The sequence below is a fragment of the Catenuloplanes niger genome, assembly GCF_031458255.1.
In the GTDB taxonomy this organism is placed as follows: Bacteria; Actinomycetota; Actinomycetes; order Mycobacteriales; family Micromonosporaceae; genus Catenuloplanes; species Catenuloplanes niger.
The window spans coordinates 6,082,222-6,139,892 of record NZ_JAVDYC010000001.1 but is presented as its reverse complement, the minus strand read 5'-3'; the positions used below and the strand labels follow the sequence as shown (position 1 = coordinate 6,139,892).

At 73.2% G+C, this 57,671-nt stretch carries 43 protein-coding genes and 3 tRNA genes (2 of these 46 only partly in view); 24 read left to right on the top strand and 22 right to left on the bottom strand.

The window, feature by feature from the left end; translation table 11 throughout:
* A protein-coding gene (locus J2S44_RS27280; RefSeq protein ID WP_310419727.1) for an NAD-dependent epimerase/dehydratase family protein crosses the window boundary here: on the top strand, positions 1-343 show its end. It extends 602 nt beyond the left edge of the window; only the last 343 of its 945 coding nucleotides appear in the window; its start codon lies beyond the left edge, outside the window; the stop codon is at positions 341-343.
* Positions 344-355: 12 nt separating this feature from the next.
* On the opposite strand, the gene J2S44_RS27275 is transcribed toward J2S44_RS27280, so the two are convergent.
* Entirely contained in the window at positions 356-769 is a 414-nt protein-coding gene (locus tag J2S44_RS27275; protein ID WP_306833744.1) for a cupin domain-containing protein, read from the bottom strand.
* 670 nt (positions 770-1,439) lie between these two features.
* Between J2S44_RS27275 and J2S44_RS27270 the strand changes: the two genes are divergently transcribed.
* The 8 genes from J2S44_RS27270 to J2S44_RS27235 all read left to right on the top strand — a co-directional run bounded on the left by J2S44_RS27270 (position 1,440) and on the right by J2S44_RS27235 (position 10,599).
* Positions 1,440-2,378, top strand: coding sequence for a GDP-mannose 4,6-dehydratase (locus tag J2S44_RS27270; RefSeq protein WP_310419725.1), 939 nt, complete (start codon positions 1,440-1,442; stop codon positions 2,376-2,378).
* Positions 2,379-2,532: 154 nt separating this feature from the next.
* Positions 2,533-3,600, top strand: a complete 1,068-nt coding sequence (locus J2S44_RS27265) for a glucose-1-phosphate thymidylyltransferase (protein WP_310419723.1) — start codon at positions 2,533-2,535, stop codon at positions 3,598-3,600.
* Positions 3,600-4,589, top strand: coding sequence for a dTDP-glucose 4,6-dehydratase (rfbB, locus tag J2S44_RS27260; protein ID WP_310419721.1), 990 nt, complete (start codon positions 3,600-3,602; stop codon positions 4,587-4,589). The genes J2S44_RS27265 and rfbB overlap by 1 nt, the downstream gene beginning before the upstream one ends.
* 34 nt (positions 4,590-4,623) lie before the next feature.
* Positions 4,624-5,694, top strand: a complete 1,071-nt coding sequence (locus tag J2S44_RS27255) for an NAD-dependent epimerase/dehydratase family protein (protein WP_310419719.1) — start codon at positions 4,624-4,626, stop codon at positions 5,692-5,694.
* A gap of 59 nt (positions 5,695-5,753) precedes the next feature.
* The gene (locus J2S44_RS27250; RefSeq protein WP_310419717.1) at positions 5,754-7,061 is read left to right on the top strand and encodes a phytanoyl-CoA dioxygenase family protein; all 1,308 of its coding nucleotides are present in this window, start codon (positions 5,754-5,756) and stop codon (positions 7,059-7,061) included.
* An 89-nt stretch (positions 7,062-7,150) separates the two neighbouring features.
* Positions 7,151-7,945, top strand: a complete 795-nt coding sequence (locus tag J2S44_RS27245; protein ID WP_310419715.1) for a class I SAM-dependent methyltransferase — start codon at positions 7,151-7,153, stop codon at positions 7,943-7,945.
* Positions 7,942-9,210: a class I SAM-dependent methyltransferase gene (locus J2S44_RS27240; RefSeq protein ID WP_310419713.1), complete on the top strand. Its 1,269-nt coding sequence runs from the start codon at positions 7,942-7,944 to the stop codon at positions 9,208-9,210. Before J2S44_RS27245 ends, J2S44_RS27240 begins: the two co-directional genes overlap by 4 nt.
* A gap of 45 nt (positions 9,211-9,255) precedes the next feature.
* A complete protein-coding gene (locus tag J2S44_RS27235) occupies positions 9,256-10,599 on the top strand; it encodes a cation:proton antiporter (RefSeq protein ID WP_310419711.1) in 1,344 nt (447 codons plus the stop codon).
* A 148-nt stretch (positions 10,600-10,747) separates the two neighbouring features.
* On the opposite strand, the gene J2S44_RS27230 is transcribed toward J2S44_RS27235, so the two are convergent.
* On the bottom strand, positions 10,748-14,560 hold the full coding sequence (locus tag J2S44_RS27230) for a type I polyketide synthase (RefSeq protein WP_310419709.1): 3,813 nt from the start codon (positions 14,558-14,560) through the stop codon (positions 10,748-10,750).
* A 55-nt stretch (positions 14,561-14,615) separates the two neighbouring features.
* On the bottom strand, positions 14,616-16,109 hold the full coding sequence (locus J2S44_RS27225) for a multicopper oxidase family protein (protein ID WP_310419707.1): 1,494 nt from the start codon (positions 16,107-16,109) through the stop codon (positions 14,616-14,618).
* 300 nt (positions 16,110-16,409) lie between these two features.
* Between J2S44_RS27225 and J2S44_RS27220 the strand changes: the two genes are divergently transcribed.
* From J2S44_RS27220 to J2S44_RS27210, 3 genes are all read left to right on the top strand, one after another.
* Positions 16,410-17,171 (top strand): rRNA methyltransferase, encoded by a 762-nt coding sequence (locus J2S44_RS27220; RefSeq protein ID WP_310419705.1) that lies wholly within the window; start codon positions 16,410-16,412, stop codon positions 17,169-17,171.
* 200 nt (positions 17,172-17,371) lie between these two features.
* Positions 17,372-18,418 carry a GDP-mannose 4,6-dehydratase gene (locus J2S44_RS27215; RefSeq protein WP_310429959.1) on the top strand — a complete coding sequence of 349 codons (1,047 nt, stop codon included), beginning with the start codon at positions 17,372-17,374 and terminating at the stop codon, positions 18,416-18,418.
* A 136-nt stretch (positions 18,419-18,554) separates the two neighbouring features.
* The gene (locus tag J2S44_RS27210; RefSeq protein ID WP_310419703.1) at positions 18,555-19,538 is read left to right on the top strand and encodes a Gfo/Idh/MocA family protein; all 984 of its coding nucleotides are present in this window, start codon (positions 18,555-18,557) and stop codon (positions 19,536-19,538) included.
* A gap of 382 nt (positions 19,539-19,920) precedes the next feature.
* On the opposite strand, the gene J2S44_RS27205 is transcribed toward J2S44_RS27210, so the two are convergent.
* From J2S44_RS27205 to J2S44_RS27185, 5 genes are all read right to left on the bottom strand, one after another.
* Positions 19,921-19,995: transfer RNA gene (locus J2S44_RS27205), tRNA-Val, on the bottom strand.
* A gap of 18 nt (positions 19,996-20,013) precedes the next feature.
* Positions 20,014-20,084, bottom strand: a tRNA-Cys gene (locus J2S44_RS27200).
* 35 nt (positions 20,085-20,119) lie between these two features.
* Positions 20,120-20,192 (bottom strand) — tRNA-Gly (locus J2S44_RS27195).
* A gap of 142 nt (positions 20,193-20,334) precedes the next feature.
* Positions 20,335-21,339 (bottom strand): TAXI family TRAP transporter solute-binding subunit, encoded by a 1,005-nt coding sequence (locus tag J2S44_RS27190; protein WP_310419701.1) that lies wholly within the window; start codon positions 21,337-21,339, stop codon positions 20,335-20,337.
* Positions 21,339-23,456: a TRAP transporter permease gene (locus J2S44_RS27185; protein WP_310419699.1), complete on the bottom strand. Its 2,118-nt coding sequence runs from the start codon at positions 23,454-23,456 to the stop codon at positions 21,339-21,341. The genes J2S44_RS27190 and J2S44_RS27185 overlap by 1 nt, the downstream gene beginning before the upstream one ends.
* A gap of 182 nt (positions 23,457-23,638) precedes the next feature.
* On the opposite strand from J2S44_RS27185, the gene J2S44_RS27180 reads away from it, so the two are divergent.
* On the top strand, positions 23,639-24,241 hold the full coding sequence (locus J2S44_RS27180; RefSeq protein ID WP_310419697.1) for a TetR/AcrR family transcriptional regulator: 603 nt from the start codon (positions 23,639-23,641) through the stop codon (positions 24,239-24,241).
* A gap of 84 nt (positions 24,242-24,325) precedes the next feature.
* Entirely contained in the window at positions 24,326-25,555 is a 1,230-nt protein-coding gene (locus J2S44_RS27175; protein WP_310419695.1) for an alginate lyase family protein, read from the top strand.
* Here the strand turns inward: J2S44_RS27175 and J2S44_RS27170 are convergent.
* Positions 25,516-26,439, bottom strand: a complete 924-nt coding sequence (locus J2S44_RS27170) for a LysR family transcriptional regulator (protein ID WP_310419693.1) — start codon at positions 26,437-26,439, stop codon at positions 25,516-25,518. The genes J2S44_RS27175 and J2S44_RS27170 overlap by 40 nt on opposite strands.
* Positions 26,440-26,545: 106 nt before the next feature.
* Between J2S44_RS27170 and J2S44_RS27165 the strand changes: the two genes are divergently transcribed.
* The 3 genes from J2S44_RS27165 to J2S44_RS27155 all read left to right on the top strand — a co-directional run bounded on the left by J2S44_RS27165 (position 26,546) and on the right by J2S44_RS27155 (position 31,484).
* A complete protein-coding gene (locus J2S44_RS27165; protein ID WP_310419691.1) occupies positions 26,546-27,421 on the top strand; it encodes an FAD-dependent oxidoreductase in 876 nt (291 codons plus the stop codon).
* Positions 27,422-27,458: 37 nt separating this feature from the next.
* The gene (locus J2S44_RS27160) at positions 27,459-28,505 is read left to right on the top strand and encodes a LacI family DNA-binding transcriptional regulator (RefSeq protein ID WP_310419689.1); all 1,047 of its coding nucleotides are present in this window, start codon (positions 27,459-27,461) and stop codon (positions 28,503-28,505) included.
* Positions 28,506-28,733: 228 nt separating this feature from the next.
* Positions 28,734-31,484, top strand: a complete 2,751-nt coding sequence (locus J2S44_RS27155) for a helix-turn-helix transcriptional regulator (RefSeq protein WP_310419687.1) — start codon at positions 28,734-28,736, stop codon at positions 31,482-31,484.
* Positions 31,485-31,806: 322 nt separating this feature from the next.
* On the opposite strand, the gene J2S44_RS27150 is transcribed toward J2S44_RS27155, so the two are convergent.
* Positions 31,807-34,878: a putative bifunctional diguanylate cyclase/phosphodiesterase gene (locus tag J2S44_RS27150; protein ID WP_310419685.1), complete on the bottom strand. Its 3,072-nt coding sequence runs from the start codon at positions 34,876-34,878 to the stop codon at positions 31,807-31,809.
* Between the two features lie 103 nt (positions 34,879-34,981).
* Here J2S44_RS27150 and J2S44_RS27145 point away from each other — a divergent pair, with 103 nt between their 5' ends.
* Positions 34,982-36,133 (top strand): cytochrome P450, encoded by a 1,152-nt coding sequence (locus tag J2S44_RS27145; protein WP_310419683.1) that lies wholly within the window; start codon positions 34,982-34,984, stop codon positions 36,131-36,133.
* A 154-nt stretch (positions 36,134-36,287) separates the two neighbouring features.
* On the opposite strand, the gene bioD is transcribed toward J2S44_RS27145, so the two are convergent.
* Both bioD and J2S44_RS27135 read right to left on the bottom strand, forming a co-directional pair.
* Positions 36,288-37,022, bottom strand: coding sequence for a dethiobiotin synthase (bioD, locus tag J2S44_RS27140; protein WP_310429957.1), 735 nt, complete (start codon positions 37,020-37,022; stop codon positions 36,288-36,290).
* A gap of 761 nt (positions 37,023-37,783) precedes the next feature.
* Positions 37,784-38,938, bottom strand: coding sequence for an 8-amino-7-oxononanoate synthase (locus tag J2S44_RS27135; RefSeq protein WP_310419681.1), 1,155 nt, complete (start codon positions 38,936-38,938; stop codon positions 37,784-37,786).
* Between the two features lie 56 nt (positions 38,939-38,994).
* On the opposite strand from J2S44_RS27135, the gene bioB reads away from it, so the two are divergent.
* The 3 genes from bioB to J2S44_RS27120 all read left to right on the top strand — a co-directional run bounded on the left by bioB (position 38,995) and on the right by J2S44_RS27120 (position 40,834).
* On the top strand, positions 38,995-39,990 hold the full coding sequence (gene bioB / locus J2S44_RS27130; RefSeq protein ID WP_310419679.1) for a biotin synthase BioB: 996 nt from the start codon (positions 38,995-38,997) through the stop codon (positions 39,988-39,990).
* Between the two features lie 107 nt (positions 39,991-40,097).
* Positions 40,098-40,283, top strand: coding sequence for a biotin synthase auxiliary protein BsaP (gene bsaP / locus J2S44_RS27125; protein ID WP_310419677.1), 186 nt, complete (start codon positions 40,098-40,100; stop codon positions 40,281-40,283).
* A 47-nt stretch (positions 40,284-40,330) separates the two neighbouring features.
* Positions 40,331-40,834, top strand: coding sequence for a GNAT family N-acetyltransferase (locus J2S44_RS27120; RefSeq protein WP_310429955.1), 504 nt, complete (start codon positions 40,331-40,333; stop codon positions 40,832-40,834).
* Here J2S44_RS27120 and J2S44_RS27115 read toward each other — a convergent pair.
* From J2S44_RS27115 to J2S44_RS27105, 3 genes are all read right to left on the bottom strand, one after another.
* Positions 40,827-41,030 carry a DUF3072 domain-containing protein gene (locus J2S44_RS27115; protein WP_310419675.1) on the bottom strand — a complete coding sequence of 68 codons (204 nt, stop codon included), beginning with the start codon at positions 41,028-41,030 and terminating at the stop codon, positions 40,827-40,829. The genes J2S44_RS27120 and J2S44_RS27115 overlap by 8 nt on opposite strands.
* Before the next feature lie 641 nt (positions 41,031-41,671).
* Entirely contained in the window at positions 41,672-42,670 is a 999-nt protein-coding gene (locus tag J2S44_RS27110; protein ID WP_310419673.1) for a GNAT family N-acetyltransferase, read from the bottom strand.
* A 123-nt stretch (positions 42,671-42,793) separates the two neighbouring features.
* On the bottom strand, positions 42,794-44,506 hold the full coding sequence (locus J2S44_RS27105; RefSeq protein ID WP_310419671.1) for a LysM peptidoglycan-binding domain-containing protein: 1,713 nt from the start codon (positions 44,504-44,506) through the stop codon (positions 42,794-42,796).
* Positions 44,507-44,785: 279 nt separating this feature from the next.
* Here J2S44_RS27105 and J2S44_RS27100 point away from each other — a divergent pair, with 279 nt between their 5' ends.
* The gene (locus J2S44_RS27100; RefSeq protein WP_310419669.1) at positions 44,786-48,982 is read left to right on the top strand and encodes a type VII secretion EssC family protein; all 4,197 of its coding nucleotides are present in this window, start codon (positions 44,786-44,788) and stop codon (positions 48,980-48,982) included.
* Between the two features lie 192 nt (positions 48,983-49,174).
* Here the strand turns inward: J2S44_RS27100 and J2S44_RS27095 are convergent, their stop codons facing one another.
* Genes J2S44_RS27095 through J2S44_RS27085 form a run of 3 tightly spaced genes read right to left on the bottom strand, consistent with a single transcriptional unit; the run spans position 49,175 to position 50,374 of the window.
* Positions 49,175-49,471 carry a WXG100 family type VII secretion target gene (locus J2S44_RS27095; protein WP_310419667.1) on the bottom strand — a complete coding sequence of 99 codons (297 nt, stop codon included), beginning with the start codon at positions 49,469-49,471 and terminating at the stop codon, positions 49,175-49,177.
* A gap of 1 nt (position 49,472) precedes the next feature.
* The gene (locus tag J2S44_RS27090; RefSeq protein ID WP_310419665.1) at positions 49,473-50,075 is read right to left on the bottom strand and encodes a hypothetical protein; all 603 of its coding nucleotides are present in this window, start codon (positions 50,073-50,075) and stop codon (positions 49,473-49,475) included.
* On the bottom strand, positions 50,075-50,374 hold the full coding sequence (locus J2S44_RS27085) for a hypothetical protein (protein ID WP_310419663.1): 300 nt from the start codon (positions 50,372-50,374) through the stop codon (positions 50,075-50,077). Before J2S44_RS27085 ends, J2S44_RS27090 begins: the two co-directional genes overlap by 1 nt.
* 145 nt (positions 50,375-50,519) lie before the next feature.
* Between J2S44_RS27085 and J2S44_RS27080 the strand changes: the two genes are divergently transcribed.
* Positions 50,520-53,249, top strand: coding sequence for a toxin glutamine deamidase domain-containing protein (locus tag J2S44_RS27080; protein ID WP_310419661.1), 2,730 nt, complete (start codon positions 50,520-50,522; stop codon positions 53,247-53,249).
* Positions 53,250-53,262: 13 nt separating this feature from the next.
* Complete coding sequence (locus tag J2S44_RS27075) at positions 53,263-53,586, top strand: YrhB domain-containing protein (RefSeq protein WP_310419659.1); 324 nt, start codon at positions 53,263-53,265, stop codon at positions 53,584-53,586.
* A 228-nt stretch (positions 53,587-53,814) separates the two neighbouring features.
* Here J2S44_RS27075 and J2S44_RS27070 read toward each other — a convergent pair whose 3' ends face one another.
* The 4 genes from J2S44_RS27070 to J2S44_RS27055 all read right to left on the bottom strand — a co-directional run.
* Entirely contained in the window at positions 53,815-54,528 is a 714-nt protein-coding gene (locus J2S44_RS27070; protein ID WP_310419657.1) for an ACT domain-containing protein, read from the bottom strand.
* A 123-nt stretch (positions 54,529-54,651) separates the two neighbouring features.
* Positions 54,652-55,698: a LacI family DNA-binding transcriptional regulator gene (locus J2S44_RS27065; protein ID WP_307244466.1), complete on the bottom strand. Its 1,047-nt coding sequence runs from the start codon at positions 55,696-55,698 to the stop codon at positions 54,652-54,654.
* A 62-nt stretch (positions 55,699-55,760) separates the two neighbouring features.
* Positions 55,761-57,137, bottom strand: coding sequence for a GH1 family beta-glucosidase (locus tag J2S44_RS27060; RefSeq protein WP_310419655.1), 1,377 nt, complete (start codon positions 57,135-57,137; stop codon positions 55,761-55,763).
* Positions 57,134-57,671: the 3' portion of a carbohydrate ABC transporter permease gene (locus J2S44_RS27055; protein WP_310429953.1), read on the bottom strand. Its footprint extends 287 nt past the window's final position; 538 of the gene's 825 nt are visible here — the last part of the coding sequence; its start codon lies beyond the right edge, outside the window; the stop codon is at positions 57,134-57,136. Before J2S44_RS27055 ends, J2S44_RS27060 begins: the two co-directional genes overlap by 4 nt.

Below are 57,671 nucleotides of genomic sequence, written 5' to 3'. Positions count from 1 at the left end.
GTTGACCGCGCTGGACTCCCGGCGCGACTACGTGGACGTGCGGGACGTCTCCGAGGCGATCCAGGCCGCGATCCGGGTGCCCGGCGTGACCTCCCCGATCCCGATCGGCCGCGGCGAGTCGGTGCCGGTGCGCACGCTGGTCACCACGCTCATCGAGATCAGCGGGGTGCCGGCCACCGTGTGCGAGTTGCCGGCCCCGGATCCGGCCGGTGCCGCCGAGGACTGGACGCTGGCCGACCTCCGGCCCGCGCGTGACCAGCTCGGCTGGGCACCGCGACGGACGCTTCCGGAGGCGCTCCGCGCGCTCTGGCACGACGCGCTGGAGCGCGACCCGGGCCGGTGACCGGCCGGCGTCTCAGCCCTGCGCTGGGAGCGTGTGCGGCAGCGGCTGGACCTGCACGATCGGCGGATCGCACTCGTCCCAGGGGCGGGTCAGCATGGCCACGAAGGACAGGGAGGTGATCGCGTACACCGCATGCATCACCCCGATCGGCGTACGGGTGCAGGTGCCCCGGGCGACGTGGATGAACTCCTCCGGGCAGTCCGGGTCGTCCGGGTCGTCCTTGGTGACCAGCACTCCCTCGCCGTCGACGAACAGCAGGTACTCCACGAAGTGCGGATGGTAGTGCAGCCCCCGGACCTTGCCGGGATGCATCGAGATGAGATTGAACTCCAGCAACGGCTCCGGCGGCACCCAGGTGAAGATGCCACCCCGGCCGTCCCGGACGGTGTCCAGGTTGCAACTCGGCGTCAGAACCTCGATCTTCACGCCAACTCCGATCCTCGAAAATCACGGCGGGACGGTGCGGTGCCGCCCGCGAACCCGGGCTCGTGCCGAGCGGGAGCCGGGCGGCGGCGGGTGGGGCGTCACCGGCGTCGTGGGCACACGGCGCGGTGAACGGGTCGAGAGTGAGTACGCCGGTGACGTGGCCGGTGGCCGAACACGCCCGGCAGCGCCGGATCGGACAGCGGCCGGCGCCGGGTTCCACCTGAAATAGCGGCGTTCGTTATGCCGGAATGACACTCGGCAGCCGAGCCGCGGGCGAACGCATTGGCTTTGGATAGTAGGGCACCCGGCACCCGCCAACAAGCATTGACAGGCATGAAGACGCTGGACAGAATACTCACCGGCGATGCCCTCATAACGCGCCAGACCCGCGAATTAGCGGCCAAGACGAACCCATTCGACAAATTGCCCATCCTGGACGGCCACCTCCGGCGCCACCACTCGTCCGGCCGCCGCCACCAGCCACGAAGCCGGCGCACGCGACGGCCGGGGCACCACACACCGCGGCCGGAGAATCGTCTTCCCGTCGGTTACCGGACAACAATCGGAATCAGTGAGGCACACCAATGTTCGGTCGCATCAGCACGGTGTCCGGCCCACCGGAGACACCATCCGTTCGGAAGTCCACCCCGATCCCCCTCCGGGCGCGGGCATGACCGCGCGGACCGCGATCGTGGTGGGCGCCGACGGCCAGGACGGGGTGCTGCTGAGCGAGTCACTGCGGGCGCGGGGGGACCGGGTGGTGCCGGTGGGCCGGCACGGCACGATCGACATCACCCGGCCGGACGACGTGGCCGAGCTGGTCGCCGGCCTACGACCGGACGAGGTGTACCTGCTGGCCGCGGTCCATCACTCCGCGCAGGACACGGTCACCGACCCGGTGCGGCTCTGCCACCGGTCGTACGCGGTCAACACGTTCTCCGTGGTCCACTTCCTCGACGCGGTCGAGCGGCACAGCCCGGCCACCCGGGTCTTCTACGCCGCCTCCTCACACGTCTTCGGCGTGCCCGACACGCCGGTGCAGGACGAGACGACGCCGCTGCGGCCGACCTCGATCTACGGCATCAGCAAGGCGGCCGGGCTGCTGCACTGCCGCGCCTACCGCGCGCGCGGCGTCTTCGCCTCGGCCGGCATCCTCTACAACCACGAGTCCCCGCTCCGGCGCCCGGGCTTCGTCTCCCGCAAGATCGTGGACGCGGTGGTACGCATCCAGCGCGGTGACGCCGGCCGGCTCGTGCTCGGCAGCCTGTCGGCCGGGTCGGACTGGGGGTACGCGCCGGACTACGTGGAGGCCATGCGGCGGATCCTCGAGCTCGCGGAACCGGACGACTTCGTGGTGGCCTCCGGCGTACGGCACACGGTCGGCGAGTTCGCGGCGATCGCGTTCGAGGCGGCCGGACTGGACTGGCGCGACCACGTCGAGGAGGACGCCGCCGTGCTCACCCGGCCGGACGTCCCGCTGGTCGGCGACGCGAGCCGGCTGCGCGCCGCGACCGGCTGGCGCCCGAGCCTCGGCTTCGCGGACATGGTCCGCACGCTGCTGCGGGCCGCCGGCGCCACGCTCGTCGCGCCGGCCGACCGGCCCGGCTGACCGGCCCGGCTGACCGGCGATCCGGGTCCCGCACGCTTTAGTAGGGAAATCACGAGTCGGATTTCGGTACCTTCACAAGAGCCAGTTGCCGCCCGACAACGGAGTCCATTGTGATCCGAATTCCGGTCTCGGTCCAATCGTCCAGGGTCGACTCGTGAAAGGGCTGGTGTTGGCGGGCGGTGTTGGCTCGCGAATGCGCCCGATCACCCACACCTCAGCGAAGCAGCTCATTCCGGTCGCCAACAAACCGGTCCTCTTCTACGGCCTCGAAGCGATTCGCGAGGCGGGTATCCGGGAGGTCGGAATCATCGTCGGCAGCACCGCGCCGGAAATCGAACGCGCGGTCGGTGACGGCTCCCAGTTCGGCCTGGACGTGACCTATCTGCCCCAGGACGCGCCGCGCGGCCTCGCACACGCCGTCCTGATCGCGCGGGACTATCTCGGCGACGACGACTTCGTGATGTACCTCGGTGACAATTTCGTCGTCGGCGGCATCAACGGCGCGGTCGAACGGTTCCGGCGGGAACGCCCGCACGCCCAGCTGATGCTCACCCGGGTGAAGGACCCGCACGCGTTCGGCGTCGCGGAGATGGGCCAGGACGGCCAGGTCCTCGGCGTCGAGGAGAAGCCGCAGTACCCGAAGAGCGACCTCGCGCTGGTCGGCGTCTACGTGTTCAGCCCGGCCGTGCACGAGGCGATCGCGGAGCTGAAGCCGTCGTGGCGCAACGAGCTGGAGATCACCGAGGCGATCCAGTGGCTGATCGACCAGGGCCGGCCGGTCAAGTCCACGATCATCACCGGGTTCTGGAAGGACACCGGCAACCTCGCGGACATGCTGGACATGAACCGGTTCGTCCTGGAGCGCATCGATTCCGAGGTGAGCGGCTCGGTGAGCGCGGACACCGAGATCATCGGCCGGGTCGTGGTCGGGCCCGGCGCCGTCATCTCCGGCTCGCGGATCGTCGGGCCGGTGGTGGTCGGGGCCGGCTCGGTGGTACGCAACTCACGCCTGGGCCCGTTCACGTCGATCGACTGCGACTGCACGGTCGTCGACAGCGACATCGAGCAGTCCATCGTGCTCCGCGGCGCTTTCATCGACGGTGTCGGCCGGATCGAGATGTCGATGATCGGCCGGGAGGCACGGGTCGTGCCGGGGCCGCGCGCGCCGAAGACGTACCGGTTCGTGCTCGGTGACCACAGCGAAGTGCGGGTGGGTGTGTAGTGCGGCGGGTACTCGTGGCCGGCGGGGCCGGCTTCATCGGTTCGCACTACGTCCGGCAACTGGTCGCCGGGGCGTACCCCGCGTGGCGGGACTGCCGGGTCACCGTGCTGGACAAGCTCACCTACGCGGGCAACCCGGCGAACCTGGACGCCGTGCGGGACCGCGTCACGTTCGTCCGCGGTGACATCTGCGACGGCCGCCTGCTCGCGGACGTGGTGCCCGGGCACGACGTCGTGCTCAACTTCGCGGCCGAGACCCATGTCGACCGGTCCATCGCCGACTCGGCCGAGTTCCTGCGCACCAACGTGCAGGGCGTCCAGTCGCTCATGCAGGCGTGCCTGACCGCCGGTGTCCCGACCGTCGTCCAGGTCTCCACGGACGAGGTCTACGGCAGCATCGAGACGGGTTCGTGGACCGAGGAGAGCCCGCTGGCCCCGAACTCGCCGTACGCGGCGGCCAAGGCCGGCGGGGACCTGATCGCGCTGGCGTACGCGCGGACGCACGGCCTGCCGGTCCGGATCACGCGGTGCGGCAACAACTACGGCCCGTACCAGTTCCCGGAGAAGGTCGTGCCGCTGTTCCTCACCCGGCTGATGGACGGCCGGCCGGTCCCGCTCTACGGCGACGGCGGGAACGTCCGCGACTGGATCCACGTGGACGACCACTGCCGCGGCATCCAGACCGTGGCCGAGCGCGGCGCGCCCGGCGAGGTCTACCACATCGCCGGGACCGCGGAGCTCACCAACCTGGAGCTGACCCAACGGCTCCTCGACGCGGTCGGCGCCGGCTGGGACGCCGTCGAACGGGTGCCGGACCGCAAGGGCCACGACCGCCGCTACTCCCTCTCCGACGCGAAGCTCCGCGGCCTGGGGTACGCCCCGCGCGTCTCCTTCGCCGACGGCCTGGCCGGGACGGCCGACTGGTACCGGGCGAACCGGCACTGGTGGGAACCGCTGCGGAAGCAACTCGACGACGTCCGTACCGGCTGACGGCACGTCGCCCCGACCTTCGAAGGAGCTTCGGATGGCTCACTGCCTGGTGACGGGTGGCGCCGGTTTCATCGGATCGCACCTGGTCGAGCGGCTGGTGCGAGCCGGGCACCGGGTCGCCGTGCTCGACGACCTCAGCGGCGGCAGCAGGTCCCGCGTGCCCGCGGGAGTCGACCTGCACGTCGGCTCCGTGACGGACGCCGACCTGGTCGACTCGATCTTCGCCGAGCACCGGTTCGACCACGTCTTCCACTTCGCCGCGTTCGCCGCGGAGGCGATCAGCCACTCGGTCAAGCGGCTCAACTACAACACCAACGTGATGGGCAGCATCAACCTCATCAACGCGTCGCTGCGGACCGGGGTGTCGTTCTTCTGCTTCGCCTCGTCGGTCGCCGTCTACGGGCACGGTGCGACTCCGATGCGGGAGAGCTCCGTCCCGGTGCCGGCGGACAGCTACGGCAACGCGAAGCTCGTCGTCGAACGCGAGCTCGCGGTGACGATGCGGACGCAGGGCCTGCCGTTCGCCGCGTTCCGCATGCACAACGTCTACGGCGAGTGGCAGAACATGCGGGACCCGTACCGGAACGCGGTGGCGATCTTCTTCAACCAGATCATGCGTGGCGAGCCGATCACGGTGTACGGCGACGGCGGCCAGGTCCGCGCGTTCACCTACGTCGGCGACGTGGTGGACGTGGTGAGCCGGGCGCCCGGCACCGAACGGGCCCACGGCCGCTGCTTCAACGTCGGCGCGGCCGGCACCAGCACGGTGCTGGAGCTGGCCCGGGCCGTCCGGGTGGCGGCCGGCGTGCCGGACCATCCCATCGCGCACCTGCCGGCACGCGACGAGGTGCGGGTGGCCTACACCGCGACGGACGACGCCCGGCAGGTCTTCGGTGACTGGCCGGACACCCCGCTGCGCGACGGGCTGGCCCGGACCGCGGCCTGGGCGGCCACGGTGGGACCGGCGGAACTGCACGCGTCGTTCGACATCGAGATCGGCGGCCATCAGGTCCCGGAATGGGCCCGGCACGTCGAGCGGCGGCTGGAACCCGAGCCCGCCGACTGTGGTGGAAACACTAGTCCCCTGCTCACCATCGATCTTTAGGCTGGGAATCCATGGAACGTGAGGACATTCGGCGTCGCGCGAAAGAGCTCGAGCCCTGGGTGAACGGATTCGAGTACGACGGGGTCCGCTATGCGGACGGCTCCGATCACGGCTATCTCCTCAGTCAGGATCCGGCGGACCGCGCGCGTGCCTTCTACGCGGCTTTCCCCGGCGCGACCCGCGTCCTGGAACTCGGCGCGCTGGAGGGCGCGGACACGCTGGAACTGGCCCGGCAGCGGTCCGACGCGCACGTCCTCGGCCTGGAGGGCCGGGTGGAGAACCTGCGCCGCGCCGAGTTCGTGATGGACGTGAACGGCATCACGAACGTGGAGCTGCGGCTCGCCGACGTGGAGGCGCTCGACTTCCCGGCGCTGGGCCGCTTCGACGCGGTCATGTGCGCGGGACTGCTCTACCACGTCCGGGAGCCCTGGGCCCTGCTCAAGGACATCGCCGGGGTCTCCGCCGGGATCTACCTCTCCACCCACTACTGGGGCAGCTCCGACGGGCTGGAGACGCTCGACGGCTACTCGGTCAAGCACGTCCGCGAGGAGCACCCGGAGCCGCAGGCCCGTGGGCTGAGCGTGGACGTGCGCTGGCTGGACCGGCCGTCGCTGCTGGCGGCGCTGGAGAACGCGGGCTTCACGGAGATCGAGGTGCTGCACGAGCGCACCTCGCCGGAGGTGTGCGACATCGTCGTGGTCGGCCGCACCCGGCTGGGCGCGCAGGTCCGCCGGTTCCGCGAGGACGGCCTGGTCAACGCCGGACCGATCTTCGCCGATGACACGGTGGCCCGGCTCAAGGCCGGCGCGATCGACCTGATCTCCCGCTTCACCGATCAGGGGTACCGGTCCGAGGACTTCTGGAACTACGACGTCGAGGGTCAGGAGCCGGTGCTCTACCGGATCCACAACCTGGAGAAGCAGGACTGGGCCGCCGGCGAGCTGCTGTTCCGGGAGGAACTGTCCGAACTGGCCGCCGCGTTCATCGGAGGGCCGGTCGTACCCACCGCCTTCGCCCTGGTCCTGAAGGAGCCGAACCGGGCGGCCGGTCTCCCGTGGCACCGCGACCGGCTCAACGTCGCGCCGCACACGGTCTGCAACCTGAGCATCTGCCTGGACGAGGCCGGCCCGGAGAACGGCTGCCTGGAGGGCGTGCCCGGCTCGCACCTGCTCCCCGAGGACGCCGACGTGCTGTCGGTACGGGACGGCGGGCCCCGCACGGCCGTCCCGTCCGAGGTCGGCGACGTCATCGTGCACGACGTCCGGCTGGTGCACGGCTCCGGCCCGAACCCCACCGACCGGTGGCGCCGGACCATCGTCATCGAGTTCGCGAACCCGGCGCGCCCGATGCCGACCCGCACGTCCTGACCATCCGGCCGTCCGCACCGGGTCCCGCGGCACCGGACGAACGACGCGCCCACCGTGCCGCGGTTCCCGCACGAGGAGGATCAGCGTTGGTGAGCTTGCTCAACCGCATCCCGGGCTTCACCGGTACGCCCGCCGCCGAGCCGTCGCTGGACGCCGTGATGGCGGAGCGGTTCCGGGAACGGGTCGAACCCCGTCCGGGCGACTGGGCGTACGCGCACTTCGTCGACCTGCGCCGGGCACTGGCCGAGGCGCTGGCCGACGCGTCCGGGGTCTGGCTCGACTACGGCGCGGGCACCTCGCCGTACCGCGACCTGTTCGGCGCGGCCGAGTTGCAGACGGCGGACATCCCGGGCGGTGAGTCGTTCCCCGCCGACCACGCGCTGGACCGTGACGGGCGGTGCCCGGTCGCGGACGGCACCTTCGACGGCGTGCTCTCCACCCAGGTCCTGGAGCACGTGACGGACGCGGACGCGTACCTGCGGGAGGCGCACCGGCTGCTGCGGCCCGGTGGCCGGCTGGTCCTCTCCACCCACGGCGTGTGGGAGGAGCACGGCGGCCAGGACCTGTGGCGGTGGACCGCGGACGGGCTGGCGCTGCAGGCCGAGCGCGCCGGCTTCACCGTCGACCGCACGGTCAAGCTGACCTGCGGCCCCCGCGGCCTGCTGCTGCTCCTGCGCTGGTACGGCCGCGAACACGGCTGGCCGCGGACCGGGCCGGTGGGGTTGGTCCTGAACGCGCTGCACCTGGTGGACCGGCTGCGGCCGCGCTCCTTCGACGAGTACCTCGACCGCGCGTTCGGTGCGCTGGGGCTCAGCGAGGGGCCGGCTCAGCCGTTCTACCTGGACATCCTGCTCGTCGCCAGAAAGAGGGAGAACGTCACGTGAGCCAATCGCGGTCAGCCTACGGCGAGGACGCGCGGGGTCTGGTCGCCGAGCGGACGGGTTGCCGGGTCTGCCAGGGTCCGCTGCGCACCGTCCTCGACCTCGGGCCGCAGTACCTGCAGGGCAGCTTCGTCAAGCCCGGCTTCCCGGAACCGCCCGGCGAGCGGTTCCCGCTCGACCTCACCCGGTGCACCGACGCGTCCTGCGGCCTGGTGCAGCTGCGCCACACGCTGCCGGGCGGGGTGCTCTACGACACCTACTGGTACCGCTCCCGGATCAACGACACCATGCGTACCCACCTCGCCCGGATCGTCGAGTCCGCGGTCGCGCTGCACGGCGGGCAGCCGGCGAAGGTGCTCGACATCGGCTGCAACGACGGCACGCTGCTGGAGAACTACACCGGCGCGGAGCGGTGGGGAATCGACCCGTCCAGCGCCGCCGACGACGCCCCGGACACGATCACGCTGATCCGGGACTTCTTCCCCAGCAAGCAGCTGGACGACGAGGCGGGCACGTTCGACGTGATCACGTCGATCGCCATGTTCTACGACGTCGAGGACCCGGTGGCGTTCGTCCGCGAGGTCGAGCGGCTGCTGGCGCCCGGCGGCGTCTGGGTGGTCGAGGTGTCGTACCTGCCCGCGATGCTGGAGGTGACCGGGTACGACAGCATCTGCCACGAGCACCTCTCGTACTACTCGCTCGGCGCGCTGACCCGGATCCTCGCGGCGGCCGGTCTGGAGATCGTCCGGGCCGGCCTGAACGGCGTCAACGGCGGTTCGATCTGCTGCTTCGTCACCCGGTCCACCGAGGTCGCCGGCCGGGCGGACGACTCCGTGCCGGCGCTGGCCGACCGGGAGCGACAGCTGCGGCTGGACACGGACGCACCGTACGACGAGTTCGCGGCCCGGGTCCGGCAGCGCCGCGACGAGCTGGTCGGGCTGCTGCACGGCCTGCGCGACGACGGCCGGGTCGTGCACATCTACGGCGCGTCGACCAAGGGCAACACGCTGCTGCAGTTCTCCGGGATCGACAACTCACTGATCCGGTACGCGGCCGAGCGGAACCCCGACAAGTTCGGCGCCCGGACCCTCGGCACCGACATCGAGATCATCAGTGAGGAGCAGTCCCGGGCCGCCCGCCCCGACTACTACCTGGTGCTGCCCTGGCACTTCCGGGACGAGATCGTCGCCCGGGAGGCCGCAACGCTGGCGGCGGGGACCACGCTGATCTTCCCGCTGCCGGAAGTCGAGACCGTCGCACAGTCGTGAGCTCCGCGGCCGCCGCGGACCCGCCCCGGAAGGCGCACCGAACACGTGACCTACCTCGCCGCTCCCGTCCCCCCGCTGTCGGCCGATCAGCTGCTGCTGCTCTTCCTCCAGCTCGGCGTCCTCCTCCTGCTCGCATTCGGACTGGGCCGGCTGGCGCAGCGGTTCGGCATGCCGGCGGTCGCGGGTGAGCTGCTCACCGGCGTGCTGCTCGGCCCGTCCGTGCTGGGCAGCGCGTTCCCCGCCGTGGGCGGCTGGCTGTTCCCGGCCGACGCCGCCCACGTCCACCTGATCGACGCGGTGAGCCAGTTCGCCGTGGTACTCCTGGTCGGCGTCGCCGGCCTCCACCTCGACCTGGCGATCGTCCGGCGCCGCCGGGGCGTGGTCGCCACCGTCACCACCGGCGGCCTGCTCCTGCCGATGGCGCTCGGGATCGCGGCCGGATACCTGGTTCCGCGGGTGCTGTTCCCGGCCGAGACGCACCGGACGACGTTCGCGCTGTTCCTCGGCGTCGCGATGGCGGTCAGCGCGGTGCCGGTGATCGCGAAGACGCTCACCGACATGCGGCTGATGCACCGCGACGTCGGTCAGCTCATCCTGGCCACGGCCACGATCGACGACGCGATGGCCTGGTTCCTGCTGTCGGTCATCTCCTCGCTGGCCGTGCACACATTCGTGCCCGGGCAGGTCGTCGTCTCGATACTCTGGCTGATCGGGTTCCTCGCGGCCGCCGCCCTGCTCGGCCGGCCGGCCGTCCGCCTGGCGATGGGCTGGGCCAACCGCGCGCCCGACGCCGGCCCGGCGAACGTCGTCGCGGTCGTCGCCATCCTGCTGTCCGCCGCGACGGCCCAGGCGCTGGCCCTCGAGGCCATCTTCGGTGCCCTGGTGGCCGGCGTCCTGATCGGCCTGCCCGGCGTCGCGGACCCGGCCCGGCTCGCGCCGCTGCGCACCGTGGTGCTGACCGTGCTGGCCCCGATCTTCCTGGCCGGCGCGGGGCTGCGGGTGGACCTGCGCGCGCTCGCCGACCCGGTGGTCCTGCTCTGGGGTGTCGTCATCCTCGCCCTGGCGATCGTCGGGAAGTTCACCGGCGCGTACCTCGGCGCGCGGCTCGGGCGCCGGCCGCACTGGGAGGGCATCGCCATCGGCGCCGGGCTGAACGCGCGCGGCGTCGTGGAGATCATCATCGCGATGATCGGGCTCCGGCTCGGTGTGCTGAACACCGCGACGTACACCATCGTCGTGCTGGTGGCCGTGCTGACCTCGGTGATGGCGCCGCCGCTGCTGCGGCGCGCCATGGCCCGGCTGGAGCAGAACGCCGAGGAGTCGCTGCGCGAGAGCCGGCACCTGGAGTGGGCCGGCGCGGTCCGCGGCTCGTCCACCGAGCCGCGCTGACGGCACCGGCCCCGCGCCTTCGTCCGTTCACCGTGATCGAGGCGTCCTTCCCGTCGTCGGAGCGACGGGAAGGACGCCTCGATCATCGGCACGTGGGCACACGAATCGGCCGCGGCGGGATCCGCCGCGGCCGATGTCGTGTCGCGCGTCAGCTCACCCGGTCCACCGTGGCTAGCAGTCCGGTCACGTGGTCCGCGATGGCGGTCACGGTGGGCTGCTGCCAGAAGACGGTGGCGGGCAGCGCCAGCCCCAGCCGCTTCTCCAGCCGCCGCCGGATCACCACGGTCATCACGGAGTCCAGACCCTGCTCGGCGAGCGGGCGCCGCGGGTGCAGGTCGTCCGCCGCGAGCCGCATCTCCGCCGCGATCTGCTCACGGACCTCCGCCAGCACCCGTTCCCGCAGCTCGTCCGGGGGAAGGTCGGCGAAGGACACCACCGGCTCCGGGTCGGACGCCTCGTCGCCGGCGGCCGGGGCCGGCGGCTGGTCGATCACCGGGTAGCGCAGGCCGGGCAGCGCGGCCAGCACCCGGCCGTCCTCGGTCGCGACCAGCGCGTCGACCGTGTCCGGGCGGTCCTCGTCCAGCCGCACCTCGACGAGGACGGTCGCCGGCGGCAGGCCCACGGTGGTCACCTCGTCGATCCACACCACCATCCGCAGCTGCGGCATCCCGGGGTACGCGGCCGGCGCGATCGACATCACCGCGTCCAGCACCGACGCCCAGGTCGACGTCTCGTCGGTACGGACCCGGGCGCGCAGCACGCCGTACCCGGCCAGCAGGTGGTCCACCGACCAGCCGAACCCGGTCGACGGCACCCCGACCTCGGCGAGCCGGCGGTGGATCAGGCCCGGGTCGGCCGGTTCCAGCCGGTACTCCGCCGGGTCCACGAGTGCCCGCGCCGCGAGCGCGTCCGGGTCGCCCGCGCGCACCGTGGCGTCCGCGTGGACCAGCCACGGCGGGTCCTCGCCGGCGTCCCCGCCGGTGGTCCGGGACGCGAGCCGGACGTCGCCGCCCTCGCGTACCACCTGGATCTCCCGCCGGCCCGCCGTCATCAGCGGATGCCGCATCGCCAGGCCGGCCAGGACCGGCGGCACGCCGTCCCGCTCCGCCGCCGCCAGGAACGTGACCACCAGCACCGCGGCCGGCACGATCTCCACCCCGTTCAGGGTGTGGCTGCCCGGGTACGGCCGGTTCGCGTCGTCCAGGCCGGTCCCCCACACCTGGACCGCGCTGCCCGCGAGACTCCGGCGCGCGCCGAGCAGGGTGTGCGAGTCCGGGTCGTGGCCGCGCCCGCCCGCCCGGGACACCGGGGCGGGGTGGTGCCAGTGGCTGCGGTGCCGCCACCGGTAGACCGGCAGCGTGACCAGGTCACCCCGCGGGTGCAGGGCAAGCCGGTCGATCTCCACGCCGGCGCAGTGCAATCCGGCGAGCGCGGTCAGGAAGCCGCGCGTCTCCGGCTGATGGCGGCGCAGCGTGACACCGACGTACGTGTCCTCGTCGAGCTCGGCCAGCGTCTCGTGGATCGAGTGGGTGACCACCGGGTGCGGCGACACCTCCAGGAACGCGTGGAAGCCGTCGGCGGACGCCGCGGTGACGGCGTCGGCGAGCCGCACCGGATTGCGCAGGTTCCCCGCCCAGTAGGCGCCGTCCGCCGTCATCGGCGCACGCGGGTCGTCCAGCGCGGTCGGGTAGATCGGGATCCGCGGGCTGCCCGGCGTGAAGTCGACGGCCGCGGCGAGCTCGTCGACCAGCTCGTCCATGTGCGGGCTGTGGAACGCCACGTCGGACGCCACCCGCCGGGTCACCAGCCCCTCGTCGGCCCACGTCCGGACCAGCGCGTCCAGGGCCGCCGGGTCACCGGAGACCACGGTGGACGACGGCGACGACGCGATCGCCGCCACCACGTCGGTCCGGCCGGCCAGCCGCGCGGCCGCCTGCGCGAACGGCAGCGAGACCATCGCCATCGCGCCCCGGCCCGCCACCCGCCGGAGCAGGATCGACCGGCGGCAGATCAGCCGGGCGCCGTCCTCGACCGTCAGCACGCCCGCGGTGACGGCGGCGGCGATCTCACCGACCGAGTGGCCGATCACGGCGTCCGGGGTCACGCCGCGGGCGCGCCACATCGCGGCCAGGCCCAGCTGCACGGCGAAGATCATCGTCTGGATCCGGTCGACCGCGTCGAACTCGCCGTCGCGCAGCGCCTGCCGTGGCGAGAAGCCGATCTCCGCCAGGAAGACCGGCTCCAGGGCGTCGATCGCCGCCGCGAACGCGGGCTCGGTGTCGAGCAGTTCCCGGCCCATCCCGCTCCACTGGGAGCCGTGGCCGGAGAAGACCCAGACCAGCTTCGGGCCGTCGCCCAGCGGCGACCCGGTGACCACGCCGTCGGCCGGCTCACCCGAGGCCAGGCCACGCAGCGCGGCGCGAAGACCCGGCGCGTCGGCGGCCACCGCGACGGCCCGGTACGCGAGGTGCGACCGCCGCACCGCCAGCGTGTGCCCGACGGACGCCAGGTCGGCGTCGTCGGTCAGCCAGTCGGCGAGCGCGGCCGCCTGATCGCGCAGGGCGGCGGCGGACGCCGCGGAGACCGGGAACAGCGACGCCCCGGTCAGCGCGCTCACCGCGGGCGGCGCCACCGGCGGCGCCTGCTCGAACACCGCGTGCGCCACCGTCCCGCCGTAGCCGAAGCCGGAGACGCCGGCCCGGCGCGGGCCGTCCCGGTCCGGCCACGGCTCGTTGCGGGTCACCACGCGCACCCTCAGCTTGTCCCACGCGATGGCGGGGTTGACCTCGGTGACGAGCAACGTGGCCGGGATCTCGCCGCGGTCGAGCGCGAGCACCGCCTTGATCACTCCGGCGACGCCGGCCGCGCCCTCCAGGTGGCCGATGTTGGACTTCACGGATCCGATCAGGCACGGGTCACCGTCGCTGCGCGCCTGCCCGTAGACGTCGCCGATCGCGGTGGCCTCCATCGGGTCGCCGACCGGCGTCCCGGTGCCGTGCGCCTCGACGTAGTCGACCGCGCCCGGCTCCACCCCGCCGTACCGCAGGGCCCGTTCCATCACGTGCGCCTGGGCCGTACCGCACGGGGCCATGATGCCGTTGGTGTGGCCGTCCTGGTTCACGGCGCTGCCGCGCAGCACCGCCAGCACGCGGTCACCGTCGCGCTCCGCGTCGGCCAGCAGCTTCAGCACGACGACGCCGCAGCCCTCACCGCGTCCGTACCCGTCGGCGGTGGCGTCGAAGGACTTGCTCCGCCCGTCCGGGGCCAGCGCACCGGCCGCGCCGAGCGTGATCGACTGGCCGGGCGTGACGATGAGGTTGGCGCCCCCGACCAGCGCCACCGTGCTCTCCCCCAGGCGGAGGCTCTGCGCGGCCAGGTGCAGCGCCACCAGCGACGCCGAGCACGCGGTGTCCACCGTCAGGCTCGGCCCGCGCAGGTCCAGCGCGTGCGAGATCCGGTTGGAGACCGCGCAGGTGGCCGCGCCGATCCCGGTCCAGGCGTCGATGTGCGGCAGGTCCTCGAGCTGGTGGGCGCCGTAGTCGTAGGTGCAGACGCCGGCGAAGACGCCGGTGTCGGTGCCGGCCAGCTCGCGCGGCGGGATGCCCGCGTGCTCCAGCGCCTGCCAGGCGACCTCCAGCAGCAACCGTTGCTGCGGGTCCATCAGCTCCGCCTCACGCGGCGAGATGCCGAAGAACTCGGCGTCGAAACCGTCGATCCCGTCCAGGAAGCTGCCCGACCGGTTCGCCCGCCGGAGCGCCGCCTCGAAGTCGGGACCGAGGTCGCGGTACGGCTCCCAGCGGGCGGCCGGCACCTCGCCGGTCGTGTTCCGCCCGCCGGAGAGCAGCTCCCAGAACTCGTCCGGGGAATTCACGCCACCGGGGAACCGGCAGCCGATCCCCACGACAGCGACCGGTTGTGCGGCACCCGCGGGTGGCCTGAGCGTTTTCGGTTCCACGAACATCCCCTGTTGTGTCGATCGGCGCGCACGCCGGGGGGTGACCCTCACCCGCGGACCGTCACGGCAGCACGTCCATCCGCAGCATCATCCCGAGCGCCGAGTGCTCCAGGAAGTGGCAGTGGGCCAGGTACTCGCCGGTAAACGGGGTGTCGAACGTGACCTGCAGCCGCACGGAGCCGCGCGGTCCCACATAGACGGTGTCCTTCAGGCCGGCGTCCTCCGGCAGCGGCGGGCCGCCGTCCCGGCCGATGACCCGGAACTGCATCAGGTGCATGTGGAACGGGTGGTCGAACGGGAACGCCGGATCCAGGTCCTCGTTGACCACGTTCCAGATCTCCGTGGTGCCGCGCCGCACCGAGACGTCCGCCCGGGACGGGTCGTACGGCCGCCCGTTCATCAGTGCGATCGGCGGCCGGAGCGACATGTCCATGCTCATCGTCACGGTGCGCTCGACCGTCGGCGTGCCGAGCGGTGGCAGCGGCCGCAGCGTGGGCGGCACCCGGCTCGGGTCGGCCACCCGGCCCGGCGCCACGTCGAACCGGATGATCGGGTTGTCCCCGTCGTAGAGGTGGACCGGGCCCCGGCCCGCCCACCGGGCGAAGTCGATCACCACCTCGACCCGCTCACCGGAGGAGATCGACACCTCGGTGAGCGGGACCGGAGCCGGCAGCAGCCCGCCGTCGGTACCGATCTTGGTCATCTCCGCGCCGCCCAGGCTCAGCCGGAAGACGTGCTTCAGCGCGGCGTTGAGCAGCCGGAACCGATACTTGCGCGGCGCCACCGGGAAGTACGGTTGGGCCTTCCCGTTCGCCATGACGACGGTCCGGTTGTCCGGGTGCCCGCCGAAGACGAACGCACCGGTCGCGTCCAGCTCCGCGTTGCGCAGCATGACCGGAACGTCGAAGTCTCCGCTCGGCAGGCCGAGGCGCCGCTCGGCGGGATCCTCGATCAGGTAGAAGCCGTGCAGGCCACGATAGACGTGGTCGGCCTCCAGCGCGTGCGTGTGATCGTGGTACCAGAGCGTCGCGGCGCGCTGCGTGTTCGGGTACTCGTACACCTTGGCGGCGCCCGGAGCGAGCTGGTCCATCGGGTGGCCGTCGCTGTCCGGGGCGACGTGGCCGCCGTGCAGGTGCACGTTGGTCGGCGTGGTCAACCGGTTGGTGAAGGCGACCGTCGCCGGCCGGCCGGCCCGGGCCCGGATGGTCGGCCCGGTGAAGTGCCCGGCATACGTGTACGCCGGGGTCCGCAGGCCCGGCACGATCTCCACGTCGGCCGGCCGCACCTCGATCGTGTACGCGTCCACGCCCCCCACGGTGGACGTGGGCGCGAGCACCGGCGGCACCGGCATGCACTGCGTGAACGGGGTGACCACCGGTCCGCTCGCGGCGGCGCGAGGCGCGAACTCCCCGGCGGCACCCAGGTGCGCGGCATGGTCGGTGGCGGCCGGGGCGGCGGCGTTCGCGGCCGGAGCGTTCGCCTTCGACAGCGAGGCGGCCACCGCACCGGTCGCCGCCGCGGTGCCGAGCGCCAGCAGCTGACGTCGGTTGAACATGACAGGGCTTCCCTTCCGATCGGGCCGCCGGCGTCGGCGCTGCGGGACACGGACGACGTCCGGTTGCCACCGATCGGGCGGCGGGTTCGGTCACCGGAGCCGGCCGGGACCGCTCACGCCCGGTCACGGGCCGCTCCCGAGAGTGACGAGGGCAATGCTAGGCGGCGGCGGCATCCACTTCCATCGCTCCGGCGAAGCCCTAGGGATGTCGCTAGTGTCCTGATCGGACCGCGCCCCTCCGATGCCGGGCGGCGGCCGTACCGACGATTGCTACGCTGGTGCACGGAGAGTGGGGACACGGTGAGTTATCGGTTCGAGACGGCCCGGGACGACTACAGCGACCTGGCGAGCGGCGCGGTCCTGCGCTCCGCGCCCGGCTTCCCCGCCTTCCCGGTCCGGCTCGCCTCCGAGGTGTTCCAGTCCGCCCTCGACCTGCGCGGCGGCACCGGCCCGGCCGTGCTGTGGGACCCCTGCTGCGGCAGCGGCTACCTGCTGACCGTGCTCGGGCTCCTGCACCGCCGGCGGATCACCGCACTGCTCGCCTCCGACATCGACGACGACGCGCTGACCCTGGCGTCCGCCAACCTGGGGCTGCTGGCCGACGGCGGCCTGGCCGCCCGCGGCGCGGAGCTGGCCGACCGGGCGCGACGCTTCGACAAGCCCGGGTACGCGGACGCCGCGGCCGCGGCCGAGCGGCTGCACCGGCGGCTGGCGGCGGACGGTGGCCCGGTCCCGCACGCGGTCCGGCGAGCCGACGTCCTCGACCCGGCCGCACTCGCACGGGCGGCCGAGGGCTTCGCACCCGACATCGTGGTGACCGACGTGCCGTACGGCGAGCAGACCGAATGGACCGGCGAGCATGCCGGCCAGGGCCTGCCCGGCATGCTGACCGCGCTCGCCACGGTGCTCCGGCCGGCCGCGGTGATCGCGGTGATCGTGCGGGGACGCCGGGTCCCGCCGATCGACGGCGTGCGCCCCCGGCGGAAATCGCGGGTGGGCACCCGGGCGGTGGCCCTGTTCGCGGCGGGCGACCTCGACGGCCGCCCGGCGGACCTGCCGTAAAACCGCACGGATTGCCCGGCCGGCACGCATAGCCGCCGCCACTAGTGAGCTCCCTATATCGCATTCGCGAAGGGTGATACCCGCATCGTCTTCCAGTAACGTGAGCCACGGCAACAGGACATACGCCCTTTTCCCCGGGCGGTCCGGCAGTTTGCCATCCTTCGATGTGATATCTCGAGGGATGGTCTCAGGGCTGGGAGATTATCCTGACTAGGCGAGCGCTGATCACAGGGATTACCGGCCAGGACGGCACCTATCTTGCGCGACACCTCCTGGCCGCCGGATACGACGTCTTCGGAATGGTGCGCGGGCAGACCGCGCCGACCGCACGGGGATCCCGGCAACCGCATCCGGACGTGCGACTGATAAGCGGTGACCTGATGGACCAGTCGAGCCTGGTCTTCGCGGTCGCGCAGGCGCAGCCGGACGAGATCTACAACCTCGGCGCGCTGTCCTACGTCCCGGTGTCGTGGCGGCAGTCCACCACCACCGCGGAGATCACCGGGATGGGTGTCCTCCGCATGCTGGAAGCCGTGCGGATCGTCGCGGGAATCACCGGTTCGCGCACACCCGGCGCCAATCAGCCGCGGTTCTATCAGGCGTCGTCGTCGGAAATGTTCGGCAAGGTGCGGGAGACCCCGCAGAACGAGTTGACGCCTTTTCATCCGCGCAGTCCGTACGGTGCCGCCAAAGTGTTCGGCCACTACACGGTGCAGAATTACCGCGAGTCGTACGGCATGTACGCGGTCTCCGGCATGCTGTTCAACCATGAATCGCCGATCCGCGGGCCGGAGTTCGTGACCCGGAAGGTCTCGCTCGGCGCGGCGGCGGTGAAACTGGGGCTGCGCAAAACGCTACGGCTGGGCAATCTGGAGGCCGACCGGGATTGGGGTTTCGCCGGTGACTACGTCCGCGGCATGACGCTGATGCTCGCCCAGGACGAGCCGGACGACTACGTCGTCGGTACCGGGATCGCGCACAGCGTGCGCGAACTGGCCGAGCTGGCCTTCGCGCACGTCGGCCTGGACTGGCGCGACCACGTCGTGATCGACGACGCGCTCCTGCGGCCCGCCGAGGTCGACCTGCTGTGCGCCGATCCGACGAAGGCCCGACAGAAGCTCGGCTGGAAACCGGCGGTCTCCTTCGAGGAGATGATCGCGATGATGGTCGACAGCGACCTGGAACTGCTGTCGGACCCGCGCCGACGCGGCGACGGCCTCATCCGCGAGCTGGCCGATCTGTGGTGAGGGAGCTGCCCGCACCGACGGCGGCCCCGGTGCGACGGCGCGACGGCCGGCTCGATGCCCGCGGCCGGCTCGATGCCCGCGGCCGGCTCGATGGTCGCGGGTCGTTCGCCGGGACGCACGGCCGGTGGTGAGCGCGATGCCGGCGGTCGAACCGATCCGGTTCGGCGTCCTGGGGTGTGCCAGCATCGCCCGGCGACGCACGGTGCCGGCCATCCTGCGCGAGCCCCGGACCGAACTGGTCGCCGTCGCCGCACGCGACCCGGCCCGGGCGCGGACGTTCGCCGCCGAGTTCGGATGCGACGCCGCCACCGACTATCTCGCGCTGCTCGCCCGGCCGGACATCGACGCGGTGTACATCCCGCTGCCGACCGGACTGCACCACGAGTGGGTCGGGCGAGCGCTGGAGGCCGGCAAACACGTCCTGGTCGAGAAGCCGCTGACCACCCGGTACGCCCACACCGTCGCGGTGCTGGAGAGCGCCGCCGCCCGCGGTCTCACGCTGATGGAGAACCTCACCTTCCTCCGGCACGGCCTGCACCGCACCGTCCGCGAGCTGGTGGACGGCGGGGAGATCGGCGAGCTGCGGTCGATCAGCGGCGCGTTCAGCTTCCCCCCGCTCGATCCGGCCGACATCCGATACCGCCCGGAGCTCGGCGGCGGCGCGCTCCTCGACATCGGCGTCTACCCGTTGAGCGCCGCCCACCTCTTCCTCGGCCCCGACCTGGAGGTGGTCGGCGCGACGCTGAAACACGACCCCGCCCGCGGCGTCGACATCTCCGGCAGCGCGCTGCTCTGCACCCCCGACGGCCGTACCGCCCAGTTGACCTTCGGCTTCGAACACGCCTACCGGTGCGACTACGTCCTCTGGGGCAGCAGGGGCCGCCTCGTCGTCGACCGCGCCTACACCCCGCCCCCGACCCGCCACCCCACCATCCGCCTCGACAGCGAACACCGGTCCCGCACGCTCACCGTGCCCCCCGAGGACCAGTTCGCCAACACCCTCCACGCGTTCGCCGACGCCATCACCACCCGCGGCGACTCCAGCTCCGACGCACCCCACATCCGGTCCCGCGCCCACCTCCTCGCCCAGATCCGGCAGGCCGCCCACACCACCCACTAGCGTTCCAGCCACCCCCGCGCGCATCCCGTCGCCGCGGCGACCCCCGCGCAGCGCCGCGGACAGCGTTCCGGCGTCGCCGATGTCGATTCGCGCGAGCCCGTAAGCAGGTCAAGCCGCCCGGACAGAGGGAGGCGCTGCGCTGCGCCGCAGCCGGGCGCCGCAGATCGCTCGCGGCTTGCGCTACCGGCCGGTCACGACCGCCGAGCCGGCGCAGGAGCATCGGGCGGTCGCGTTGTTCGACACCCACCGCGACGACCTCGATCGAAAAGTGTTCAGCCTGCCGCGGACCGGGGCGCCGGCGGCGTCCATTGGCACTTAGAAAACTCGATACTCAACAAGCAAAAGGCCCCACCTTCGTTTCGAAGGTGAGGCCTTAACTACCTGGTGGGCGATACTGGGTTTGAACCAGTGACCTCTTCCGTGTCAAGGAAGCGCGCTCCCACTGCGCCAATCGCCCTAGGCAAAACTACTGCCGAGGTGGAGACGGGATTTGAACCCGTGTACACGGCTTTGCAGGCCGTTGCCTCGCCTCTCGGCCACTCCACCGAGGTGACCCCCGCGTGTTGTGGTGGCCGTCTCCGAGCGGACGACGGGATTCGAACCCGCGACCCTCACCTTGGCAAGGTGATGCGCTACCAGCTGCGCTACGTCCGCGTGCTATTTAGTTTGTCCTGCTGTGTCGCCCGGTTCCGTTTCCGTTCCCCGGCGACGAAGAGAACTTTAGCGGACCCCGGTGCCCACCTCCAAATCAGGGGTCCCCCCGCGCGTCGCGCGGGGGGACCTCGGGGTGTGGGGGCTAGCCGCCGAGCAGCGTCAACGCCTCGGCGGCGCCGCGGTGCAGGGGGACGGGGTCGGTGTTGCGGGCGGTGGTGACGGCCAGCTCGGCGGCGGCCGGGGAGGCCTGGGCGATCTGGTCCTTGCGGTCGAAGAGGGCCTTGGTGAGCGCGCAGGCGACGTTCGCGTCGAGGTCGTCCTTCACCAGCAGCACGTTGGGGACCACGATGGTCGGGGTGTCGGCGGGCAGCTTGTACGTCGCGGCCGGGATGAGGCCCTGCTCGTACACCGGGTTGACCTGCTTCATCCGCGGCAGCAGCGGCGTGATGTCGACGAAGCGCACGGACGAGGCGGACGTGGTGAACAGGTCGGTCAGGTTGGGGGTGGGCAGGCCGCCGGACCAGAAGAACGCGTCGATGCTGCCGTCCTTGATGCCGTCGACGGTCTTGGTGAGGTCGAGGCGCTGGGCCTGGATGTCCGTGGCGGGGTCGAGGCCGGCCGCGGTGAGCAGGCGGTTCGCGATGACCTCGGTGCCGGAGCGCGGGGATCCGGTGGAAACGCGTTTGCCGCGCATGGAGGCCACGTCGGTGATGCCGGCGGACGTCCGCGCGATCACCTGGGTGTAGTTCGTGTGGATCCGGGAGAGCGCGGCGACCGGCTGTTTCCGGCCGTCGAAGGCCCCGGTGCCGTTGACCGCGTCCGCGGCGGTGTCGGCCAGCGAGAACGCCACGCCGTACGTACCGGCGACGAGTTGTTGGATGTTCTGCACGGACGCGCCGGTCTCGGCGGCGGTCGCCTTGACCGTGCCACCGGTGGCGGCCGAGATCTGTTCCGCGAACGCGTTGCCCATCGTGTAGTAGACGCCGCCGACGTTGCCGGTGGCGATGCCGATCCGGGTGTCGCCCGCGACCTGGCACGTCACCTCGCCGCCGGTGTCCGTGGCGGCCCGGTCCTGCCGGCCCCCGCATCCGGTGGCCACCAGCAACAGGGCCAGACCACCACCCACAACAGCCCCGACGGTACGCATCAAGCCTCTCCTCCCCGTTCGGACGACTCAGCACCGGACGACCCGGCGGACGACTCGGCAACGGACGGCCCACCGACCGACGGCTCAGCAGCGGGCGGCTCGAGCGGCGCCCTGCCGGACAGCCGGGCCGGCACGAGCGTGAACAGCACGGCGGCCGCGACGAGCGCCGCGCCGGCCGCGATGCCGATCGGGTCCAGGTAGAGCAGCAGCAGCCCGCCCAGCGCGGCGCACACCCGCGCGGCCGGCCCGGCGGGACCGACGCCGAGCACCCACCCGCCGGTCGCCACGGCCAGCGCGGCCACTCCGGCCAGCGCGGCCCCGGTGGCCCACAGCACGTCCAGCACCGGGCCGCGGCCGAGCAGGTAGGAGCCGGCGGGCGTCAGCACGAACGCGATCGGCGCCAGGAACGCGGGCAGCGCGTACCGCAGCGCCTGCCACATGGTCGGCACGATCCGCCCGCCGGTGATCGAGGCGGCGCCCACCGCGGCCAGCGCGGTCGGCGGCGTCACCTCGGAGAGCACCGAGTAGTAGAAGACGAACATGGCGACGGCCGGCGCGGGCACGCCGAGTTGCAGCAGCGCGGGGCCGACGATGACCCAGCCGATGATGAACGACGCGGTGACCGGCACGGCCAGGCCGAGCAGGCTGAGCGCGACGGCCGCGGCGAGCACGGTCAGCGCCAGCACCACGGTCGGGTGGTCCGCGATCGCCTGCGCGTTCCCGATCAGCCAGGCGGCCAGTTTCGTACCCAGGCCGGTCTTGGTGGTGGTGGCGGTGATGACGCCGGCGGCGGCGCAGACCGCGGCGACCGGCAGCACGCCACGGGTCCCGGCGGCGAGCGCGGCCGCGGTCGAGCGCACGGTCGGCCGGGTGCGCGGGTCGAGGAAGGCCAGCGCGAACGCGGCGAGCGTGGCGAACACGACCGCGCGGGTGGCGGTGACGCCGGCGGCGAGCAGCACCACGATCAGGATCAGCGACGAGAAGTGGTAGCCGAACCGGGCGAGCAGCCGCCCCGGGGAGTCCGCCGTGACCTCGACCGGCCGGGTGCCGAGCTTCCGGGCGTCGATCTCGACCGCGAGCAGGATCCCGAGGTAGTACAGGATCGTCGGGATCATCGCCCAGCCGAGCACGGTCAGGTAGGAGACCTGGGTGTACTCCGCGACGATGAACGCGGCCGCGCCGAGCGTGGGCGGGGAGAGGATCGCGCCGACGCCGGCCGCGGCGAGCATGCCGCCGGCGCGTTCCGCGGGGTAGCCGGCGCGGCGCAGGATCGGCCAGGTGACCGCGCCGACGCTGACCGCGGTGGCGGTGCCGGAGCCGGAGACCGTGCCGAGCAGGAAGCCGGCGGTGACCGCGGTGCGGCCGGCCGCGCTGCGGGAGCGGCGGAACGCGGCGACGGACAGGTCGACGAAGAACCGGCCGGCGCCGGAGAGGTCGAGGACCGCGCCGTAGAGCGTGAACAGCACGATGTACGTGGCGGCGACGTCCAGCGGTGTGCCGTAGAACCCGCTGCCGGAGTTGTAGAGCGCGTCCACGATCTGCGCGAAGTCCAGCCCGAGGTGCGCGATCGACCAGTCCTGGGGCAGCAGCCCGCCGTAGTAGCCGTACGCCAGGAAGAGCAGGCAGACCAGGGGCAGTGCCCAGCCGGTGGTACGCCGTGCGGCCTCCAGCACGAGCAGCAGCAGCGCGGCGCCGAGCAGCACGTCGACCGGGTCGAGCAGGCCCTGGCGGTCGAGGAACCCGTCGTACCCGCCACGGAACGGCAGCACCGGGTAGAGGCAGACCACGGCCGCGAGCACGGCGAGCGTCCAGTCCGCGAGCGCGGCCCGGTCGCCGCCGCCGAGCACGGCGAGGCGTGCGCCGGACCGGTAGGCGACGAAGACCGGCGGCAGCACGCCGGCCAGGAAGACGATGAGGTAGAACTGGCTGCCCTGGGCTATCGGCCGGAACACCTGCCAGAGCGCGAGCAGCGAGATCGCGAGCGCGACGCCGCCGACCACCCGCGCGGGACCGCCGCGCAGCTCGCGGGAGGGGCGTTCCTCGTCGTCGAACGCGGGTTCCGGGACGGGGTCGCGGGCGACGGCGGGACGCGTGGCCGGGCCTCCACCGTCCAACATGATCGGACTTTACCGCGCCATTTCCCGTTTGTAACAGTCGATCCGGAGAACGCTTTTCTCTACCGTGGTAATCCCATCGTGGGAATTTGCAAGTCACGGTAGCCCGAAAGCGACACGGCGCCTATATGAGTGACGGACCGGGGGCATCCGTGAACTGGTATTCATCGGCTACGGTGTGTTTCGTGACCAGACGCCTAGCCGAAGTGCGGCTCGACGCATTGCTGCGTACGGCCTGCGACGTCATAGCCGAACGCGGTCTCGCAAACACGCGGACCGCCGATGTGGCACGCGCGGCCGGTGTCAGTCAGGCGCTGGTCTTCTACCATTTCGCGACCAAGGAGCGGCTGCTCGCTCAGGCATTCGCCTATGCGACCGAGCAGGACCTGCAGAAGCTCGACGCCATCCTGCAGTCCGCCACCCCGCCGCTGGACCGGTTGCGTAAGCTGGTGCGCCTTTACACCCCCGGCGCGCGCGCGAAGGCATGGACGATGTGGATCGACGGCTGGTCCGAGTCGCCCCGCACGCCCGAGCTGGAGAAGATCTCCCGCCGCCGCGTGCTCCGCTGGCGCGAGGCCGTCCGCGAGGTCATCTCCGACGGCGTCCGCGACGGCTCGTTCACCTGCGAGGACGCGCAGGGTGCCGCGTGGCGCATCACGTCCCTGATCGACGGCCTCGCGGTCCAGTCCTCCGCCCACCCGCGGATAGTCCCGAAGGCCGCGATCGGCGGCTGGGTCAACGAGGCCGTCGCCCGCGAGCTCACCATCAAGCCGGAGCAGCTGGCCTGACATTCCGCCGGTTCGGCGGCAGACCGGCAGGTAACCGGCGCCCGGATTAGCGGTGGGGCGCTGAGCTGGGATAACGATGTACGGGTGAAGATCACCCGTACCCGCGTCGTGGCCTGTGCTGTGGTGGTCGTGCTGGCCGTGTGCGTGGCGGTGGCGGCGATCCGGCAGCGGCAACGTCCGGACCGGCCCGCGGCGGCCCGGGAGCCGGTGGCGCCGGCCGTGCTGGCGGCGCTGCCCGGCGGGGCGTTCCGGCATCCGGGGGTGCTGGTCGGGGCGGACGACCTGGCGCGGGTCAGGGCGCGGATCGACAGCGGGGTGGAGCCGTGGGCGTCCGCGTTCGCGCAGATGGCGGGGACGCGCTACGGCGACGCGGACTGGCAGCCGCGGCCGCGCGCGGTGGTCGAGTGCGGGCCGTACTCGAACCCGGACCTCGGCTGCGTCGACGAGGCGGAGGACGGCGTCGCGGCGTACACGCAGGCGCTGCTCTGGAACCTGACCGGCGACGAGAGGCACGCGGCGGCCGCGATCCGGATCGTCGACGCCTGGGCGGGCGTGCTGGAGCGGCACACGAACGTGAACGGCCCGCTGCAGGCGGCGTGGTCGGCGGTGCCGATGGTGCGCGCGGCCGAGCTGGTCCGGTACAGCTACGACGGCTGGGATCCGGCCCGCGCCGAGGCGATGTTCCGGGACGTGTACCTGCCGGAGGCGATCGGCGGCGCGACCTGGACCAACGGCAACTGGGAACTGATCATGATGGAGGCGGCGACCGGGATCGCGGTCTTCCTGGACGACCGGGCGTCGTTCGACCGCGCGGTGGACCGCTTCCGCGGGCGCGTGCGGGCCTACGTCTACCTCGAATCCGACGGTACGCTGCCGGTCGCGCCGCCCGGGGAGACCGGGGTGCCGGCGGAGCGGCTGATCTCGTACTGGCACGGGCAGCGCGACCTCCGGGACGGCGTCACGCAGGAGACCTGCCGGGACTTCGGGCACGCCGGCTGGGGACTGTCCGCGGCCTCGCACGTGGCGGAGACCGCGCGGCTGCAGGGCCTGGACCTGTGGTCGGAGATCGCGCCGCGGATGACGGCCGCGCTGGAGCTGCACATGCCGTACGCGCTGGGTGAGCCCGCGCCGGCCTGGCTCTGCGACGGCGAGCCGGACACGGAGTCCTACGCGCCACTGCCCGAGGCGGCCCGGCACCACCTGGTCGACCGGCTCGGCCTCGACCTGCCCGGCACCACCGCGTACGTCCGCCGGTACCGCCCCGCCGAGGCGGCCTACTTCTTCGCCTGGGAGACCGTCACCCACGGCGGCTGACGCACCAGGAGCTCGTGCAGCCGGTGCACGGCCGGATTCGTGCTGTCCCGGGGAAAGGCCAGGCCGATCTCCACGGTGGGGACCGGCGCGGTGAACCGGCGCAGCCGTACCCCCGGGACCTTCAGCGCCCGGGCCCGCCCGGCCGGCACCGCCGCGATCACGCTGCCCTCCGCGACCGCGCGCAGCAACTGCTCGTCGTCCGGCTCGTGCCGCACCAGCCGGAAGCCGCCGTCCGGCCAGACCTGCGCGATCGTCCGGTCGAACATGCCGGGCCCGTTCTCCCGCGGCCACATCACGGCGGGCTCGCCGGCCACGTCCGCGCGGCTGACCCGGCGCCGCCGGGTGAGCCGGTGCCCGTCCGGGACCGCGCACAGCAGCTCCTCGTCGTCCACCCGCACGCAGATCAGCGCCGGCTCGTCCAGTGGTGGCCGGACGAACGCGGCGTCGCACCGGCCGGTCAGCAGCCCGGCCACGTTCGGCGCGGTCCAGCCGGTCTCCGGCACCACCTCGATGCCCGGGTGCGCCCGGCGGAACGCGGCGACCAGCGCGTCCACCCGGCCGCCGCGCGCGGAGCGGGTGTAGGCCAGCCGGAGTTGCCCGTCGCTGCCGCGCGCGGCGGCCCGGATCCGGGCGGCGGCCGCGTCCGCCTCGGCGAGCAGGCGCCGGGTCTCGTCCGCGACCTGCGCGCCGACCTCGGTGAGCGTGCAGCCGCGCGGGCCGCGCCGGACCAGCGGCGTGCCGAGCTGCCGTTCCAGCGCCCGGATCTGCTGACTGAGCGCGGGCTGGGTGAGGTGCAGTCGCGCGGCCGCCCGGGTGAAGTGCAGCTCCTCGGCGAGCGCGCGGAACGAGCGCAGCCGGTCGAGGTCCGCGCCGGACATCTCCATGAACCGCACGGTAGGCCGGTCCACCGCGGCCCGCCATAAGCTTTGCTTATCAGTGCTGCTGACACCGCTATTCGACGGTACGGAACGCGCGCCGCACGATGACGGTATGACGGATGTGACGGTGGTGGGCGGCGGGATCGTCGGGCTGACCGTGGCGCGGCGGCTGCGGGAGGCGGGCGCGCGGGTGACCGTGCTCGCGGCGGACCCGCCGGAGGAGACGGTGTCCACGGTCGCGGCCGCGGTCTGGTACCCGACGCACCAGGACCCGGACCCACGCGTGCTGCGCTGGTCCGCGGAGGCCTACGCGGAGTTCACCCGGCAGGCGCACGACGGCGTGCCGGGCGTGCTGCTGCGCCGCACCCGGATGCGGACGGCGACGGCGACGCTGCCGTGGTGGGCGCCCGCGGCCGGGGACGTGGTGCACCGCGACGGCGAGCTGCACTTCACCGCGCCGCTGGTGGAGATGTCGCCGTACCTGGCCTGGCTGGCCCGGGACCTGCACGTCGAACGCCGCCGGGTCGCGGACCTGGGTGAGCTCGACGGCCCGGTCGTCAACGCGACCGGCCTGGCCGCGCGCGAGCTGGCCGGCGACGACGCGGTGGAGCCGGCCCGCGGCCAGATCGTGCTGGTGGAGAACCCCGGCCTGGACGTGTCGATCCGCGACGAGTCCCGCTCGCTCTACATCCATCCGCGCAGCCGGGACGTGGTGCTCGGCGGCACGTACGAGCAGGGTCGCGGCGACCTGACGCCGGACCCGGCCGTTGCCGCGGCGATCCGGGCCCGCTGCGTCGAGGTGGAGCCGAGGCTCGCACACGCGCGCGTGCTCGGCGACCGGATCGGCCTGCGTCCCACCCGGCGCGGCGGCCCCCGGCTGGAACGCGTCGGCGACGTGACGCACTGCTACGGCCACGGCGGCGCCGGGATGACGATGTCCTGGGGCTGTGCACGTGAGGTCACCGAGGTGACTCTCAGAGTATTCTGACGCTTTCCTCAGCCAGGATGCCCGAGCAAGGTGGTCGATGCAGGTGGCGGGTCCGACGATCAGCATCCGGGACGTGGCGCTCCACGCGGGCGTGTCCGTGGGCACGGTCTCCAATGTGCTCAACCGCCCGGACATCGTCGCGCCGAGCACCCGCACCCGCGTGCTGGACGCGATCACCGCGCTCGGTTTCGTGCCGAACGAGTCGGCCCGGCAGCTGCGCCGCGGCCGGGGCCGGTCGCTGGGCCTGGTCGTGCTGGACGTCGCGAACCCGTTCTTCACGGACGTGGCGAAGGGCGTGGAGGAGGCGACCGGCCCGGCCGGCCTCCCGGTGATCTTCTGCAACTCGGACGGTGACGCGGCCAAGGAGTCGGCCTATCTGGACCTGCTGGAGGAGCAGCGGGTCCAGGGCGTGCTGATCACGCCGGTCGACGACGCGAACGCGCGGCTGCTCCGGCTGCGCGACCGCGGCGTGCTGGTGGTGCTGCTGGACCGGGTGTCGCCGCGCGCGGAGATCTGCTCGGTCTCGGTCAACGACGTGCACGGCGGTGAGCAGGCGCTGCGGCACCTGGTCGAGATGGGTCACGAGCGGGTCGCGTTCGTCGGCGGGCCGTGGGCGCTGCCGCAGGTGCGCGACCGGTTCCGGGGCGGCGTGCGCGCGCTGGCCGAGGCCGGGCTCCCGGCGGACGCGCTGCGCCGGTGCGAGACGCCGAGCCCGACCGTGGCCGCGGGCCGGGACGCGGCGGCGCGCATCCTGGGCATGCCGAAGGGCACCCGGGCGACCGCGGTCTTCTGCGCGAACGATCTGCTGGCGCTGGGCGTGCTGCAGGGCCTGACGCGGCAACGCATTCGCGTACCGGAAGAAATCGCGCTTGTCGGATATGACGATATTGACTTCGCGGCCGCGGCGGCCGTGCCGATCTCGTCGGTGCGCCAGCCGCGTCAGCGCCTCGGCCGGACCGCCGCCGAGCTGCTGCTCGACGAGGCCACCGACCCCGGGTCGCACGTCCACCGGCAGGTCGTCTTCGAACCGGAGCTGGTCGTGCGCGAGTCGAGCCAGTTCACCCGCGGTGCCGGGACGACGTAATTTAACGATCAACGAGTAAGCTGTTCTCAGCCCGCAGACCCGCCGGAACGCCCATAAGGCCCCGGTCGGCCGGCACCGCCGTGACATCGGCTCCCGCTGCGTGTGAGCTGAGGCGTTACCGGCGGCCGGCCGCTGATAACGGTTGAGGGCGCCCGCCTGGTGGGGACGGGCGCCGACAGTTCGGAGATCACGCTGACTACCGATGTCTCGGCCCACGGCGTCCCCCTGGTGGGGCGTGCGGCGCTGCTCGGTGCGATCGACAGCCGGCTGCGTGCCGGCGGCGGCGTGGTGCTGACCGGGCCGAGCGGCATCGGCAAGACCGCGATCCTCGACGCGGTGGCCCAGCGCGGCGACCGCGTGCTCCGGCTGGCCGCCACCGCGGCCGAGCGCTTCCTGCCGTACGCGGGGATGGCCGAGCTGCTCGCCCAGGTGCCGGACGACGTGGTCGAGCGGCTCCCCGGGCCGCAGCGGGCCGCGTTCGACACCATGCTGGTGCGCCGCGGCGACTCCCGCGGCCGGGGTGGGCGCGCCGAGCTGGCCCGCCGGCTGGCCTGGCAGAGCTGCCTGGAGGCGCTCAGCGATCAACCGGTCCTGCTGATCATCGACGACGCGCAGTGGCTCGACGGCGCGTCCGCGGACGTGATCGGCTACGCCAGCCGCCGGCTCGCGGACCGGCCGATCCGCGCCGTGATCGCGCAGCGCTCGCCGGAGAGCCCGGCCGTCCGCGCCCGGGTGACGCACCTGAGCCCGCCACCGGTGCAGGAGCTGACCGTGCCGCCGCTGGCCGAGGAGGACGTGACCGCGCTGCTCGACGCGCACGGCCTGAACTACTGGGCCGCGGCCCGGCTGCACGCGGACAGCGGTGGCAACCCCTACCTCGCGCTGGCGCTGGCCGGCGCGTTCGCGTTCGACGACCCGCCGGCCGGCGACGCCCGGCCGTGGCGCCCCTGGCGGCTGCCGGAACAGGTGCGTGACGCGCTGGTCGACCGGCTCGACGCGCTGCCCGCCGCGGTCCGCGAGACGCTGTTCGCGGCCGCGCTCGCCACCCGGCCGACCGCGGCCCAGCTGCGGATGGCCGGCCGGCCGGACGCGGACCGGGAGCTGCGCGCCGCCGAGGCCGCCGGGCTGATCGCGGTCGCGCACGGCGTCGTGCACTTCACGCCGCCCGCGGTCGCGACCGTGCTGGCCGAGGAGGCGCCGGCCGAACGCCGGTCCGCGACGCACCGGCAGCTGGCCGCGACCGCGTCCGACCCGGTCGAGCGCATCCGGCACCGCGCGCTGGCCAACGAGCACCCGGACGCGGAGATCGCCCGGTCGCTGGTGTCCGCGGCCGAGACCGCGTTGCAGCGCGGCGCGCCCGGCCTGGTCGCCGACCTCTACCTGCTGGCCGCGGACCGGACCGGCGGCGAGCTGCACCCGGAACGAACCGAGTGGCTGGTCGCCGCCGCGGAGGCGGCCTCGGCCGCGGGCCGCCGCGAACTGTGCGTGCAGGCCGCCGAGGCGGTCTTCGCGGCGGACGCGACACCGGCCCAGCGGGTCCGCGCCCGGATCGCGGTGCTGGACGGCTCCGGCCAGGCACTCGGCGGCATGGAGGAGATGCTGGCCGCCGCGCTGGTCGACGCGGGCGACGACCCGGCGCTGCTGGCACCGCTGCGCCTGCGGCTGGCCTGGCAACGGCACCACCAGGGCAAGACCGAGTTGACCGAGCGCGAGGCGAAGGCCGCGGTCCGGCTCGCCCGGATCGTCGGCGACACCGCGGTGCAGAGCATGGCCGGCGCGATGCTCGCCCAGGTGACTCGCGCGTCCGGCCGGCCGGACTACCTCCAGGTGCTGGCCGAGGCGCTGGCCGTGCCGGAGGAGGCGGGGCACGGCCGGCTGCACCACTCGCCGCGCTTCCTGGCCGCCCGGTTCGCGCTCTTCGACGACCGGCTCACCGAGGCCCGCGCCGAACTGCTCCGCATGCTGCCGGAGGCGGAACGCAGCGGCCTGGAGGAGCTGGTCGACATCCTGCGCAGCCTCGCCGAGGTGGCCAGCCGGGACGGGCACACCCGCGACGCGCTGGACTACGCCGCCCGCGCCGCCCGGCTGTTCCAGGAGAACGACCTGCCGCTCGGCCCGAGCTGGTACGCGATGGCCATCGCGGAACTGGCCGGCGGCAGCCCCGCCCGCGGGCTCAACTACGCGGAGCGCGGCGTCCGCTCGTCCGAGGCGGACGGCGACATGATCTACCTGACCCGCAACCTGCACGTGCTCGGCCAGGCCCAGCTGGCCACCGGCGACAACGACGCCGCGCTGGTCACGCTGCGCCGGTTGCAGCGGCTGGAGGCCGACCGCGGCTACACCGACCCGTCCACGCTGCGCTGGCACGGCGACCTGGTCACCGCGCTGATCAACGCGGGCGAGCCGGCCGCCGCGGCCGAGGTGGTCACGGAGGCCCGCGAGGCGGCGCAGCGCCTCAAACGCTCGCGCGGCGTGCTGGCCGAGCTGGACCGCGCGGAGGCGCTGATCCTGGTCCACCAGGGCGACGCCGCGGCCGGCGCCGCGCTCGCGGCCGGCGCCGCGAAGACGTTCGCCGACCTCGGCCAGCCGATCGCCCAGGGCAACGCGCTGTTGACGCTCGGCCGCGCCGAACGCCGTCGGCGCCGTTACGCGGCTGCCCGCGCCGCGATCGAGTCCGCGCGCGACATCTTCGGCCGCGCCCACGCGACCCCCTGGACGCAGCGGGCGCAACGCGCGCTCGCCACGCTCACCGTCGGGGCGCAGCGGCGCGCACCGGAGGAGGAGTCCACCGGCGGTGAGGGCCTGACCTCGACCGAGGCGCGGATCGCCGCGCTGGTCCGGCAGGGCGCCAGCAACCGGGAGATCGCCACCCAGCTGTACCTGAGCGTGAAGACGGTCGAGGCCACGCTCACCCGCATCTACCGCAAGGTCGGCGTCCGGTCCCGCACCCAGTTGGCCTCCCGCCTGACGGAAAGCTAGACCAGACAAGGGTTTCCCCCGTTTCGCAGCCGGGTTTCCACTGCGTAACGTGGTTTCAGCAAGTCACGAGGTGCCGCCCCGCGGTCTCCGGAACCGATCGCCGACCAGCGGACGGATCCGCCCGCGTGTCCGACCAACACCCCGAGTACGGACCGGGAGGATTACCCCGCGAGGGGACCTGGCCCCAGATCCTCGGCACCCCCATATTCCGCACCGCCCGGCTCCGACCGCACCCCCCGCGGGCAGCCGGGCGTGTGCTCTTTCCGGCCCCGTCCGCGGCCGCGCGAACGCCGGATCACGTGCGTGACCTTCCCGCTTCCGGTCACGCCGGTGCGGGCTTCGCGGCCTTGGTGCGGGTGGTGAGCCAGCCGTAGATGTCGGCGGCGTTGACCGGGCGGGAGAAGAGGTAGCCCTGACCGTAGGGGCACCCCATGCTGGCCAGCATCTCGCGGTGCACCGGCTCCTCGATGCCCTCCGCGATCACCCGCAGGTCGAGCGTGTCAGCGAGCTGGACGATCGCGGAGACCAGCGCGCGCTGCTTGCGGCTGTGGACCATGTCGTCGATGAACGACTTGTCGATCTTCAGGACGTCGATCGGCATGTGGCGCAGGTAGCTCAGCGACGAGTAGCCGGTGCCGAAGTCGTCGATCGCGATCCGGACGCCGGTCTGGCGCAGCGCCGCGAGGTCCGCCCACACCTGCTCGTCGTCGCGCAGCAACAGACTCTCGGTGATCTCCAGGAGCAGGGCCCGCGGCGGTACGCCGGAGTCGGCCAGGATCTGCCGGACCGAGTCCATGAAGCCGGGGTTGCGGAACTGGCGCGCGGACACGTTCACGCTCACGTAGCGCGGGCGGTCGGACGGGACCAGCCGGTTCCAGCGTTCGGCCGAGCGCAGCGCCTCCTCCAGCACCCAGTGGCCGATCGGGACGATCAGGCCGGTCTCCTCGGCCAGGTTGATGAACTGGTCCGGCGGGATCACGCCGCGCGTCGGGTGTTTCCAGCGGACCAGCGCCTCGAACCCGGCGGCCTCGTCGGTGAGCAGGTCGACGATCGGCTGGTACTGCAGCACGAAGTGGCCGCCGCTGACCGCCTGCTCCAGCGCGGCCCGCAACTCCAGCCGGGCGACCAGTGCGGAGTGCACCTCCGCCTGGTACCGGCGCCACTGGCCGCGGCCGGCCGCCTTCGCCACGTTCAGCGCCAGGTCGGCCTGGCGGAGCAGCTCGTTCGCGTCCCGGGCCTCCGCGGTGGTGGAGACGCCGACGCTGGCGACGCCGCCGATCTGCTCGCCCTCGATGGTGAACGGCGTGGTCAGCGCGGTGGTCACCCGGCCGGCGATCTCCTCCAGCTCGGAGAGGTGACTGACGTCCTCGATCAGCGCGGCGAACTCGTCCGCGCCGAGCCGGGCCACGGTGTCGCCGGGGCGCAGCACCTCGGTCAGCCGTTCCGCGACGCCGACCAGCAGCCGGTCGCCGACCGTGTGGCCGAGCGCCTCGTTGATCAGGCGGAACCCGTTCAGGTCGATCAGCAGCACGCCGACCAGCGAGCCGTCCCGCCCGGCGCGGGCGGCCGCGTGCTGTGCCCGGTCGGTGAAGAGCACCCGGTTGGCCAGGCCGGTCAGCGAATCGTGCAGCGCCTGGTGGGTCAGTTCCCGCTCCAGCGCGCGCCGCTCGGTGACGTCCCGCAGCGTCAGCACCAGGCCGCCGACCGTGGGCTCGTCCCGCATGTCCCGGCAGTTGACCTCGATCTGCAGGCGCACGCCGTCCCGGCGCACCGCCGTGAAGTCCATCCCGTCGTGCCGGCCGACGCCCGCGCGGGCCTGCGCCAGCATGTGCCGGAACCGGGTGCGGTCGGGCAGGTCGATCACGGTCTCCAGCGCGGCGCCGACCAGGTCCGGCGCGGCCAGCACGGGGTGCGCGGACGGGCTGGCGTACCGGATCGTGTCGTCCGGGTCGACGATCATGATCACGTCGGAGGCGTGCAGGATCAGCGTCCGGAAGTACGCCTCGCTCTGCGCGCGGTGCACCTCCTCGGTCAGCGCGATCCGGGCCGTCGCCAGCCCGGTCTGCGACGCCAGCACCTCCATCGAGCCGGCCAGCAGCCGCAACTGCTCCTCCGCCGCGCCGAGGTACAGCGAGTGCGTCACGACCGGGTCGCCGGGCACCGAGTCCACGCCGAGCGGGCAGCACAGCATGCGTTCGAACCCGGTCCGCTCACGCCCGTCCGCCAGCCATGGGCGCCGGCCCGGCGGGGGCAGCGCCCGGTCCAGGTCGCCGACCTCGCCCTCCTCGTCGTGGTCGGCCGCCGACCCGTCCGCGAACACCACCGAATGCGGCGCGTCCGGCGGCAGCAGCCGGGTGACCGTCGAGCGGACCACCTCGCCGACCTCGGCCACCGTGGTCGCGGAGACCAGCCGCGCGCCCGCCTCACGCAGCGCGGACTCGCGGTCCAGCGTCGCCACGAACTGCGTGCGTGAACCGGTCGACCAGAGCACGCCGAACATCGAGATGAGCAGCGTCACGCAGGCGATCAGCGGTACGTCCCGCACGTTGCCGCGCATCGTCTCGGCCAGCAGCACCACCGGCCCGACCAGGCTCACGGCCAGCAGCATCGAGCCCTGGAACGCGCTGGCGCGGGACGCGTACCCGGGGAGGCGCGGCATCGGCTCGGTCAGCCAACGCATCGACGGCTGCAACGCGGCCAGACCCGGCGCGCCGTAGAAGATCACCCAGCCGAGGTGGACCGGGCCGCCGGGCCGCCAGTCGTCGGAGAGCAGGTCGACCGAGTAGAGGCAGTCCGTGACCAGCAGCGACAGCACGCCCAGGACCAGCAGGTTCGCGGCCGCGGGACGGCGCCCGCCGGTCGCCAGCAGCCGGGTCAGCGCGGCCACGCAGACCAGATCGCCGACCGGTCCGACGATCGCGGCGACCCGCTCGGTGACCGGCATGCCGGAGTCGCGGACGAACGGCGCGACCAGGTAGAGCCAGGCCAGCAGCGCGAGGGCGGCCGTCACCATCAGCGCCTCGAGCAGCGCGTTCCGGTCGCGGCCGACGGTGCGGGCCGCCATGAAGCGCAGCAGCGCGGCGGCCAGCAGGACCGGGACCACGACATAGATCGCATCGGCGTACGAGGGGAAGGGATCCGGGTCGTGGACCACCTCCACGAGCCAGTTGTAGTACGTGTCACCTATGGTCATCGCCACCAGCGCGGCGGCCAGCAGATACCACGGCAGGCGGCGGCGGGGACGGTGCAGCCGGACGCCGGACGCCACCGCGGTCGCCCCGGACAGGCCGATCAGCACCCAGATCACGGCCTTCTGCTGCGGGAACGCGTAGAACAGCACGGTGAGGACGGCAAGCCAGACGGTGAAGCCGACGCTCACCCGTCGTGCCGACATCCGCGACCCCCCACCGCTGCCTCTCCCGCCTATCGGACAATCGGCGCGCTTCCGACGCGGATGAGGGAAAACGGCACCAGCCGCGCCTGAGTAGCGTGATCCCGTGCTGTTTCGACTCTGGGAATCGCCGGTCCGGGAAACGCCGGCCCCGCGTCTCGTCCCCGACGGCGTCGGCGGCGAGCACCTGCTGGTCACCCGGCACGCCGAGGTGCGCGCCGTGCTGGCCGACCCGGACACGTACCGTCCGGACAACGCGCTCGACGCGGTCACCCCGATGCCCGCGAGCGCGCTGCGCATCCTGGTCCGGCACGGCTTCCGGCTGCCGCCCACGCTGGCCAACAACGGCGGCGTGAGCCACCCCGCGATCCGCGCTGAGGTCGCCGAGCTGCTGCATCCGCACTCCGTCGCGCGTCAGCGCCCGTGGTTGACGTCCGTGGTCCGGTCCCGGGTGGCGTCCGTCATGTCCGGTCTGTCCCGCGGCGAGTCCGTCGACCTGCACGCCGTGCTCGCCGCCGACCTCCCGCTGCTGGTCCTGGCCCGGCTGGTCGACCTCCCGGAGGCGGAGGCGACCGCGGTCAAGACCTTCGCCCGCGCGGCGCTGGAACTCTTCTGGGCACCGCTCTCGGCCGACCGGCAGGAACACCTCGCCACCGTCGTCGGCGAGTTCCACACGGTGCTGCGGGACTTCGCCGCCCACGGCGACGGCCTCGCCGCCCGCCTCCGCGCCGCCGGGCACCGGCCCGACGTGGTGGCCGGTGCGCTGTTCTTCCTGCTGGTGGCCGGCCAGGAGACCACGTCCCAGTTCCTCACGCTGCTCATGCACCGGCTCGCCGGCACGGCGGTGCCGCCGGACGCCCGCGCCGCCGACATCGTCGAGGAGGCACTCCGCCTCGACACCCCGATCGTCACGTGGCGCCGGGTGGCGGCCCGCGACACCACGCTCGGTGACGTCCACGTGCCGGCCGGCACCGGTCTGCTGCTCTGGCTGACCGCGGCCGCCCAGGACCCGTCCGTGGTCGCCGCCCCGCACGACTTCCGCCCCGGCCAGCCCGGCAGCCGCCGGCACCTCGCCTTCGGCGCCGGCGCCCATCGCTGCGTGGGCGCGAGCCTGGCCCGGATGGAGGCCGAGGTGGTCACGGAGGAGACGCGCGCGATGCTCCGGTCGGTGACGATCCTGCGGGCCCCCTGGTCCCCGGACAACCTGACGTTCCGCATGCCGGACGCCTTCGTCGTGGGACCCCAGCTGCCCGCCTAGACCGGTCGCGGCCCGATGCCGCTCACCTTTCGATCGTGGGTGAGTCGGCGAGGTTCCCGCGCGGACGGCCCCGCGGTTCTCGCGGACGGCCCCGCGGTTCTCGCGGACGGCCCCGCGGTTCCCGGGTGGTCCGATCGGTGGCCGGAGCCGCCGGTCAGAGCTCCTCGGCCCAGGTGCGCCAGTCGTCGAGGACGCCGTAGAGGGTCGGGGTCAGCCAGCCGGAGGCGGAGCGGCGGAAGACACCGGGGTCGATGCTGCCGGCCGCGTCCGGGATGGCGCCGGCGAGCTGCGGGACCAGGTCGGTCAGGTTGGTCCAGTGGACCAGCTCGGGAGCGGCCGGCCAGGCACCGATGACGATCCGGGCCGGGACGCCCCGGCGCTCCAGGGCCTCGAGCGTGAGCGCGGTGTGGTTGAGCGTGCCCAGACCGGCGCGGGCCACGACGACGGCCTTGGCGTCCAGGGTGACGGCCAGGTCGGCGACGGTCCAGGGCTCGCCGGACGGGCGCAGACCCATCGGGACCAGCAGGCCGCCGGCGCCCTCGACCAGCACCAGGTCGTGCCGGCCGGCCTCCGCGCGGATCTCGTCGACGACCGCGTAGAGCTCGATCGGCTCCAGCCCGGCGACCCGGGCGGCCGCGAGCGGGGCCAGCGGATCGGGGAACGACGCGAGCGTCCGGACCGTGTCCGGGCCGGCGAGTCGCGCGACCACCTCGGCGTCGGTGGGCTCGTCGGTCGCGGTGCCGGTCTGCCCCGGCTTGATCACCGCAACCCGCAGCCCGGCGTGCCGCGCGGCGGCGGCGATCGCGGCGGTCGCGATGGTCTTGCCGACGCCGGTGTCCGTGCCGGTCACCAGCACGATCCCGCGCCACTCCCCCGCCGCGCCCGGCACCTCGACCGGCACACCGGCTAACTCGGGCTCGGTCACCTCGACCGGCACACCGGCCGACTCGGGCTCGGCCACCTCGGAACTCGCGTCGGAAGACCTGACCCGCGCCTCGGCATCCACCTCCGCCACTGAGTCCGCCACCTCACCGGCGCCGGAGCTCCGCGCCTCGGCACCCACCTCCACCACTGAGTCCGCCACCTCACCGGCCTCCGCACCGGCGCCGGAACTCCGCGCCTCGGCACCCTCGACGATCGTCTCGTGCGCCCGCTCCCGGCCCACGCCCGCGGACGTGGCAGCCCTCACGCCATCGGTCGAGTCCGGCCCGGCGGACGCGGTGAACGCAGCCGCACCGCCGGTCCCAGCCGAGGCCGCAGGCGCCGAATCGGTGGACCCGGCCGGACCGGCAGACCGCACCGACGCCACGGGCATCAGGCCATCAGAACCAGCCGAAGCCACAGCCGCCAAACCGCCAGAACCGGCCGAAGCCGCGGCGGCCGGCCCACCAGAACCCGCCGAAGCCACAGCCGCCAAGCCGTCAGAATCAGCCAGAGCCACAGCCGCCAGCCTGTCCGAACCAGCCGAAACCGCGGCGCCCAGACCGCCAGAACCGGCCGAAGCAGCGGCGACCGGGCCGTCAGAACCAGCCGCGGTCAGGCCGCCGGAACCGGCCGGCGTGGGCAAGACGGCGAACGCGGGCGCGGCCGGGATGGCCGGCGTGCGGGCGTCGGTGATCGGTGCGTCGGTGATCGGTGCGTCGGTGTCGGTCATGAGACTGGGGCCGGGTGGGGGGCGGTTTTTACGATCACGTCCAGGGCTCGCTCGAAATCATGGCGGGGAACGCCCACGTTGATGGTCAGCCGCAGCCGGGACCGGGGGTCCGGTGTGGTGGGTGGGCGGAAACAGCCTACGGCCACCCCGGCGTCGAGGCAGGCGGCGGCCCAGGCCACGGCCTCCGCGGGGCCGTGCGCGGTGACCGAGACGACACCCGCGGCCGGTGGTGCGGCGGTGAGGCCGGCGGCGGTCAGGCGGGCGTGGGCGAGCGTGGCGCGCGCCGCGAGCTCGGCCCGGCCGGTGTCGTCCGCGCGGGCCAGCTCGAGCGCGGCCAGCGCGGCCGCCGTGGTCGCGGGCGGGAGCGCGGTGTCGTAGATGAATGTGCGGCCGGTGTCGATCAGGTGCCGGATCAGCGCGGCCGGGCCGGCGATCACCCCGCCGGCCGCGCCGAGGGCCTTGGAGAGGGTGGCGGTCACCACCACGTCGGGCGCGCCGGCCAGGCCCGCGGCCGCGACGCCGCCGGCACCGGACGGGCCGAGCACGCCGAGCGCGTGCGCGTCGTCGACCAGCAGCAGCGCGTCGTGCGCGGAGCCCAGCGCGTGCAGCTCGGCCAGCGGGGCCAGGTCGCCGTCGACGGAGAAGACCGATTCCGTGACGACCACGGCGGGCGCGGTCGGCGCGGCGGCGAGCGCCGCCCGTACCGCCGGAAGGTCGTTGTGGGGGGTGATCGTGGGCGGCCGGCCGGTGAGCCGGACGCCGTCGACCAGCGACGCGTGGTTGTGCGCGTCCGTGACCAGGGTGGTGGCCGGCTGGGTCAGCGCGCGGACCGCGCCCAGGTTGGCGAGGTAGCCGGACGAGTAGACCAGCGCGGACTCCGTGCCGAGCCAGTCGGCGAGCGCGGCCTCCAGCGCGGTGTGCAGCTCGGTCGAGCCCCGGACCAGGCGCGATCCGGTCGCTCCGGCCCCGAATCGGCGCAGGGCCGCGGCGGCCGCCTCGATCACCCGCGGATGCCGGGAGAGCCCGAGGTAGTCGTTGCCGGCGAGGTCGGTCACCTCGTCGGACGCGGCGCGCGGCCGCAGCCGCCGGGTGAGCCCGGCCCGCGCGCGCAGGCCCGCCTTGCGGTCCAGGGCGTCCAGCCAGCGTGTCACCGCGCACCCCCTGCGTCTTGTGAGTGGTCACCAAACCGCCTTGTAGGGTACGGACCATGGCTGACATCCTCGATCGTGCCCGGACCCGGGTGCTGGAGAACGGCATCGGGCTCGGCGAGAGCGACATCCTCGAGGTGCTGACCCTGCCGGACGAGGACCTGCCCGCCGCGCTGCAACTCGCCCACGAGGTGCGCATGCGCTGGTGCGGGCCCGAGGTCGAGGTCGAGGGCATCGTCTCGCTGAAGACCGGCGGCTGCCCGGAGGACTGTCACTTCTGCTCGCAGTCCGGCCTGTTCACCTCGCCGGTGCGCGCGGTCTGGCTGGACATCCCGCAGCTGGTCGAGGCCGCGAAGCAGACCGCGGCGACCGGTGCGACCGAGTTCTGCATCGTGGCCGCGGTGCGCGGGCCGGACGCGCGGCTGATGAAGCAGATGCGCGAGGGCGTGGCCGCGATCCGGGCGGCGGTGGACATCCAGGTCGCCGCGTCGCTCGGCATGCTCACCCAGGAGCAGGTCGACGAGCTGGTCGAGATGGGTGTGCACCGGTACAACCACAACCTGGAGACCTGCCGGTCGTACTTCCCGAACGTGGTGTCCACGCACTCCTGGGAGGAGCGCTGGGAGACGCTGCGGATGGTGCGCGAGTCCGGCATGGAGGTCTGCTGCGGCGGCATCATCGGCCTGGGTGAGAGCGTGGAGCAGCGGGCCGAGTTCGCGGCGCAGCTCGCGTCGCTGGACCCGCACGAGGTGCCGCTGAACTTCCTGAACCCGCGCCCGGGCACGCCGCTGGCGGACCAGCCGGTGCTGGCGCCGCGCGACGCGCTGCGGGCGATCGCCGCGTTCCGGCTGGCGATGCCGAAGACGATCCTCCGGTACGCCGGGGGCCGCGAGATCACGCTCGGCGACCTCGGCACGCGTGACGGGCTGCTCGGCGGCATCAACGCGGTGATCGTCGGCAACTACCTGACCACGCTGGGCCGGCCGGCCACCGCGGACCTGGAACTGCTGGACGAGCTGAGCATGCCGGTCAAGGCGCTGTCCGCGACCCTGTGACAGCTTGAGACCGCGCCCGCCGAACCCGCGCCCGGGCACCACCCGACCGCCCGGCGCGCACCCGCCGAAGACCCGTCCGTCCCGTCCCCGACCGCAGTGAGGTGCCGATGACCTGGTGCGACAGGTGCGGCGAAGCGCTGGCGACCGGCGACCACCGCGCGTGCGCCGCGGCGCGCGAGCTGGAGCCGCCGCGGTTCTGCCCGGACTGCCGGCGCCGGATGAAGGTGCAGGTGCTCCCGTCCGGCTGGAGTGCGGTGTGCGTGGAGCACGGCACGCGCATGATGGCGGGGTGAACGTCATCGCGGCGCCCGGCGCGCTGTGCGGCCCGCCGTGCGCGGCGGTGCTGCACGGCGCGGCCGTGCTGCTGCGCCCGACCGAGGCCGCGGACATCCCGGCTCTGGCCGCGATCCGCCGGCACCCGGACGTGCGGCGCTGGTGGGGCGGGGGTGACGACCTGGCCGCCGAGGTCACCGACGACCATCTGGACGCGGCGACGCCGACGTTCGCGATCGTGCTGGACGGCACGGTCGCCGGCATGATCCAGTGGCACGAGGAGACGGACCCGATGTACCGGCACGCCGGCATCGACATCTTCCTGGACCCGGCCGTGCGCGGCCGGGGCCTGGGCACGGACGCGGTCCGCACGCTGGCCCGGCACGTGCTCGACGCGCACGGCCACCACCGTCTGGTGATCGATCCGGCCGCCGCCAACACGGCCGCGATCCGCAGTTACGCGAAGGCGGGGTTCCGCCCGGTCGGCGTGATGCGCCGGTACGAGCGGTCCCCCGACGGCTCCTGGCACGACGGCCTGCTGATGGACCTCCTGGCGGAGGAGCTCAGCTGACGCCGCGCCCGGTCTTCTGCTGCAGCTCGTCGATCCGCTGCGACGCCTCCGCCTTGGTCAGGCCCTCGGGCGCCGGCTCGCCGGCCTCGTTCGCCAGCGTGTGCAGGTAGGACTCCTGAGGACCGGTCGCCGGCTCGTCACCGGTGGTCCACTCGGCCGGGTCCTTCTGCGCCGAATTCTGCTGCTGGTCGGTCATCACAGGCCCCTTCCGCGAACTTCTCGAACGCGTGTACCCATACCCGGCCGTAAGCTGGCCAAACCGCTCACCGGGAAAGGCGGCGCGGGCCGACGCGCATTCGGCAACGACGGCGGCCGGATGAAAGCCGTGAGCCCCGCCACGCCGTTCGACCGATCGGCGGGCACGATTCCTTGCGCGAACGCATTACACTCGCTCCTGTCCGTGGAGCCGCGCGCGACTACGCGTAGTGGAGGACACCGAGGGGACGGATGTGGGCGCATCCGTCCCCTCACCCATGCGCGAACCCGCTCGCGGAGCCGGATATTCGCGGCCGTCCCATTCAGTAGCGCGGTAATCGATTCGCAAAGGCGGGCGGCATACCGCCACGGCGAAGCAACAGAACGATTTTCCCGCTTCCGGCGTGGTTCCTTCGGGCGTGCTCCCGCGGGCACCGGTCGTCGCCCGAGGGGCTCCTCCCTGCCGGTCCCGGCGCGGCGAAACCCCACCGGTCCCGGCGTCGCGGAACCCCGCCGGTCCCGGCCCGGCGGAACCCCACCGATCCCGGCGCGGTGAGATCCGCCGCTCGGCGCGGCGGAACCCCGCCGGTTCAGGCGTCGCGGAACTCCGCCGGTTCAGGCGTGGCGGGACCCCGCCGGTGGTCAGGAGGCCGGTGAGGCCGCCCGGGTCGGGGTGATCGGCAGCGTGACCGTGACCAGGCCGGCGTCCCGCTCCAGCGCGGAGGCCGGGCCGAGTCGCTCCAATGTGGAGAGCATCGCCTCCTCGCGCGCCCGCACGTGCACGACCAGCGCGGCCAGCCCGGCGCGCCCGGCCATCGCGATCAACCGCCGGACCAGCGTGGCGCCGATGCCGCGCCCGCGCCAGGCGTCGTCGACCAGCAGGCCGACCTCCGCGATGTCGCCCTCCGGCACCAGGCCGGCGAGTCCGATCACCCGCTCACCGGCGAGCGCCACCATGCCGTGCGGGACCAGCCGGTCCGCCCGGGACGGGCCCGCGGTCAGCCGGCAGGCGCGCATCCGCCGTACCGCGGGCAGGTCCTCGGTCTGGGCCGGGCGGACAATGATCTCGTCGCCGTCCGGGAGCAGCAGTGTGACCGGTTCCTCGGCGGCGCGCAGCGCGGCGGCCGCGACCTCGACCAGCGCCTGCGCCCGCGCGTACTCCGCGGGTGTGAACGCCGGCTCGTTCCGGACGATCTCGTAGACGCCGCCGGCCGGGTCGGCCAGCCGCATCGCGGAGCGGGCCAGACCGAACCGGGTCGGCGGCGTGGTGCGCGGCAGCTCGGCGCGCCAGGTGACCTCGGTGGCGCCGAGCATGCCGCCGAGCGCGTCGCCCAGCGAGTCCGGGTCGCGGACCAGCCGGGCCGCGAGGCCGAGCGCGCTGGTCGGCGCGTCCGCCAACGCCTGCGGTTCGGCCGGCGCCACCCACGGGTCCCGGCCGCGGCCCTTCTCGACCGCGGCGAGCAGGTCGCGCTCGGTCATCGCGTCGGGCGCGTCGACCAGGAAGTCGTCCACGGCGCCGCCCTCGGTGGTGTGCACCTGGACGGCCAGGATGTTCACCGACTTCAGTGCCAGGCTCGCGGTGAGCACGGACAGGTAGCCCGGACGGTCGTCCACCGTCGCCCTGATTCGCCACAGACCCACGACGCCTCAGCTCCTTCCCGCCGAGCCCTCAGCGTCGCACGCTGCTGTTACTGACCTATTGCTCAGCGCGAACTTCGCCGCGTGCCCCTCGTCACGTCCCCGGTCCGGGCGTTTCGGCGCGGGTCAGCGGCCCCGGGTGTAGACGGTGAGGCCGAGCGCGCCCGCGTCCAGGCGGCCGTCGGCCGCGACGGTGAAGCGCCACCGGTCGTAGCGGGTCTGGCCGAGCACGACCACCACCCAGGTGGCGTGCGGGCCGGTGAGCAGCGCCTGCACCCGTTCCAGGTCCTTCGCGCCGGGCGCGGAACCGAGGATCAGCACGCCGGGTCCCTCGCCGGACGGGTTGCCGCGCAGCGCGAACGCGTCGGCGGAACGGTCGCCCTCGGCCGCGGTGACGGCGTCCCGGACGCTGCCCAGCGACACCAGCCGCTCGCCGCCGTCCAGGTGCGGGCGGACGTCACCGGCGACCACGCGCACGGTGCCGGACCACGGGCTGCCGGTCAGTTCCTCCGCCCACGCGCCGATCAGCGCGCGGGAGGCCGCGGCGTCGCCGGTGATGCTGATGACGCCGGTGGCCTGGCCGAGGTCGATGAGTTCGCGGGTGCCGCCCGCGGTGCCGAGCGTGACCAGCCGCGGCGTCGGGCTGCCGACCGTGACCGCGGGCAGCGCCTGCAGGTCGCGCAGCCGCGCCCGCCAGACGCGGCCGTTCTCGGCCGGTTCCCACGGCTCGACCGTGTCGGTGTCCGGCGAGGCCAGGCGCAGCGACATGGACTGCTCGTCCAGCGAGACGCCGTAGACCGGCGGGACCGGGCGGCCGGCCGCACCGGCGGCCGCGACCAGCACGCTGAGCGCGCGGTCGATGGTCCACGAGGCGGCGGTGTCGAACGTGCGGGCCGGCGGCGCGAGCTCCGGGCGGTCCTTGGCGGCCCGGCGCCCGACACCGGCCCCGCGTCCGACACCGGCCCTGCGCCCGACACCGGTCCTGCGCCCGTCACCGGCCGGGGCGGGACCGCCCGCGTGGACCGCCCGGCCCGGGGCGGCACCGGCCGGTGCCGCGCGACGGCGGACGACCAGGAACCCGGCGACCGCGCCCGCCACCAGCAGGACCGCGAGCACGATCAGCACGGCGAGCAGCACCGGGAAGCCGCCGGTCCGGCCGGCGGCCGGGGCCTGCGCCGCGGCCGTGGTGGCCGGCGCGGACGGCGCGGCGGCGGCGCCCTCCGGCAGCGGGCCCGCGCCGATGCCCTCACCCCGGGCGTCCGCGGGCAGCGTCAGGATCCAGCCGGGCGCGACCCGCTCCGGCGTCTCCAGCGCGGCGCCGTCCGGCTGGGTGCGGCCCTTGTTCAGCTCGAAGATCTCGGTGTAGCGCTCGCCGTCGCCGAGCAGCCGTTCCGCGATGGCGTGCAGGAACTCCGGCTCACCGTCGAAGCTCGGCTGCACGCGGTACCAGAGCTGGCCGGTCTCGACGCCGTCGCCCGTCGCGTCGGCCGGCAGGAACAGCACCCAGCCCGGCGCGAGCACCTCCGGCTTCTCCAGCGCCTTGCCGTCGGCCTGCACCCGGCCCTTGTTCAGCTCGAAGATCTCGGTGTAGCGGTTGCCGTCGCCGAGCAGCCGTTCCGCGATCGCGTGCAGGAACTCCGGCTCACCGTCGAAGCTCGGCTGCACCCGGTACCACTTCAGCAGGTCGCGGTCCTCGACGGACGGAGACGCGGTGACCGCGACCGCCGGGACCGCCGGCACGGGCGACGCCGGGGCGGCGAGGGCGGGCCCGCCCACCGTGACGGCGAGCAACAGCGGCAGCACCACGGTGCTGACTCGCCGGACAGGGTGACGGGGCATCGGTGCACTTCCTCGCGCGAAGATCACTGAAAACACGGACACCTTACGCGGTGCGATAACGTGTGCCCACCATCCACCGGTCCAGCTCAACATTGAATGGCACCGGCGCGGGGCCGAGAACCGCGCGAAAGCTCCCCGCCCGGAGGCGCAGTGCAGCTAATACTCACCGTTGTCGATGCTGTGAACAATGACGCATCGCAGGTGTCTCTCACCGTCGACGGGCAGGCAACCGTCGCCTCCGTCGGTCACGCTGCGCAACATCTGATGCGCGATGCCCGCATGCGGGGAGACATCCCGCTCTTCGCGGACGGCCGCCCGCTGGACCCGGCCGCCTCGGTGGCGGAGTCCGGGCTCCGGGACGGCACCGTGCTCGGCCTGGGCGCGCCGGCCGGCCCGCCACCGGAGCAGACCGGCCTGCTGGAGGTCCGGGTCGCCGGCGGCCCGGCCGCGGGCACGTTCGTCCGGCTCGGCGCCGGCAGCGGCGACATCGGTCGCGACCCGGGCTGCTGGGTGCCGGTCGCGGACCCGGCGCTGCCGCCCGCCGCGGTCACGGTGAGCGTGGACATCCGGGCCCGCTGCCGGGTCGCGCCGGCCGGCGACACCCCGGTCCGGCTGGACGGCGACGCGGTGACCGAAGCGGTCGAGTGGGAGCCCGGCCGGCTGCTGCACGTCGGCGACAGCGTGCTGGAACTGGCCGAGTACACCCGGCCGGACGCCGCGCTGGCACCGTCCGCGGACGGCTCCGGTCTGGACTACAACCGGCCGCCGCGGATCCGCGCGCCGCGCCGGCAGACCCGGTTCCGGCTGCCCACGCCGCCGAAGGAGCCGCCGCGCAACCCGCTGCCCTGGCTCATCGCACTGGTCCCGCTGGTCGGCGCGATCGCGCTGATGCTGCTCACCGGCAACCGGACCATGCTGTTCCTGGCGTTGCTCAGCCCGCTGTCGCTGGTCGCGAACCACGTCTGGACCCGCCGGCAGGGCAAGCGGACGTTCGGCGACCTGCGCCGCGAGTACGCCGAGACCAGGGACCGGATCGAACGCGACGCCCGCGAGGCGCTGGAGGTGGAGAAGGCGGACCGGCGCACGGCCGCGCCCGACCCGGGCCTGATCGCGGTGATCGCCACCGGACCGCGGCGACGGCTCTGGGAGCGGCGCCGCCGGGACACCGACCACCTGCTGATCCGCGCCGGCTTCGGGGACCAGCCCGCGGAGGTGGCGCTGGACGATCCGGAACAGGACGAGCACCGGCGTACGGTGCACTGGTCCATTCCGGACGTACCGGTCACCATGCCGCTGCGCGAGCACGGCGTGATCGGCTTCGCCGGCCCGGGTGACACCGCCCGCGCGCTCGGCCGCTGGGCCGTGGTGCAGACCGCGGTGCTGCACAGCCCGGCCGACGTGCAGATCACCGTGCTCACCGACGCGGCCGGCCGGGACAGCTGGGACTGGATCCGCTGGCTGCCGCACGCCCGCCCGAGCGGTCCCGCCGCACCGGCCGCGCTGATCGGCCTGGACGCGGAGTCGGTCGGCCGCCGGGTGGCGAGCCTGCTGGAGCTGATCGAGGCACGGCTGGTGGTACGCAAGGAGACCGGCGAGGCCGGCTTCCGCGAGCCGGACATGCTGGTCGTGCTGGACGGCTCGCGGCGGCTGCGCTCGCTGCCCGGCGTGATCCAGCTGCTCCGCGAGGGCCCGGCGGTCGGCGTCTACGCGATCTGCCTGGACGCGGACGAGCGGCTGCTCCCGGCCGAGTGCCAGGCCGTGGCCGTGGTCGAGGGCGCCACGCTGCGGATCCTGCGGACCGGCGCGGAGGAGCTGTCCGGCGTCCGGCCGGACTTCGTCTCCCCGGCCTGGTGCGCCGCGGTCGCCCGGCCGCTGGCGCCGGTCCGCGACGTCAGCGACGACGACGAGGACGCGGCGCTGCCCGGCGCCAGCCGGCTGCTCGACGTGCTCTCGCTGGACCCGCCGCGGGCGGACGACATCGTGGCCCGCTGGGCGCTGCGCGGCGCGAGCACCGCGGCCGTGGTCGGCGAGTCGTTCGACGGCGCGTTCGAGATCGACCTGCGCCGGGACGGCCCGCACGGCCTGATCGCCGGCACCACCGGCTCCGGCAAGTCCGAGTTGCTGCAGACCGTGGTGGCGTCGCTGGCGGTCGCGAACCGGCCGGACGCGATGACGTTCGTGCTGGTCGACTACAAGGGCGGCAGCGCGTTCGGCGACTGCGTGCGGCTGCCGCACACCGTCGGCATGGTCACCGACCTGGACGAGCACCTGGTCCGGCGCGCGCTGGAGTCGCTCTCCGCGGAGCTGCGCCGCCGGGAGCACATCCTGGCCGCGGCCGGCGCCAAGGACATCGAGGACTACACGCGCGTCGGCGGCGTACTCCCCCGGCTGCTGATCGTGATCGACGAGTTCGCGTCGATGGCGCGCGAGCTGCCCGACTTCGTCACCGGCCTGGTCAACGTGGCGCAGCGGGGCCGGTCGCTCGGCATCCACCTGCTGCTGGCCACGCAGCGGCCGAGCGGCGTGGTGTCACCGGAGATCCGGGCGAACACGAACCTGCGGATCGCGCTGCGGGTCACCGACGCGGCCGAGAGCCAGGACGTGCTGAACGCGCCGGACGCGGCCCGGATCGCGAAGAGCACACCGGGCCGGGCGTACGTGCGGCTCGGCCACGCCTCGCTGGTGCCGTTCCAGGCCGGGCGGGTCGGTGGGCGCCGCCCCGGCACGGACGGCGCGGCGGCGCGCCCGGTCGCGCCGCCGGAGATGCGCGTGCTGGACTGGGCCGATCTGGCCCGGCCGATCGAGACCACGCCGGCCGCCCGGACCGCCGTGGTGCAGGACGAGGTCACCGACCTGCAGGTGCTGGTCGAGGCGCTGCGGGACGCGGCGCGCCTGGCCGGGGTGCCGGCGCAGCCCAGCCCGTGGCTGCCGCCGCTGCCGGGGTCGGTGCTGCTGGAGACGCTGGCCGCGGAGCCGGGCGCGGTGCCGTACGGCGTCGAGGACCTGCCCAAGCAGCAGCGGCAGCGGACCGCGGCGCTGCGACTGGAGACGTTCGGCCACCTGATCGTGGCCGGCGCGCCGCGGACCGGCCGGTCGCAGCTGCTGCGCACGATCGCCGGCGCGCTGGCCCGCACGCACTCCTCGGCCGACGTGCACCTCTACGGCCTGGACTGCGGCAACGGCGCGCTGCTGCCGCTGGCGAACCTGCCGCACACCGGCGCGGTCGTGCAGCGCACCGAGGTGGAACGCGCGGTCCGGCTGATCGGCCGGCTCGGCGAGGAGATCCGCCGCCGCCAGGCCGTGCTGGCCGCGGGCGGCTTCGCGGACGTCACCGAGCAGCGCCGGGCCGCGGCCGACCCGCTGTCCCACATCGTGCTGCTGCTGGACCGCTGGGAGGGCTTCCTCACCTCGCTCGGCGAGCTGGACGCGGGCACGCTCGCCGACCAGGTCTTCACGTTCCTGCGCGAGGGCGCGAGCGTCGGCGTGCACGTGGTGATCACCGGTGACCGGTCCGTGCTGAGCGGCCGGATCGCCACGCTCACGGAGGACAAGCTGGCCTTCCGGCTCGCCGACCGCGGCGACCTCGCCATGATCGGCCTGCATCCGCGCAACCTGCCGGAGGACACCGCGCCGGGCCGTGCGTTCCGCGCCGAGACCGGCGTCGAGGTGCAGGTGGCGCTGCTGACCGCGGACCCGAGCGGCGCGGCCCAGGCGGCCGCGCTGACCGAGATCGGCCGGCGCGCGGCGGACCGGGACGCGGACGTCCCGCAGTCACGGCGCGCGTTCCGGCTGGGCGAGGTGCCGCACCGGATCGGGTACGACCAGGCCGTGCGGCTGCCGAGGGCCGGCGCGGGGGCCGGCTGGGTGCTGGCCGGCGTCGGCGGCGAGGAACTGTCGGCCTACGGCCCGGACCTCGCGTCCGGCGTGCCGTCGTTCGCGGTCGGCGGCCCGGCGCGGTCCGGGCGCAGCACGATGCTGGTCGCGATGGCCCGGTCCGCCCTGGACTCCGGCCAGCAGGTGATCGCGCTGGCGCCGCGCACGTCGCCGGTCCGTGACCTGGCCGGCCGCCCCGGCATGCTGGCCGTGTTCACCGGTACCGACGTCACGTCCGAGGAGCTGACCGCCGCGCTGGCGCGGGTGACCGGCCGCGCGCTGCTGGTCGTCGACGACGCCGCCGCGCTGCGCGACGCGGCCGCCTCGGCCGAGCTGCGCGACGTGATCCGCAACGGCGAGGCCCGGCAGCTCGCGCTGGTCTACGCGGGTGACCCGGAGGATCTGAGCGTCGGATTCAGCGGCTGGCTGGTCGACGCCCGCCGCAGCCGCCGCGGCGCGCTGCTCTCCCCGCAGAGCCGCACCGACGGTGACCTGGTCGGCCTGCGCCTCCAGCGGACCTCGGTCGGCCAGCCGGTCCGGCCCGGCCGCGCGCTCCTGCACCTCGGCGACGGCGAGCCGATCACGGTCCAGGTCCCGGAGTGAGGGCCTGACCGGCGTCCGGGGTGTTGACCGGGCGGCCTCGGATCCCGCAGGGAGGCCGCCCGCGGCCGACCGGTGCCCGCGGGAGCGTGCGGGAGCCGACCCGCCGGGAGCGGGCAGATCATGGGTTGCGCCTCGGTCCGTGAAACAACAAGGGGCGACCGTCGCCGGCCGCCCCTCCCCCGTTGCAAACCCCTACTTGCGCAGTGCCTTCGCCAGCTCGTCGTCGGCCTGCTGGAACGTGTCGGCCGCCGCGGTCAGGTACTTGCCCATGCCCTCGAGGCCCTCGGCCATCTTCTGCGCGCCGTCGTTGAACTCGCGGTACGACTCGTCGAACTGCTTGGAGGAGGCGTCCGTCACGTAACCGCCGTTGACCAGGTTGTTCACCATGTTCTGCAGCTCGGTGAGCTTGCTGAAGATCTCCTCCTTGCCGCGCGTGAGCCGGTTGGCCGCGTCACGCATCTCCTGGTACGTCACATTGACGTTCGCCATCTCATGCCTCCTGGTCGGTGATGAATCGGAACGTGCCGGTGATGGCGTCGAAGACGTCGAACAGCTCCGACTCCAGCGCCAGCAACGGGGAACTGCCGGTGATGAGTGCGACCCGGGCCGGATTCGGCCCCGGGAACGGCACGAACGTCTGCAGGACCAGCGACCGGATCCAGCCGGCGCCGTCCGGCAGCGTCACGTCGTCGACGCCGCGCGTGCGCGGCACCCGGCCGGCGCCGGGCAGTTCGGTGGACTCGACCTGCCGCCAGATCGAGTCCGGCCCGCGCCTGGGCACGGCCGTCAGGTACTGCGCGACCGCGGCGTCCTCGCCGGGCGCGTCCACGATCGTCACGGTCACGGTCGCGGTCATCACCGCGCCGCCGAGGCCGGCGACCAGCGTGCCGCAGAACCGGGCCCCGCTGTCGTACGCGCGGCGGGCCGTCTCGCGCAGCGCCTTGGCCAGCGCGGCACGGTGTTCGCGCAGCTCCGGCACCGCCCGGAGGCGCTCCTCGACCAGCGCGCCGATGGCCGCGTTACGGGCGTCCGGGTGCAGTTCGATCTCGAACCACGAGTCCGGGATCGTGATGGCGAAGCCGGCGGCGGCCATCAGGCCTCGCCGTCGGTGCGCAGCTGGTCGCGGAGGTCGTTGTCGGCCTTGCGGATCGCCTCGACGGCCTGGTTCGCCATCGCGATCAGTTGCTCGCAGTTCTTGTCGACCCGGCCACGGCCGTCGCGCCAATGTGACTCAAAGTTACTTATGGCGTCGTCGACGTCGGGCCCGCCGAGCTCGCCGGAGAACTCATTCATCCACGAACGTGCGGAGTCCATGCCGCTGCGGATCGTCTCCAGCTGATTGGCGAAGTCCGTCAATCCGTCCAGATTGACTGTCAAACGGTCGGATGCCATAGATATCCGTCTCTGTCCATGTCACTGGCCGATGGGCAGCCTACTCGGCGCGCGCAAGATCACCCTCAACGTTGACCCTGACGGTACCCGAAGGTACCGTTGGCGCCCCACTATACGTACAGTCACCACCGGACCTGGGGAGCGGATGACACGGCCGACCGACTGGCACGTCCTGGACATGGACGGTGACCCCACACCCGGCGATCCGGCGCGGGTGCGGCAGCTCGCGTCCCGGTTCCACGACTTCGCGGAGACCGCGAACCGGGCCCGGCTCGCGGTGGAGTCGCTGCAGGGCGACGGCGCGCTGCTGGCCTGGGTCGGCAAGTCCGGTGACGCGTTCCGCGAGCAGTTCGGCGACTTCCCCCACCAGGTCAACAAGCTCTACCGGTCGCACCTGATGACCGGCGACGCGCTGGACGCCTTCGCGCCCTCGCTGGAACGGGCCCAGGCACAGGCCGGCCGGGCGCTGGCCGACGGCCGGGTCGCGGCCGAGAAGGTCGCGTCGCTGACCGGCGCGCTGTCCGTCGCGGAGGCGGACTTCACCGGCGCGTCGAAGGCGGCCGAGGCCGCCCGGGCGGAGACCGTCGCACCGGACCCGGACCAGGTCAAGGCCGCGGTACGGGACGCGTCCGCCGCCCGGGCCAGGCGGGACGCGGCACAGAGCCAGGTGACCGGCGCGCAGGGCGAGCTGGACCTGGCCAAGCAGCTCGCCGCGCAGGCCAAGCAGATGCGTGACGACGCGTCGCGTGCCTGCGTGCGGCAGATCGAGGACGCCTCCGACGCGGGCATCCAGCCGCGCAACTTCTGGCAGAAGCTCGGCGACGCGTTCAAGGAGATCTGGAACATCATCTGCGAGGTCGCGCAGTGGGTCGCCCTGGTCGCCGGCATCATCGGCATGATCATCGGAGGACCGCTCGCCTGGATCGCGCTCGCGGCCGGCGCGATCCTGCTGATCAAAGCGATCGTCGACTTCAGCCAGGGCAAGGGCTCGGTCATGGACCTGGTCTTCGGCATCCTCGGCGTCATCCCCGGCGTGAAGGGCCTGACCAGCGTCTCGAAGCTGTCCGCGCTCCACCGGACCGGCGGGCTGAAGGAGATCGGCAAGGCCGCGCTGCACGGCATGAAGACCATGGCCACGGAGATGGCCGGCATCGTCAAGGCGGCCGGCTCCGGCGCGCTGACCGTCGTCAAGGCGCTCGGCGACGGCTCGGCCGCGGCGCTGGCCGGGCTCACGAACGTCAACCGGGTCGTGACCGGCGCGATCGACACCGGCAGGGTCGGCGACTACCTCCCGGCCGGGCTCGCCAAGGGCGGTGGGACCCGCTTCGGCGCGCTGCCGGTGCCGACGCTGCCGCCGGTCACGGTCACCCCCGGCAAGACGTTCAAGCAGCACTTCGACGACCTCGCCGCGGTGAAGCACCGGACCGAGACCACACACGTCCAGGCGATCAGGAATGACGTCGCCAACCGGATCAACGCGGACGCGCTGCGGATCGAGCAGGCCGCCAAGGCCGACCTCCAGCTCACCGTCAACAGGATCGACAGTGACGCCGCGGCGAAGCTGAACGCGGAGAAGCTGCGGATCGAGAACGACTTCAGGACCGAGCTCACCGCACGGTCCGACCGGGTGAAGGTCGACGCGGCCGCGGACCTGAGCATCGCGAAGAACGACATCGACATGCGGTTCGACGAGCTGCGCACCACGAGGCCGGACGAGCTCAGGACCGCCTCCGACGTCAAGCTCGCCGCGGACGAACTGGCGGTCCAGCACTCGTTCGCCGGGCGGATCGACGCGGTCGACGCGGACCTCAAACGGATCACCGACCAGGCCGACGAGATCAAGACGGTCGCGCAGTCGCCCGCCGCGCAGGCCGACCCGGCGCGCTTCGAGGCGGTCTACGGCGACGCGATGCGACACCTCGACCTGGAGTACGGCCGGCTCACCACGGAGAAGGCGAACCTCCAGGCCGACCTGGCCACGGACCTCGGCACGCTGCGGACGGACACCGCCACGAGGCTGGCCGGCGACCAGGCCGCCGCGCTCAAGGAGCTGGACGTCCAGCGGATGGACGAGATCAGGCTGGCCGAGAAGGCGTCCGTGGACGGTGTCACGGCCGACGTCGCCGCGCTCACCAAGAACCTCGAGGCGCAGCGCGACCTCGACGTCCAGAACCTGACCGCGGGGATCGAGAACACCCGGCTCGCCGACATCAGGGCCGCGGAGGCCCAGGCCGACATCACCAAGAACCTGGATCTCGCGAACAGCCTCCAGACGCACCAGGCCACGGAACTGGCCGAGATCAACGCGTTCACCAAGGACCTGAACCTCCAGTTCGACACCGCGAACACGCAGCTGAACCACCAGATGCTGGACGCGCTCGGGGAGAACGTCGGCAACGTCAAGGTGCTGCACGAGGGCTCCCCGTACGGCATGCCCGGCGACCTCGGCACGGTGGTCGAGCGGAACCTGCCGAAACTCGACCAGATCAACGTCAACAAGATGCCGTCGGACGTCAACTGCACGATCTGCGTGCAGCGGGTGGACGACTACATCAAGCACGACACCGTCACCGTGGCGCACAAGATCCCGGCCACCCGGCCGCTGTCCACCATCGAGGCGAACTACCCCGGCATGGCGTTCCACCAGGTGCCGGGCGCGGACTACGGCCAGGTGGTGGCGGACATGGCGGCCGCGCCGAACGGCACGGTCGGCATCATCGGTTACAAGATCGGCGGCACCACCGACGGCCACGTCATGAACGTGTGGAACCGGGACGGGCGGATCATGTTCGTCGACGGGCAGACCGGCAGACTGGGATACCTGCCGCCGCTGACCAGCCCCGGCAGTGAGCTCTGGTTCACCCGTATCCCGTGACGAGGAGCAACCGATGATCGACATCAGCCAGGCCCGCGCGCTCGCCGAGGCCCGGGTCCGCGAGATCGAGGACCCGGACACGCCGCTGGTGCTCACCGACCCGGAGTCGCCGCGCGAGTTCCCGTGGGCGTGGGCGTTCTCCTACAACTCCGCACGCTATCTGCGGACGAACGCCTTCACCGACATGGTGCCGGCCGGCCCGGTCATCGTGCTCAAGGACGGCAGCGACGTCTGGATCGCCAACTCCGCGCCGCCCCTGGAGCAGTGGCTCAACATCTACGCGGCGCAACACGGCCTCACGCCCCTGCCGGTCCCGCGGTCGTCACCGTTCTCCTGAGACGTCTCTCCGGAGAGGTTCGCATGATCGCAAGAACCGATTTTCCCGCTTCCGGCGTGGGCGCGTTCCGAGTGCTCCCGCGGGCACCGGTCGTCGCCGGCGCTCCTCCCTGCCGGTTCCGCCGTGGCGGAAACCCACCGGGCGGCTCCCGGGGCCCGGCCGGTTGCGGCGAGGCCCGGACGACACGCGGACCGCGCCCCGCTCCGGGGCTCTCCGTTGAAGCAGGCGCTAAACCGTCTGCGGGGTGATCAGGTCGAGGCGGTCGCCGAGGATCACGGCGGCCGCGCGGACCAGCTGCGAGATCCGGTCGACCTCGGTGACGTGGAACGACGCGGCGGACAGGTTGTCGCCGTCCGTGCGCGCCACCACCAGCACCAGCCCGGCGCGGCCGAACGGCGCCACGGCGTAACGGGTGCCGTCCGGGCCGGTCAGCGACCGGGCCCGCAGCGGTGTGACCTCGGGCAGGCGCGGCGGCTCCGGCGCACGCCAGCTGGCATAGGCGACGTCCGGCTCGCGGCCGGCCTCGTCCTCGGTGCGGGGTGCGGCGGCCCGGGACGCCCAGTCGGCCGGCACCATCGCGGCCGCGGCCCAGTCCGCCGCCAGCAGGCCGGGGACGGCGTCGACCAGCGTGGCGAGGCCGTCCGACGGGTTCGCCGCGACCTGGGCGAGCAGCTCCGCGTCGTGCCCGCCGGCGACCGGGGCGCCGATCGCCCGCCAGACGCCGTCGACCTGCACGCCGGGGATCGCGGCCAGCCCGGCCATCAGGCGCTCGACGCGCGCGGCGCCCGGCCAGACCACGGTGAAGTCGTCGACGGCGCGGCCACCGAGCCGCTCCAGCACCACGACCTGGACGATGTCGGCACCGGCGACGCCCAGCGTGCGCGCCACCTGGCCCAGCGCCCCAGGGCGGTCCGGAAGCGTGACCCGTACCCGCAGCAACATTGACGCTCCCCTCGGCACCGGCGAACAGCAGTGGAACACTGGCTGACGGGACCAGTGTGCGCGGTGTCCGTTTCGCGGTCGTTGCCTACCCGTGTCCGTGCATAAAAATGCAGCTGAGACCGGTTACGCCGAGGCCCGCGGAACCATGTGCGTGTCGAGCAGCACGTAGGGCCGCTCCATCGGTTCCCGGCGGATGCGCGCGACCAGCAGCCGGGCCATCTGCCGGCCCATCTCCTCGACCGGCTGGTAGACGGTGGTGAGCGGCGGGTCGGCCTGGCGCGCGATCGGCGAGTCCTCGAAGCCGACCACGGCCACGTCGGCGGGCACGCGCCGGCCGGCCTCGCGCAGCGCGCGCAGCGCACCGCAGGCCATCAGGTCGGACGCGACGAAGACCGCGTCCAGGTCCGGGGCCAGCTCGAGCAGCCGGCGCATGGCCGCGGTGCCGCTGCCCTCGGAGAAGTCACCGTACGCGATCAGGTCCTCCGCCGGCGCCCGCCCGCTGAGCCGCACCGCCTCGCGGTAACCGGCGAGCCGGGCCACGCCCACGCCCATGTCCTGCGGCCCGGCGATGGTGGCGACCCGCTGCCGGCCGCCCGCGATCAGGTACTCCGTGGCCAGCCGCGCGCCGCCGGCGTTGTCCACGTCCACGAAGTAGGCCGCCTGCGCGCCGGGCTGCAGCATGCGCGCCGGGCGCCCACCGAGCACGGCCGGCAGGTTGCGCTGTTCCAGCAGCGTCGGCAGCGGGTCGGAGTCGTGCAGCGAGAGCAGCAGGACGCCGTCGACGTGCTGGTTGGTGAGGTGGTGCTCGACCCGCTCGCGCTCGGCCGGCGACTGCGCCATGGCGAGCCAGAGCTGCATCTGCGTCTCGAGCAGGCCGGAGCTGATGCCGCGGACGATGCCGGCGAAGAACGGCTCGCCGAACACCCGGTCGCCGGACTCGGACACGACCAGCGCCACCGAGTCGGTCCGCTGGGTGACCAGCGCGCGGGCCGCCCGGTTCGGCACGTAGCCGAGCTCGTCGATCGCGGCCTGCACGGCGGCCCGTGCCTCCGGGCTGACCTGCGGAGACCCGTTGACGACGCGGGACACCGTGCCGCGGCCGACCCCCGCCCGCGCGGCCACGGCGTCGAGGGTGGGCCGTCCGAGCGACCGCGTGCGCTGGGTAGTCATGTCTGCTCCAAGGGCCGGGGGCGTGCCGACGTGGGCACGCCCCGCTACGGTACGACCACGCGTTACTGTGCGGCCAGACCGTTACGTCGGATCACGTCGGCGTACCACCTGGCACTGGTCTTGGGGATGCGCGCCTGCGTCTCGTAATCGACGTAGACCATGCCGAAACGCTTCGTGTAACCCCAGGACCACTCAAAATTATCCATGAGCGACCAGGCGAAGTATCCCTTGAGCGGCACGCCGGCCTCGATCGCCGCGTGGCAGGCGCGCAGGTGCTGGTCGAAGTAGTCCACCCGCTCCGGGTCGTCGACCACGCCGTCCACCAGCTTGTCCACGAACGCGGAGCCGTTCTCGGTGACGTAGAGCGGCACCGCCGGATAGTTCTCCGCAACACCGCGAAGCGTTTCGACGAGCCCGGGCGCGTCGATCTCCCAGTTCATGTCCGTCACCGGTACGCCGGAGCGGTGCACGAACCGGACGGTCTCGCTCCCCGGCCAGCAGGACGGCTCCGCCACCGCGCCCGGCTCGGGCGCCGCGACCACGTGCCGGCTGTAGTAGTTGATGCCGAGGAAGTCCAGCGGCTGGTTGATCGTGGCCAGGTCGCCGTCCCGCAGGTGCGCGAAGTCGGAGACGCCGGCCAGGTCCTCGACCACGTCCGCCGGGTATTCGCCGCGCAGCACCGGGTCCAGGAAGAACCGGTTGGCGAGGCCGTCGATGCGGCGGGCCGCGTCCCGGTCCGCGTCCGACTCGGTCGCGGGCGCCATCGAGTACAGGTTGAGCGTGATGCCGAGGTTCACCTCCGGCGTCCGGGCCCGGACCGCCTGCAGCGCGAGCCCGTGGCCGAGCAGCAGGTGGTGCACGGCCCGGACCGACGCGCCGCCGTCCTGGACGCCGGGCGCGTGCACGCCCGACCCGTACCCGAGGAAGCCGGAGCACCAGGGCTCGTTGAACGTGGTCCAGTTCGTGATCCGGTCGCCGAGCGCGTCCACGGTGAGCTGCGCGTAGTCGGCGAACCGGGCCGCGGTGTCCCGGTGCGGCCAGCCACCCGCGTCCTCCAGCGCCTGCGGCAGGTCCCAGTGGTAGAGCGTGGCCCACGGCAGGACGCCCGCCTCGAGCAGCTCGTCCGCGAGCCGGCGGTAGAAGTCCAGGCCGGCCTGGTTGACCTTGCCGGACCCGGTGGGCTGGATGCGCGGCCAGGCCAGCGAGAACCGGTACGACTTCAGGCCCAGCTCGGCCATCAGGCGCACGTCGTCCGAGAGCCGGTGGTAGTGGTCGCAGGCCACGTCGCCGTGGTCGCCGTTGACCGTGCGCCCCGGGGTGTGGCTGAACGTGTCCCAGATCGACGGGCCACGGCCGTCCTCGGTCGCCGCGCCCTCGATCTGGTACGCCGCCGTGGCGGCGCCCCAGAGGAAGTCCGGCGGAAATTGTGGAGTCGTCACGCCTTGACGGACCCTTCCATGATGCCGCCGATGATCTGGCGGCCGAACGCGAGGAACACGAGGAGCAGCGGCACGATCGCCAGCGCGGTCCCGGTGAAGACCTGCACGTAGTCGGTCGTGTAGTTGCCCGTGGCAAGGATCTTAAGCGAGTACTGGATCGTCGGAGTGTCTCCGTCCAGAACCAGGTACGGCCAGAGGAACTCGTTCCACGTCTCCATGAACGTCAGCAGGCCGAGCACGGCCGCGGCCGGGCGCAGCGTGGGGAGCACGACGTTCCAGTAGATCCGCCAGGTCGAGCAGCCGTCCATCCGGGCCGCCTCGATCAGCTCGTCCGGGACCGCGGACATCGCGTACTGCCGCATCATGAACACGCCGAAGCCCTTGACCAGGAACGGCACGATCACGGCCTGGAGCGAGCCGAGCCAGCCCAGCTCGATCATCATGATGTAGAGCGGAATGTAGCCGAGCTGCGTCGGGATCATCATCGTCACGATGATGACCAGCAGCAGCAGGTTCGCGCCCTTGAACCGCAGC

Coding starts and splice junctions, on each gene's coding strand:
- J2S44_RS27270 (WP_310419725.1), top strand. CDS start 1,440: ATGACCGCGCGGACCGCGATCGTGGTGGGCGCCGACGGCCAGGACGGG.
- J2S44_RS27255 (WP_310419719.1), top strand. CDS start 4,624: ATGGCTCACTGCCTGGTGACGGGTGGCGCCGGTTTCATCGGATCGCAC.
- J2S44_RS27230 (WP_310419709.1), bottom strand. CDS start 14,560: ATGTTCGTGGAACCGAAAACGCTCAGGCCACCCGCGGGTGCCGCACAA.
- J2S44_RS27225 (WP_310419707.1), bottom strand. CDS start 16,109: ATGTTCAACCGACGTCAGCTGCTGGCGCTCGGCACCGCGGCGGCGACC.
- J2S44_RS27210 (WP_310419703.1), top strand. CDS start 18,555: ATGCCGGCGGTCGAACCGATCCGGTTCGGCGTCCTGGGGTGTGCCAGC.
- J2S44_RS27190 (WP_310419701.1), bottom strand. CDS start 21,339: ATGCGTACCGTCGGGGCTGTTGTGGGTGGTGGTCTGGCCCTGTTGCTG.
- J2S44_RS27185 (WP_310419699.1), bottom strand. CDS start 23,456: ATGTTGGACGGTGGAGGCCCGGCCACGCGTCCCGCCGTCGCCCGCGAC.
- J2S44_RS27170 (WP_310419693.1), bottom strand. CDS start 26,439: ATGGAGATGTCCGGCGCGGACCTCGACCGGCTGCGCTCGTTCCGCGCG.
- J2S44_RS27165 (WP_310419691.1), top strand. CDS start 26,546: ATGACGGATGTGACGGTGGTGGGCGGCGGGATCGTCGGGCTGACCGTG.
- J2S44_RS27160 (WP_310419689.1), top strand. CDS start 27,459: ATGCAGGTGGCGGGTCCGACGATCAGCATCCGGGACGTGGCGCTCCAC.
- J2S44_RS27150 (WP_310419685.1), bottom strand. CDS start 34,878: ATGTCGGCACGACGGGTGAGCGTCGGCTTCACCGTCTGGCTTGCCGTC.
- bioB (WP_310419679.1), top strand. CDS start 38,995: ATGGCTGACATCCTCGATCGTGCCCGGACCCGGGTGCTGGAGAACGGC.
- bsaP (WP_310419677.1), top strand. CDS start 40,098: ATGACCTGGTGCGACAGGTGCGGCGAAGCGCTGGCGACCGGCGACCAC.
- J2S44_RS27115 (WP_310419675.1), bottom strand. CDS start 41,030: ATGACCGACCAGCAGCAGAATTCGGCGCAGAAGGACCCGGCCGAGTGG.
- J2S44_RS27105 (WP_310419671.1), bottom strand. CDS start 44,506: ATGCCCCGTCACCCTGTCCGGCGAGTCAGCACCGTGGTGCTGCCGCTG.
- J2S44_RS27100 (WP_310419669.1), top strand. CDS start 44,786: ATGCGGGGAGACATCCCGCTCTTCGCGGACGGCCGCCCGCTGGACCCG.
- J2S44_RS27095 (WP_310419667.1), bottom strand. CDS start 49,471: ATGGCGAACGTCAATGTGACGTACCAGGAGATGCGTGACGCGGCCAAC.
- J2S44_RS27090 (WP_310419665.1), bottom strand. CDS start 50,075: ATGGCCGCCGCCGGCTTCGCCATCACGATCCCGGACTCGTGGTTCGAG.
- J2S44_RS27085 (WP_310419663.1), bottom strand. CDS start 50,374: ATGGCATCCGACCGTTTGACAGTCAATCTGGACGGATTGACGGACTTC.
- J2S44_RS27080 (WP_310419661.1), top strand. CDS start 50,520: ATGACACGGCCGACCGACTGGCACGTCCTGGACATGGACGGTGACCCC.
- J2S44_RS27075 (WP_310419659.1), top strand. CDS start 53,263: ATGATCGACATCAGCCAGGCCCGCGCGCTCGCCGAGGCCCGGGTCCGC.
- J2S44_RS27070 (WP_310419657.1), bottom strand. CDS start 54,528: ATGTTGCTGCGGGTACGGGTCACGCTTCCGGACCGCCCTGGGGCGCTG.
- J2S44_RS27065 (WP_307244466.1), bottom strand. CDS start 55,698: ATGACTACCCAGCGCACGCGGTCGCTCGGACGGCCCACCCTCGACGCC.